We start from the raw sequence: 57,671 nt of genomic DNA, 5'->3' as shown, positions 1-57,671 counted from the left end.
TTGTAAATGCGAATGGGTCGTAGTACCTATATCTAAATAATGCTCGTAATCTTTTTATAATATTTAGATTCTAGTCTTGTTTCTACACCAGTCTATATTTTTTTAGAAAAATAGTTCTGTATGCTGTAATTATACTAAACAATCCTTAGAATTCTTCCGATAGTATTATGGTAGAACATTACTTTTACTGTGGAGGAATACATATGAAGTTGTGGCCGGAATCCAAAGTTAAACCCAGTTCCAAAGCTAAGTCTAAGTCTTTAAGCCTACCTGTCGCATTGTTAAGTGCATCGTTGCTATTAACTTCTGTAAACCCTGCTGTTGGATATGCAGCAGCGACATCAACACCTGCAGCAGCAGCGATCGCTGTAGAAAACAATAAGGTGGGGGTAAAAGACACTGTAAAAGTGACTGGTCTTGTAGCTGGCGATATCGTAAAAGTGTATAACGCTGCTACAGCGGGTACTTTGTTAGGTTCCGCCACAGTACCAGTAGATGGAACGGAAGTAACTGTCGAGATCGATCAGGTGGGAAGTGGAGCTGGCAGCGTATATGTCTCAGTAACAAGTGATGGGATGACGGAAAGCACACGTACCCCTAAGCCTTTTCTATCGGAAACCTCTGTAGCGTTGCTGGCATCAGCGATTACAATTAGTAATGAAAAAACAGGCAGCGCAGATACTGTTAAAGTAACGGGCTTAGCCGAAGGCGACGTTATAACCGTATATGGTAGTGTCGTTGAAAGTGCGACAGTTCCGGGAGGCGCTACGGAAGTCACCGTATCCAAAGCAGACCTTTTGGCGGCAACAGGCGGAACGGCACAGGTTTCGGTTACTAAATATAATAAATTAGAAAGCACTCGTATATCTAAAGCTTATGCTAGTGAACCGGTATCGACTGCCCCGGTAGCAGCGAACATTATTGTTGCAAATAACAAAGTAGGCGTCAACGACACCGTGAAAGTAACGGGCCTTGTAGCAGGCGACGTTGTAAATGTGTACAAAGCGGCAACGGGCGGCACTGCGGTTGGAACGGCAACGGTAGCGGAAGATGCTACGGAAGCAACGGTAACCATCGAGCAGATTGCAGCGACGGCAGGCAGCGTATACGTAAGCGTGAAGAGCACAGATAAGCTGGAGAGCGTAAGAACGGTTAAAGCGTATGACTCCGAAATCAGCGCAGCACCGGCAGCAACGGCCATTACGGTGACCAATGCGGCAACAGGCAGTGCAGATACGGTGAAAGTAACGGGCCTTGTAGCAGGCGACATCGTGAATGTATACGGAGTAGCAACGGGCGGTACGGTGCTTGAAACCGCAACGGTTGCTGAGGACGCTACGGAAGTGACGGTTTCCAAAGTAGACATGTTGGCAGTGGCTGGCGGCACCGCGTATGTAACAGTAACAAAAGCGAACAAGCTGGAGAGTACGCGTGTTGCGAAAGCATACGTGACGCAGCCGGTATCCACGGCACCAGTAGCAGCGAACATTACGGTTGCGAACAACAAAGTAGGCACTAGCGATACCGTGAAAGTAACGGGCCTGACAGCAGGCGATGTTGTAAGTGTGTACAAAGCAGCAACGGGCGGCACTGCGGTTGGAACAGCAACGGTAGCTGAAGATGCTACGGAAGCGACGGTAACCATCGAACAGATCGCAGCAACGGCGGGCAGCGTATACGTGAGCGTAACCAGCACAGATAAGCTGGAGAGCGTAAGAACGGTTAAGGCGTATGACTCCGAAATCAGCGCAGCGCCAGCAGCAACGGCCATTACGGTGACCAATGCGGCAACAGGCAGTGCAGATACGGTGAAAGTAACCGGCCTAGCAGCAGGCGACATCGTGAATGTATACGGAGTAGCAACGGGCGGTACGGTGCTTGAAACGGCAACGGTTGCTGAGGACGCTACGGAAGTGACGGTATCCAAAGTAGATATGCTTACAGTTTCGGGTGGTACAGCTTATGTAACCGTAACGAAAGCGAACAAGCTGGAGAGCACGCGTGTTGCGAAAGCATACGTGACGCAGCCGGTATCGACGGCACCAGTAGCAGCTAACATTACGGTTGCCAACAACAAAGTAGGCACCAGCGATACGGTGAAAGTAACGGGCCTGACAGCAGGCGATGTTGTAAGTGTGTACAAAGCAGCAACGGGCGGCACTGCGGTTGGAACGGCAACGGTAGCGGAAGATGCTACGGAAGCAACGGTAACCATCGAGCAGATCGCAGCAACGGCAGGCAGCGTATACGTAAGCGTGAAGAGCGAGGACAAGCTGGAGAGCGTAAGAACGGTTAAAGCGTATGACTCCGAAATCAGCGCAGCGCCAGCAGCAGCGGCCATTACGGTGACCAATGCAGCAACAGGCAGTGCAGATACGGTGAAAGTAACCGGTCTTGTGGCGGGCGACATCGTGAATGTATACGGAGTAGCAACGGGCGGTACGGTGCTTGAAACAGCAACGGTCGCTGAGGATGCTACGGAAGTGACCGTATCCAAAGTAGACATGCTGGCAGTCGCTGGCGGCACCGCGTATGTAACCGTAACAAAAGCGAACAAGCTGGAGAGTACGCGTGTTGCGAAAGCATACGTGACGCAGCCGGTATCGACAGCACCAGTAGCGGCTAACATTACGGTTGCCAACAACAAAGTAGGCACCAGCGATACGGTGAAAGTAACGGGCCTTGTAGCAGGCGACGTTATAAATGTGTACAAAGCGGCAACGGGCGGCACTGCGGTTGGAACGGCAACGGTAGCGGAAGATGCGACCGAAGCGACGGTAACCATCGAGCAGATTGCAGCAACGGCAGGCAGCGTATACGTAAGCGTGAAGAGCGAGGACAAGCTGGAGAGCGTAAGAACAGTTAAAGCATATGACTCCGAGATCAGCGCAGCACCGGCAGCAACGGCCATTACGGTGACCAATGCAGCAACAGGCAGTGCAGATACGGTGAAAGTGACCGGCCTTGTGGCAGGCGACATCGTGAATGTATACGGAGTAGCAACGGGTGGTACGGTGCTGGAAACGGCAACGGTCGCTGAAGATGCTACGGAAGTGACCGTATCCAAAGTAGACATGCTGGCAGAAGCAGGCGGCACCGCGTACGTAACAGTAACGAAAGCAAACAAGCTGGAGAGCACGCGCGTTGCGAAAGCGTACGTGACGCAGCCGGTATCCACGGCGCCAGTAGCAGCTAACATTACGGTTGCCAACAACAAAGTAGGCACCAGCGATACCGTGAAAGTAACGGGCCTTGCAGCAGGCGATGTTGTAAGTGTGTACAAAGCAGCAACGGGCGGCACTGCGATTGGAACGGCAACGGTAGCGGAAGATGCTACGGAAGCAACCGTCACCATCGAGCAGATCGCAGCAACGGCAGGCAGCGTATACGTAAGCGTGAAGAGCGAAGACAAGCTGGAGAGCGTAAGAACAGTTAAAGCGTACGACTCCGAGATCAGCGCAGCGCCAGCAGCAGCGGCCATTACGGTGACTAATGCAGCAACAGGCAGTGCAGATACGGTGAAAGTAACCGGCCTTGTAGCAGGCGATATCGTAAATGTATACGGAGTAGCAACGGGCGGTACGGTGCTGGAAACGGCAACGGTCGCTGAAGATGCTACGGAAGTGACCGTATCCAAAGTAGACATGCTGGCAGAAGCAGGCGGCACTGCGTATGTAACCGTAACAAAAGCGAACAAGCTGGAGAGCACGCGTGTTGCGAAAGCGTACGTGACGCAGCCGGTATCGACAGCACCAGTAGCAGCTAACATTACGGTTGCCAACAACAAGCTGGGTGTAGACGACACCGTGAAAGTAACGGGTCTGACAGCAGGCGATGTTGTAAGTGTGTACAAAGCAGCAACGGGCGGCACTGCGATTGGAACGGCAACGGTAGCGGAAGATGCTACGGAAGCAACCGTCACCATCGAGCAGATCGCAGCAACGGCAGGCAGCGTATACGTAAGCGTGAAGAGCGAGGACAAGCTGGAGAGCGTAAGAACAGTTAAAGCGTATGACTCCGAGATCAGCGCAGCACCGGCAGCAACGGCCATTACGGTGACCAATGCGGCAACAGGAACTGCAGATACGGTGAAAGTAACCGGCCTTGTAGCAGGCGACATCGTGAACGTATACGGAGTAGCAACGGGTGGTACGGTGCTGGAAACGGCAACGGTTGCTGAGGATGCTACAGAAGTCACGGTATCCAAAGTAGACATGCTGGCAGAAGCAGGCGGCACGGCATATGTAACAGTAACGAAAGCGAACAAGCTGGAGAGCACGCGCGTTGCGAAAGCGTATGTGACGCAGCCGGTATCCACGGCGCCAGTAGCGGCTAACATTACGGTTGCCAACAACAAGCTGGGTGTAGACGACACGGTGAAAGTAACGGGTCTGACAGCAGGCGACGTTGTAAATGTGTACAAAGCAGCAACGGGCGGCACTGCGATTGGAACGGCAACGGTAGCGGAAGATGCTACGGAAGCGACCGTAACCATCGAGCAGATCGCAGCAACGGCAGGCAGCGTATACGTAAGCGTGAAGAGCGAGGACAAGCTGGAGAGCGTAAGAACAGTTAAAGCGTACGACTCCGAGATCAGCGCAGCACCAGCAGCAGCGGCCATTACGGTGACCAATGCGGCAACGGGCAGTGCAGATACGGTGAAAGTAACCGGCCTTGTAGCAGGAGACATCGTGAACGTATACGGAGTAGCAACGGGCGGTACTGTGCTGGAAACGGCAACGGGCGCTGAGGATGCTACGGAAGTGACCGTATCCAAAGTGGATATGTTATCAGAAACAGGCGGCACTGCGTATGTAACAGTAACGAAAGCGAACAAGCTGGAGAGCACGCGCGTTGCGAAAGCGTACGTGACGCAGCCGGTATCGACGGCACCAGTAGCAGCTAACATTACGGTTGCCAACAACAAAGTAGGCACTAGCGATACGGTGAAAGTAACGGGTCTGGCAGCAGGAGATGTTGTGAGTGTGTACAAAGCAGCAACGGGCGGCACTGCGGTTGGAACAGCAACGGTAGCGGAAGATGCTACGGACGCAACGGTAACCATCGAGCAGATCGCAGCAACGGCAGGCAGCGTATACGTAAGCGTGAAGAGCGAGGACAAGCTGGAGAGCGTAAGAACAGTTAAAGCATATGACTCCGAAATCAGCGCAGCACCAGCAGCAACGGCCATTACGGTGACCAATGCGGCAACAGGCAGTGCAGATACGGTGAAAGTGACCGGCCTAACAGCAGGCGACATCGTGAATGTATACGGAGTAGCAACGGGCGGTACGGTGCTGGAAACGGCAACGGTTGCTGAGGATGCTACGGAAGTGACGGTATCCAAAGTAGACATGCTGGCAGAAGCAGGCGGCACGGCATATGTAACCGTAACGAAAGCGAACAAGCTGGAGAGCACGCGCGTTGCGAAAGCGTATGTGACGCAGCCGGTATCCACGGCGCCAGTAGCGGCTAACATTACGGTTGCCAACAACAAAGTAGGCACCAGCGATACCGTGAAAGTAACCGGCCTGGTAGCAGGAGATGTTGTGAGTGTGTACAAAGCAGCAACGGGCGGCACTGCAGTTGGAACAGCAACGGTAGCGGAAGATGCTACGGACGCAACGGTAACCATCGAGCAGATCGCAGCAACGGCAGGCAGCGTATACGTAAGCGTGAAGAGCGAGGACAAGCTGGAGAGCGTAAGAACGGTTAAGGCGTATGATTCCGAGACCAGCGCAGCACCAGCAGCAACGGCCATTACGGTGACCAATGCGGCAACAGGAACCGCAGATACGGTGAAAGTAACCGGCCTTGTAGCAGGCGACATCGTGAACGTATACGGAGTAGCAACGGGTGGTACTGTGCTGGAAACGGCAACGGTTGCTGAAGATGCTACGGAAGTTACCGTATCCAAAGTGGATATGTTATCAGAAACAGGCGGCACTGCGTATGTAACAGTAACGAAAGCGAACAAGCTGGAGAGCACGCGCGTTGCGAAAGCGTACGTGACGCAGCCGGTATCGACGGCACCAGTAGCAGCTAACATTACGGTTGCCAACAACAAAGTAGGCACTAGCGATACGGTGAAAGTAACGGGTCTGGCAGCAGGAGATGTTGTGAGTGTGTACAAAGCAGCAACGGGCGGCACTGCGGTTGGAACAGCAACGGTAGCGGAAGATGCTACGGACGCAACGGTAACCATCGAGCAGATCGCAGCAACGGCAGGCAGCGTATACGTAAGCGTGAAGAGCGAGGACAAGCTGGAGAGCGTAAGAACAGTTAAAGCGTATGACTCCGAGATCAGCGCAGCACCGGCAGCAACGGCCATTACGGTGACCAATGCGGCAACAGGAACTGCAGATACGGTGAAAGTAACCGGCCTTGTAGCAGGCGACATCGTGAACGTATACGGAGTAGCAACGGGTGGTACGGTGCTGGAAACGGCAACGGTTGCTGAAGATGCTACGGAAGTTACCGTATCCAAAGTGGATATGCTGACAGAAACAGGCGGCACCGCGTACGTAACAGTAACGAAAGCGAACAAGCTGGAGAGCACGCGTGTTGCGAAAGCGTATGTAACGCAGCCGGTATCGACAGCACCAGTAGCAGCTAACATTACGGTTGCCAACAACAAGCTGGGTGTAGACGACACCGTGAAAGTAACGGGTCTTGCAGCAGGCGATGTTGTAAGTGTGTACAAAGCAGCAACGGGCGGCACTGCGATTGGAACGGCAACGGTAGCGGAAGATGCTACGGAAGCAACCGTCACCATCGAGCAGATCGCAGCAACGGCAGGCAGCGTATACGTAAGCGTGAAGAGCGAGGACAAGCTGGAGAGCGTAAGAACGGTTAAAGCGTATGACTCCGAGATCACAGCTCCACCAGTGGCTAACAATATTGTTGTTTTGAATAATGATGGTTCTGACGATATTGTACGGGTTACAGGCCTGCAGGCTGGTGATATCGTGAAGGTATACGATGTAGCAACGGGCGGTACAGCAGTGGGAACAGCGACTGTTGCAGATGGAAAATCATCTGTGAATGTATCGATTGAGCAATTATCCGTATCTGCAGGAAAAGTGTACATTTCCATTACTCGTGGAAACAAACAAGAAAGCACACGTGTAGTGAAAGATTATATTGCGGAGTAATTATAGCGGATGCTAGTCGGTTTCCCTTTGGTTTCTAAAGCGGCATATTAGAAACCAAAGGGCCTTTTTTAAACGTCCATATAACTTACCTAAATATTCTGACAAAACAGAAAATAGTTTTGTCTCTTCCTCACTGCCTATGTTATAATAAGATCACGTAAAGGAGGAATGCCCCATGGAATACAACATTCGAGGTCAACACATTCAAGTGACAGACGCGATGCGCGATTTTGTCGAAAAGAAGCTTAGCCGCCTGGAAAAGTATTTTGAAGAGACAATAACCTCCGATATTAACGTGACGATGTCCGTCACTAAAGGTAAACATGCAGTTGAAGTTACGATCCCGCTTCCGAATGTAATGTTAAGAGCGGAAGAGAAAAGCGAGGACATGTACGCTTCCGTCGATCTGGTGGTGGACAAACTGGAACGTCAAATTCGCAAGAACAAGACGAAGCTGAACCGTAAGTTCCGCCAGAGCAGCGGCATTCGATCTCTCTTCAAGGAAGAGGGCGCATCAGTGAAGGTGTTGGAGGAAGAGGATGATCTGGAGGTCGTCCGTACGAAGCGATTCCAGCTCAAACCGATGGATGTGGAAGAAGCCATACTGCAAATGAACATGGTTGGCCATTCCTTCTTCATGTTCGCCAATGCAGCAACCAAGGAAGTGAATGTCGTTTATAAACGCAGTGATGGCAAATATGGACTTATTGAGCAGGACTAATTCAATACTTATATCATGAAAACACAAGGGCACGCTTCTTACTCGAAGCGCCGCCCTTTTTATATCCGCAGCCCGCTTGCATTGCGGGAAATGCCGCAAACTGTTACAATTTATGCAAAGAGGCGTAACAACGAAAGGGGAAGACCATGCTCGGACTTGTAAAGAAAATATTCGGTGACGCCAATGAACGTGAAATTAAACGTTTGATGCGTATCGTTGAACAAATTAATGGATTGGAATCGCAAATTTCTCAGCTGTCGGATGAGGCTCTGCGCGGCAAGACAGATGAATTTAAAGCTCGCATCGCCAAAGGCGAGGAGCCAATTAATCTGCTTCCGGAAGCTTTTGCCGTAACTCGTGAAGCTTCCAAGCGGGTGCTTGACAAGCGGCATTACGATGTTCAACTCATAGGCGGTATGGTGCTTCATGACGGCAAGATCGCCGAGATGAAGACAGGTGAAGGTAAGACGCTTGTCGCTACGCTTGCCGTTTATTTGAATGCGCTTGTGGGCAAGGGCGTCCACGTTGTCACGGTCAATGATTACCTGGCACTGCGGGACAGCCAACAGATGGGCGTGCTGTATGAATTTTTGGGCCTGACTGTCGGCTGCAATCTGCATGGACTAACACATGCGCAGAAGCAGGAAGCATACGCTTGCGACATCACTTATGGAACAAACAATGAATTCGGCTTCGACTATTTGCGTGACAATATGGTTCTGTATAAGGAACAGATGGTTCAGCGTCCGCTATACTTTGCTATCATTGACGAGGTGGACTCCATCCTGGTTGATGAGGCGCGTACGCCGCTTATTATATCGGGACAAGCTGCGAAGTCAACGGAAATGTATTTTGCCGCAGACCGCTTTGTCAGCCGTTTGAGACAGGATGAGGACTATACGATCGATGTGAAGCTCCGTTCTGTTACGATTACTGAAGAGGGCGTGGCGAAGGCAGAACGGGCTTTCGGCATTGAGAATCTGTTTGATCATGCCAATGTACTGATCAATCACCATATTCAGCAAGCGCTCAAAGCGCATGCCATAATGAAGCGCGACGTGGACTATGTTGTACAGGAAGATGAAGTTGTCATTGTTGATGAGTTCACAGGCCGTTTGATGGCTGGACGCCGTTATAGCGATGGTCTGCATCAGGCGATTGAAGCCAAGGAGCAGATCAAGGTTCAGAACGAGAGCATGACGCTTGCAACGATCACCTTCCAGAACTATTTCCGTATGTACCGCAAGCTGGCCGGGATGACCGGTACGGCGAAGACGGAGGAAGAAGAGTTCAAGAAAATTTATGGTCTTGATGTTATTCAAGTGCCAACGAACCGCCAGATGATTCGTAATGACATCGCAGATGTTGTCTACAAGACGGAGAATGGCAAGTTCAAAGCGGTCGTTGAAGAGATTGTGGAGCGTCACAAGAAGAACCAGCCGGTGCTTGTCGGTACGGTTTCCATTGAGAATTCGGAGCGCTTGTCTGATATGCTGAAGAAGCGCGGCGTCACCCATAAGGTTCTCAATGCGAAATATCATGCTGAGGAAGCCGAGATCATCTCGCGTGCCGGGCAAGAGGGTTCCGTTACTATCGCCACTAACATGGCTGGCCGTGGTACCGACATTCTTCTGGGGGATAACGTCCCGACTTCGGGCGGTCTTCACATTATCGGTACAGAGCGGCATGAGAGCCGCCGTATTGACAACCAGCTCCGTGGACGTGCCGGACGTCAAGGCGATCCTGGTTCATCTCAATTTTATCTGTCGCTGGAAGATGAATTAATGCGCCGTTTCGGCTCTGACAATATTATGGGCATGATGGAGCGCCTCGGCTTTGATGAGGATCAACCGATCGAGAGCCGTCTAATTACACGCGCTATTGAGTCTGCACAGAAGCGGGTAGAGGGCAACAACTTCGACCAGCGAAAAATCGTCCTTCAGTACGATGATGTGATGAACCAGCAGCGGGAAATCATCTATAAGCAGCGCCGTGAAGTGCTGTACTCCGAGAATATTCGTGATGTTGTGCTTGAGATGATCAAGCCGGTTATCGAGCGCTCTGTAGCTGCTCACTGTCCGAGCGACGAGGTTCCTGAGAACTGGGAGCTGCAGGAAATTGTTGATTATGCGCAGGGCACATTCCTTCATGAGGGAATGATTACGAAGGATGACCTGTGGGGCAAGGAAGTCGAAGAGATTACGGATTACCTCTATAATAAAGTGATTGAATTGTACGACCGCAGGGAAGAAGAGATCGGCATTGAGACAATGCGCGAATTCGAGAAGGTCGTCGTGCTGCGTGCCGTGGACAGCAAGTGGATGGATCACATCGATGCAATGGATCAGCTGCGTCAAGGTATTCACCTGCGTGCATACGGAGGAACCGATCCGCTGCGCGAGTATCAGTTCGAGGGCTTCGAGATGTTCAAGGAAATGATCGACAGCATCCAGGAAGAAGTTACCAAATATATTATGAAGGCGCATGTAGAGAGCAATCTGGAGCGCCAGGAAGTTGCCAAGGGGCAGACCGAGTCCGGTGGCGGCGGAAGCAGCGAGCCGCAGGCCAAGCGTCCTGTCAAACGCGAGGAGCGCGTGGGACGCAACGATCCGTGTCCGTGCGGAAGCGGCAAGAAGTACAAGCAGTGCCACGGACAATAGTCCTGCTCGCCGCATAGAGTAGGGCAGAACAATATGTTGAGGTGAATCGATAGTCATGATAGATGTATCTGTAAAGCAAGACCTGCGTGAGATGGCGAAGCGGCTTCAAAATTTAAGGGGGTCTCTTTGACTTAGATCTCAAGCAGGAAATGATCGCGAACTACGAAGAAAAAATGACGGCGCCCGACTTCTGGGATGATAACGACCGGGCGCAGAGCACGATTTCCGAGCTGAATGCGGTCAAATCTGTCGTCGAGCAATATGAGCGGCTTACGGCCAGCCAGGATGATCTGCAGACGATGCTGGAGCTGGCAGAGGAAGAGGAGGACGAAGCGCTGGAAGCGGACATTGCGAGCAGTGTGCAGGAGCTTGTCCGCAATGTAAGTGAATTCGAGCTTCAACTGCTGCTTAACCAGCCTTACGACAAGCTGAACGCTATACTGGAGCTTCATCCGGGCGCTGGCGGGACAGAGTCGCAGGATTGGGGGCAGATGCTCTACCGGATGTATACAAGATGGGCGGAGAAGCATGGCTTCAAGGTCGAGGTGCTTGATTATTTGCCGGGAGATGAAGCGGGCATCAAGAGCGTGACCATTCTTGTCAAAGGCTACAATGCCTATGGCTATCTCAAGGCGGAGAAAGGCGTACACCGGCTTGTCCGGATATCGCCATTCGATTCCTCGGGAAGAAGGCATACGTCATTCGTCTCCTGCGATATTATGCCGGAGATTCAGGATGATATCGAGATCGAGATTCGGTCGGAGGACTTGAAGATTGATACCTACCGGGCCAGCGGTGCCGGCGGTCAGCATATTAATAAGACGGAATCGGCCATTCGGATTACCCATATTCCTAGCGGTATCGTTGTAGCGTGCCAGACGCAGCGTTCACAAATTCAGAACCGCGAGAGCGCTATGACGATGCTCCGCTCCAAGCTCTACGAGCGCAAGATCGAGGAGCAGGAGAAGCAGCTGGCAGAAATCCGTGGAGAGCAGTCGGATATCGCTTGGGGCAGCCAGATTCGCTCCTATGTTTTTCATCCGTACAGTATGGTGAAGGATCACCGCACATCGGTGGAGACCGGTAATGTCGGCGCAGTTATGGACGGCGATCTCGATGCTTTCATCGACGGTTATTTGCGGAGCCAGATTCGTTCTGAACAAGCATAAATAAGGATAACGCTAAGCGGATGCATAGCGAAGGGGAAGAGTTCCTACACTGATAGAGTGTGGGAACTCTTTTTTTGGTTCAGGAAAGGTGAGCAGATCGATGTCGGATAGCCGGGATAAAGCGGAATTGCAGTATTTTCAGGAAGAGAAGAGGGGAAGCCGCAGCAGCAATCACAGGAGAGAGCCCCGCCCCCGTGTGCAAGCGGTCATAAATGTCATTCTATTGCTGTCAGGCTCACTGTTCATCGCTGTAAGCTTCAATGTGTTTCTGGTTCCGCTTGGAATCGCATCCGGCGGTGTTTCCGGGGTTTCTATACTGGTGAACCGGCTAACCGGCATTCAGCCTGCGTTTATTCAGTGGGCATTCAATGTGCCGCTGTTTCTGCTTGGCCTGTGGCTGCTGGGCAAGCGCTTCGCGCTGAAGACCGCGCTTGGCTCATTTGTGCTGCCGCTATTCGTGCTGCTCACCTCGCATTGGCCGCCCCTGACAGAAAATGCGCTGCTTGCTGCGATTTATGGGGGCATGGGTGTTGGTGCCGGCTTAGGGCTTGTATTTCGAGGCAGGGGCTCAACAGGCGGACTGGATCTGGCTGCGCAGCTGCTTCACCGCTATACGGGCATACGATTGGGCTTGGCTGTAGCCTGCTTCGACGGGCTGGTTATTGCTGCAGCGGGAGTGCTCATCTCTCCGGAGGTCTCGCTTTATGCGCTCATAGGCTTGTTCGTGACGAGCAAAACCATTGATTTCATCCAGACGGGTCTGGCGCTGTCCAAGGTAGCTTTTATCATCTCCTGCCGGCCTGATGACATTACGCAAGCGGTACTGCATGATTTGGACCGGGGGCTGACAAGTTTGGACGGACACGGCGGATATACGGGCCAGGAGCGTCGTGTGCTGATGGTTGTGGTGGGCCAAGGAGAGGTATCCAAGCTCAAGCAGCTGGTGCGATCCGTCGATCCGGGCGCTTTTGTAATTATTAGTGATACGGCGGAGGTGCTCGGAGAAGGATTCAAGCTGCCTTGAGGCGGGGAGGGATAGAATATGATTTATGCGTTGAATTTATATTAATGAACATGTATAATAATACATTAAACAGGCTATTTCTTCTGCCCTCTGGTTCGTGTAAAATGGATAGTTAGGAAGTTAACGGATGGGAGAGAGACAAGTATGAGTTCGAAAGTGAATGCAGCAATTATCGGCTCTACCGGATATGGCGGTGTTGAGCTCATTCGGCTGCTGGCCAGCCATCCCGGAGTTGAAGTGACCTCTGTCATTTCATCCTCGAGCGCAGGCTCGCCAATCGCGGAGGGATACCCGCATTTAACTGAAATACGTACTGATTTGCTGGATGACGTCGATGCGGCGCTCATTAAGAGCAAAGCGGACGTTGTATTCATAGCAACACCGGCAGGCATTGCGTCGAAGCTTGTGCCTTCCTTATTGGATGCCGGGCTTCGCGTCATCGATATTTCGGGCGACTTGCGTCTGAAATCGCGCGAGCAGTACCAGCTGTGGTACAAGAAAGAAGCGGCTGAGCAGAAGTATCTCGATCAGGCGGTGTACGGACTTGCCGAGGTGTATGGAGATGCGGTGCGCGGCGTCGATCTGGTCTCTAATCCGGGCTGCTTCCCGACAGCTACGCTGCTGGGACTGATACCGGCGGTGAAGGCGGGCTATATTGATCCTTCAACGATTATCATCGATGCCAAATCGGGCGTTTCCGGGGCAGGACGCGGAGCTAATCTCGGCACTCATTATGCGGAAATTAACGAGAACTTCAAGGCGTACAAAATAAACAAGCATCAGCATACCCCGGAGATCGAGCAGGTGCTGACAGATGTGGCCGGCAAGCCGGTTCTGACAACGTTCACGACACATCTGGTCCCTATGACACGCGGAATAATGAGCACGATGTATGCATCGGTTCAAGGCGGCTACAGCGCAGAGGACTTCGTTTCCCTGTACCGCAATTACTATGAGGGACGCCGTTTCGTTCGTGTCCGCAGCGAGGGCACATGGCCGGCTACCAAAGAAGTATCAGGCTCCAACTATTGCGACATCGGCTTCTCGGTGGATGAGAGAACGGGCCGGGTTACGATTGTGTCTGTTATCGATAATCTGGTCAAAGGCGCTGCTGGTCAAGCGATACAGAACCTGAATCTGATGATGGGCTGGGACGAGACGCTGGGACTTCAATTTGTGCCGATGTATCCTTAATAGGTTTAATGCCGTTTATTTGGCCTGGCGGCGGGCAGATCAAGCCATTATGAGCGATCGCTATTTATATAAAGAAGGAGACTCGATTGTAAAATGGGACAGGGGAACATTGAAGCAGCCTTCTCGGTTGTGCCGGAGGGTTCGGTTACAACGCCCAAAGGCTTCAAAGCAGGGGGCTTGCACTGCGGCTTGAAGAAGACGACGCGCCATGATCTTGGCGCGATTGTTTGTGAGGTGCCTGCGACGGCGGCTGGCGTCTACACGACGAATGTATTCCAAGCGGCGCCGATTCAGGTGACGCGCGAGAGCATCGGCGCAGGCGGAGTGCTGCGCGCTGTCATCGTGAACAGCGGCAATGCCAATGCTTGCACGGGCAAGCAGGGCGATGCTGACGCTTACGAGATGAGGAGCGGCTTCGCTGCAGCGATCGGCGTGGCGCCGGAGCATGTTGCCGTAGCCTCGACAGGCGTCATCGGCGAGAATCTCAAGATGGATCGCGTTCGCAGCGGCATCGCGGAGCTGCCGTCGAAGCTGGCGGACAGCTATGAAGCAGCGGATGATTTCTGCCAAGCTATTCTGACCACCGACCTGGTGAAGAAAGAAGTATGCGTGTCCGTTACAGTCAATGGCCGGACCGTTCATATAGCGGGCGCCTCCAAGGGCTCGGGAATGATACATCCCAATATGGCGACAATGCTCGGATTCGTGACAACGGATGCCGCTATTGGCAGCGAAGCGCTGCACAGCCTGCTGCGCCAGGCAACCGATCTTACCTTCAACATGATTACCGTGGATGGGGATACAAGCACGAATGACATGCTCGTGGCAATGGCCAGCGGTCTTGCAGGCAACGAGGAGCTCACCGCAGAGCACCCTGATTGGGCAGCATTCGCAGCCGGACTTCGCTATGTGTGCGAAGTGCTGGCGAAGGCGATTGCCCGTGACGGAGAAGGCGCAACGAAGCTTGTAGAGGTTCAGGTGCGGGGAGCGGTATCGGACGAGGCAGCGAAGGCGATTGCCAAGACGGTAATCGGATCCTCGCTTGTGAAATCGGCGGTGTTTGGCGCTGACGCCAACTGGGGCCGAATTATTGCAGCTGTTGGACGGGCAGGGCAGCCGGTTAATCCCGAGACAGTGGATATCCGCCTAGGCGACATCGTTACACTGCAGCAGTCGCGTCCGATCGGATTTGACGAGGATGCGGCGCTTGAATATTTGAAGGGCGACACGGTCGTTATTCACGTTGATTTACATATGGGCAGCGGCGCGGCCACAGCATGGGGCTGCGACTTGACGTACGACTACGTCCGCATTAATGCGGCGTACCGGACGTAAGGATACAGGAACGGATGAAAGGGACGAAACAAATATGGAGCAACGGTTTGTCATGAAATGCGGCGGCAGTACGCTTGCGGCGCTGCCGGCTTCTTTTTTTGCCGACCTGCGGGGCTTGCAGGAAAGTGGCGTCAAACCCGTTATCGTACATGGCGGCGGGCCTGCGATATCGGATACCTTGACGAAGCTTGGGATCGAGAGCGGCTTTGTGAACGGGCTTCGCAAGACGAGCGAAGAGGTGCTAGATGTCGTTGAGATGGTGCTTGCAGGACGGATCAACAAGGAGATTGTCCGCAAAATTCAGCAGGGCGGCGCGAAGTCGCTCGGCTTATCCGGCGTGGATGGACAATTGATTATGGCGCAGCCGGTTGCCAATGCAGCGGAAATCGGCTTTGTCGGCGATGTCACAGATGTGAATGCCGAGATTATCGAAGGTGTTATGGGCATGGGGTATATTCCGGTCATCGCGCCAATCGGCATCGACGAGGCAGGACAGCGTTACAACATCAATGCGGATACCGCCGCTGGCGCGGTTGCTTCTCATCTGGGAGTTGAACGGATGATTGTCGTTACCGATGTGCCGGGCATACTGAAGACAATTGATGGCGAGAAGCGTGTTCTCCCTGCTGTTACCGTGGAAGAGATTGAAGCGATGATTGAGAGCGGCGAGATTTATGGCGGCATGATTCCCAAAGTTCGCGCAGCCATTCAATGCATTCAAGGGAACGTTCGGGAGGTCATCATTGTTAATGGCGACGAGCCGAACGTTCTCAGCCGGGCGGTGCTGGAAGGCGGCATCGGCACACGCATTGTGCAAGCATGATGGAAGAGGTGACGATATAATGAGCGATAACAACAAAGCAGCAGCGCAGCAAGGGGCTGGAAGCTCGCTGTTTCCGACCTATGCAAGATTTCCGCTTACCCTTGTAAAGGGGAAGGGAAGCAGGCTGTGGGATGACCAAGGGAATCAATATTTGGATTTTATGAGCGGGATTGCGGTTACGAATCTGGGCCATGCGCCTGATCGCATCAAGGAAGCGCTCGTGAAGCAGCTTGATGAGCTGTGGCATGTATCCAATCTGTTTCACATACCGAATCAGGAAGCTGCGGGCAAGCTGCTGACAGACAACAGCCATGCGGATGCCGTGTTTTTCTGCAATTCAGGCGCGGAGGCGAATGAAGCGGCGATCAAGCTTGCCCGCCGTTATCATCAGAAGGTAATCGGCAGCGGCCGCTGCGAGATCATCACCTTCGAGCAGTCCTTCCATGGCCGGACATTGGCGACATTGACAGCTACAGGACAGGACAAAGTCAAGGAAGGCTTCTCCCCGCTTCCGGGAGGCTTTGTTACAGTACCCCTGCACGATATTCCGGCACTGGAATCTGCAATTACGGACCAAACAGCGGCGATCATGCTGGAGCTGATCCAGGCGGAGGGCGGCATACATGCTGTTGAGCCTGCATTCCTGCAGCATATATCGAAGCTGTGCAAGGAGCATGGCCTGCTGCTTATTATTGATGAAATTCAGACAGGCATGGGCCGCACGGGCAAGCTGTTCGCATTCCAGCACTATGGCATAGAGCCGGATATTTTCACATTGGCCAAAGGCTTGGGAAGCGGCTTTCCCGTTGGCGCGATGCTGGCGAAAGGCCCGCTTGTCGAGGCGTTCAGCGCTGGCAGCCATGGCTCTACCTTCGGCGGAACTCCACTGGCGACGGCAGCTGTGAAGGCTACCATCGAGACGATCGTAGACGAGAAGCTTGCGGATCGTGCGGCAGAGATGGGAGATTACTTGATCGGGCAGCTTCGCGAGAAGCTTGCCGGTCATCCGCTTGTAACGGAAGTTCGCGGCAGAGGTCTAATTGTCGGCATTGCCTGCACCGAGCCTGTCGGAGCTTTTATCAATGAGGGCCAGAAGCGGGGACTGCTTGTCATAACCGCTGGGCCGAATGTCATTCGTCTGCTTCCTAATCTGCTCGTCACACGCGAAGAAATTGATGAGGCTGTAGGGATACTGGCTGCGATGTTTGCAGAGAGAACAGCAACGGCACAATAACGAGAGAAGGGAGTTTGAATAGATGCAATCTATCTTACATGAAGAGATGGCCCTTAATTTGAAAGGGCGGGACTTTATCGCTTTAGCTGATTATAAGCCGGAGGAAGTCCGCTATCTGATTGAGCTTGCTATCGCATTGAAACAGAAGCAGAAGGCAGGAGAGATCTACCACCCGCTGCAAGGCAAGACATTGGGGATGATCTTCGAGAAATCTTCAACCCGCACCCGCGTTTCCTTTGAAGTCGGCATGTATCAGCTTGGCGGACATGCGCTGTTCCTGAGCCGCAACGATCTTCAGATCGGCCGGGGAGAGACGGTATGGGATACCGCGCAGACGCTTTCCCGTTACCTGGACGGGATTATGATCCGTACGTATGCGCATCGTACCGTGATCGAGCTTGCCCGCGGAGCAACCGTTCCGGTTATTAACGGACTGACGGATTTGTCGCATCCTTGTCAGGCGCTTGCTGATTATCAGACGGTGCTTGAGCACAAGGGGCGCCTTGAAGGACTGAAGATCGCCTATATCGGCGACGGCAACAATATGGTGCACTCCCTTCTGATGGGTGCTGCCAAGCTGGGCATGAACATGTCTGTAGCGACGCCTGAAGGCTATGAGCCGGACGAGGATATCATCAGGCAGACCCGCGACAATGCTTCTGAGACGGGATCACAGATCCATATCTGCCGCGATCCTAAGGAAGCTGTGGCGGATGCGGATATTATTTATACCGACGTATGGGCCAGCATGGGCTTTGAGGCCGAGCAGAAGGACCGCGAGATCGCGTTTGCCAACTATCAGGTTAACGAGGATCTGGTGAAATACGCGAAGAGGGACTACCTGTTCATGCATTGCTTGCCTGCGCACCGCGGCGAAGAAGTGAGCGAAGGCGTTATCGACGGGAAGCAATCGGTTATTTTCGACCAGGCGGAGAACCGTCTGCACGCGCAAAAGGCTATTATGGCAGCGATTATGTAACTTATTATTCATATGAAGGAGCTTGAAACAGAGATGGCTAAGGAAAAAATCGTACTTGCATACTCGGGCGGTCTGGATACGTCCGTTATTCTCAAATGGCTGAAAGAAACCTATGATGCGGAAATTATCGCATTCACCGCAGACATCGGACAGAAGGATGAGCTGGACGGTCTGGAGGCCAAGGCGCTTGCAACCGGAGCTTCCAAGGTGTATATCGATGATCTGCGCGACGAATTCGCACAAGATTTCATCTACCCGATGTTCCAGGCCGGAGCCCTGTATGAAGGACAATACCTGCTTGGCACATCGATTGCCCGCCCGCTGATCGCGAAGCGGATGGTAGACATTGCCCGCGCTGAAGGCGCAACGGCGATTGCGCATGGCGCAACAGGCAAGGGCAATGACCAGGTTCGCTTTGAGCTGACGGCTGCTGCGCTTGCGCCGGATATTCAAGTGATCGCGCCATGGCGCAGCGAGCAGTTCCGAGAGGAATTCCCGGGCCGTGCAGAGATGATTGCCTATGCCGAGAAGCATAACATTCCTGTACAAGCATCGGCTGCCAAGCCGTATTCCATGGACCGGAACCTGCTTCATATCAGCTTTGAGAGCGGTATGCTGGAAGATCCATGGTTTGATCCAAGCGCGGATTCCAACAAGGACATGTTCGTTCTGAGCGTATCTCCTGAGGATGCTCCGGATCAAGCCGAGTATATCGAGCTGACGTTTGAAGCGGGCAACTGTGTAGCGATCAACGGTGAGAAGCTCAGCCCGCTTGCAGTGATGGAGAAGCTCAATGATCTCGGCGGCAAGCACGGCATTGGCCGTGTCGATATGGTGGAGAACCGTTTCGTAGGGATGAAGAGCCGCGGCGTCTATGAGACTCCGGGCGGATCCATTCTATTCACTGCACATCGCAAAATGGAGTCGCTCACAATGGACCGTGAGGTCATGCACCTGCGCGATTCACTGATTGCAAAATATGCAACGCTTGTATACAACGGCTTCTGGTTCGCGCCGGAGCGTCTTGCGATGCAGGCGCTCGTGACGGAAAGCCAGAAGAATGTCAGCGGTGTAGTCCGCTTGAAGCTGTACAAAGGGAATATTATCGGCGCAGGCGTCAAGAGTCCGGTCAGCTTGTACAATCCGGATATTGCTACGATGGAGGCCGATCCTTCCCAAGCCTACGATCAAGGCGATGCAACTGGCTTTATCCGTCTGAATGCACTGCGCTTGAAAGTATCGTCGGGCGTCGAGCAGAGCAAAAAGCAATAGACAAGCAGCAAGCGCGTTAGCGAATAAAGGAGTGTACCTTCAGTGAGCAAATTGTGGGGCGGACGTTTTACGAAAAAAACCGACCAGCTGGTAGAGGAATATACAGCATCGATCATGTTTGACAAGGAGCTGGCCGAGGAAGATGTTCAGGGCAGCCTGGCGCATGTAACGATGCTGGGCAAGCAGGGCATTCTGCCTGCGGAAGATGTGGATACAATCAAGGAAGGCCTTCACCGGGTGCTGCAGCGGATTAAACGCAACGATATTGAATTTTCCATCTCGGATGAAGATATTCATATGAATATCGAGAAAACGCTGATCGACGATATCGGATCAGTCGGTGGGAAGCTGCATACCGGACGAAGCCGCAACGACCAGGTCGCGACAGATATGCATCTCTATCTTCGCAAGCGTGTCGTTGAGTTCGTCGGGCTGCTGCATAAGCTGCAATCCGCGCTTGTAGAGCAGGCTAAAGCGAATCTGGATACGATTCTGCCGGGCTATACGCACCTTCAGCGCGCGCAGCCGATACTGTTCGCCCATCATCTGATGGCTTATGTGTCGATGTTCGGGCGCGATATCGAGCGCCTGCAGGACAGCTACAAACGTATCAATATGCTGCCGCTGGGAGCAGGCGCTCTGGCAGGAACTACCTTCCCGATCGACCGCCACTTTGTAGCCAGCCAGCTCAAATTCGACCGGGTGTATGAGAACAGCCTGGATGCGGTAAGTGACCGCGACTTTATCCTTGAGTTTCTCTCCCATGCATCGATCATTATGATGCACCTCTCGCGCCTGAGCGAAGAGCTTATTATGTGGTCCAGCACAGAATTTCATTTTGTGGAGCTGGATGACGCCTTCTGCACAGGCAGCAGCATTATGCCGCAGAAGAAAAATCCGGACGTGCCGGAGCTTGTCCGCGGCAAGACAGGACGGGTGTACGGCAATCTGGTTGGCCTGCTGACTGTATTGAAGTCACTGCCGCTGGCGTACAACAAGGACATGCAGGAAGACAAGGAAGGCATGTTCGATACGGTACGCACACTGCAGGGCGCACTTCAGCTGTTTGCGCCTATGATCGCTACGATGAAAGTAGACAAGGATCGGATGCGTCAGGCTGTGAATCAGGATTTCTCGAACGCGACAGACATTGCAGACTTCCTCGTGGGCAAGGGGCTTCCGTTCCGCCAGGCGCATGAGGTGATCGGCAAGACGGTGCTGTACTGCATCCAGCAGGGCAAATATTTGCTGGATCTCAAGCTGGAGGAATTCAAGCAATTCTCCTCGCTGTTTGATGACAGCATCTACGCGGTGCTGCAGCCTGAGCAGGTCGTTAACGCCCGCAACGTATATGGCGGAACTGCCCGTTCTCAGGTTGCCGAAGCAATCGGACGCGCCGAGAGCGAGCTCCAGCAGACCGCGGCCTGGACAGCGGAATATATCGAGCGCAGCCAATAGAAGCATGTCCATATAGGGGCTATCCGAAAAGTCCAATATCCAATAATTCAGTCCCGAATAATGTTAAAAGATGCCTCCAAACCACTAAAAAGTGGAACTGGAAGCATCTTTTCGTTATATATGGGGACTTAGTGGGGGATTGTGAAAAATCACCAAACGACTTTCTGGATAACCTCTTCTCCCAGTGTTTTGAAGGCAGAGTGACAGAGGAAGAAGCCTGCGAATGTGCATGAATTTTCGGTTACAAGACGCCATAATGGTGATATTCCTGCGATGAAGCATGAATTTGAGAAAAAATCGGCCGATAAGGGGAAATGAAGGTGAAATGCCTGCACGCTGGCAGGAATTTCACCTTCAGGGGGTCAAAAATGAGAAAAAGGCTGCCGTTTCGCATGTTTCGCCTAGCTCGAATCTCGAGTCTCCCATCTCGTATTCAGCATCTCGCATACCTCGGCGTTTGAATGACGGATCGTCCTCTGGCGGAGAGTACGTGGGCAATCCCATGATCGCAGGCAGTCCACATCGCACAGCTTCTTAAAGTGGGAGTTGAGATTTCCTTTGTATAGGCCGTTTCTCAATCCTCTGAACGGACGCCATCTTCCAGCAGCTGCTTCCGGCTGCCGGGGCCATCCTCACTCTTTATCGCTCTCGGACCGGAATGCTCTGGCGAAATACTGTATACCGTTGGCTGAGCTTTGTACGTATCGCGGGAAATTCTGGTGCGGGAGACTTCTTTGCCATCCTGCAGGGCAATGCGGTACGTCTCGATAATATAGCCGGGTTTGCCGGTCTTCATGAGCAGACGTTCGCCAGCAGGAACGATGGAGGACGGGATCTCTTTAACCGGCGGCTCAATCACTTTAACCGTTGCAGATTGAATCTTATATTTGATATTGTGCGGCAGCGTTCCGAACAGCATAACGGTCAGCTTGCGTCCGCTTGTCGAGGTGCGAATAATGACATGCTTGCCAGTTGTATTCTTGAACCGGAAATTGATCGCTCCCTCCGCGAAGGTCGCATCCCGGCCTTTGGGCAGATAGGATACGGGGAGAGAGTGATTGCGACGCTCGACCATCTCAAGCCCGGCCAACAGTGCCGCATTGTACAGCGTGCTTGACACCTGGCAGATCCCGCCGCCGATTCCCGGCACCAGTTCTCCATTCAAGATGACGGGCGCTTCACGGAAGCCGTATTTGTCCCTTGTCAATGAGATTACTTTGCGGTAATCGAATACCTCATCCGGTGCGAGCTGCCAATCGTTCAGTGTCTTGGCAACCATGCTTACATTGTAGGTGCGTCCTTTGCCGCTTGAGCTGAAGTCGGTTGTGAAGGAGGCAATCTTCCGCTCGATGCCCTCTGACTTGAGGCGCTCCAGTGTCACATTGGGCTGAACGGTCCTGAGCGGGAGGGGAAGTACGATGTCTGCTGCCTCCCCGGCTGCTCCCCATTGCTCGGCTGCAGCGTTCTCCAGCGCTGTCTGTGCCTCGATCAATAATCGATTCATATCCAGCCGGTATGCATTCTGATGGGGCGTATACACGATCCTCTCATCAGAAGTGATCGTCCGTGTCGCATTAACAGGCTCATTCGCATCCAACATTCCCCATACGCTGCGAACCTGCTTTTTGAACTGTTCTTTATTCCAGCGCAATTCGAAGTGGATGTTGGCAGGGAACTGCCGTCTGTACTGCAGTCTATCCCACATATTGCCGGCAGTTAGCTTCGAGATGACAGCCGCAGCATCCTTCGTATCAATGTGAACGCCAAGCTGGCTTAGTGTCCATGTTTTATTTTGTTTCTTCCCGTTCGCCTGCAGAGTGAACTTAAGATTGCGAAGTGCATCGGTTCGATGCTGAATTTGCTCCAGCGCAGCGTCGATCGTCAGACCGCCAATTGCAAAGATTGTACTGCTCCCCAGTGAGACAGATCCGTCCTCCATACCGCTGCGTCCTTGCAGCACGACACCGCCGGGTATCGTATCCTTGCTGGCATATACCCATATGTATCTCCAGCCCGCCAAGCCAACGAACAGCAACGCCGCAACCACTATCCACACATAGTACGACCTTTTCAAGTGCATCATCACCCCTGGCCTGCGATTCTTACATGTATATGCATGCGAAGGCAATAACCATGTTAATTCTTCGCTGTGAATTTTTCGGATAAGCGTCTTGATAACACGATTTCGTCAATAAATAATCCGAACATTTGTCGAAAAATAGCGAAGGAGTACTTCTAAAGTGGCGTTCTGTAACATGGACGATAATATGAAAAATGAAGAAACTGGGGCTTTGGTAGAGGATTTCATGAGTTTCTGTCGAATTAAGAATGGCTGACTATCTACAGGATGTGATATGGCTGACTATTTACAGGATGTGATAATGTGATTGAACTGCAAGACATATGGAAAACGTACGCGGACGGTACACATGCCCTGCGCGGTGTTTCTGTTGTTATAGACCGCAATGAATTCGTATATTTGGTCGGTCCGTCCGGAGCGGGCAAATCCACTTTTATGAAGCTTATCTATCGTGAGGAAGTGCCCACCAAGGGGCAAATATCCGTTAATGGTTTTAATATAGGCAAGCTCAAGCCGCGCAAGATTCCGTACGTCAGACGTAATATCGGCGTTATTTTCCAGGATTATCGGCTGCTTCCCAAGCTGACCGCCTACGAGAACATCGCCTTTGCCATGGAAGTCATTGAAGCGCCGCGGCGCATCATCAAGAAGCGTACCATGGAGGTGCTGGAGCTGGTAGGCTTGCGGAATAAGCATAACAGCCTTCCGGCACAGCTGTCCGGCGGCGAGCAGCAGCGTGTGGCGATCGCCAGAGCAATCGTGAACAACCCTGCCGTCATCGTCGCAGATGAGCCTACAGGCAATCTGGATCCGGAGACATCATGGGGAATCATGAATTTGCTGGAAGAGATCAATTTCCGGGGAACGACAATTGTTATGGCTACACATAACAGAGAGATTGTGAATACCCTCCGCAAACGCGTTATTGCGATCGAGAACGGTCTCATCGCCCGCGACGAAGCAAGAGGGGAGTACGGCTATGAAATTTAGTACCTTTGCCAGACATATAAGGGAAGGCGTCTTCAATATTATCCGCAATGGCTGGATGTCCTTTGCTTCGATCAGCTCAATAGGTATTTCGCTGTTTATACTGGGCGTATTTCTGCTGATGGCACTGAATGTCAACATGCTGGCGGATCAAATAGAGAGCCAGGTGCAAATTCGCGTGTTCCTGAAGATTGGGACAGAGCAGGCCAAGATCGATCAGCTCAAAACAGAAATCGGCAATATTCCGGAAGTTAGCAAGGTTGAATTCGTGCCTAAGTCCGAGGGGATTGAGCTGCTCAGGGAAAGTATCGGCGAGGACGGCGCTGAGCTGCTGGACGGCTTCAATGAAAGCAATAATCCTCTGCCTGATTCATTCACGGTCGAGGTCTTTGAACCGCAGAAGATCGCTTTTGCCGCGAAGAAGATTGAAGCTCTCAATAAGTCGGATCAATCGGTGCCCATCACAGACATCAACTATGGCAAGGGAACGGTCGAGACGATCTTTAAAGTTACAGATGCGATTCGCAATATCGGCATTGTCATTGTGTTGGGACTCGCGGTTACTGCGATATTCCTCATCTCGACGACGATCAAGATCACAATTCTGGCCCGTCGGCGTGAGATCGGCATTATGAAGCTTGTCGGTGCAACCAACAACTTTATCCGCTGGCCTTTCTTCATAGAAGGAGCGCTGATCGGCATTATCGGCTCTGTGCTGACGGTGATTCTGTTGTTTGTCGGCTATTATCAGCTTATTGAAGTATCCCAGTACCAGCTGGGTCTCATGATGTTCAAGCTTGTAACCATTAAAGAAGCGAGCTTGATCGTATCGGTGCCGCTTATCGTGCTTGGAACGTTGATTGGAGTTTGGGGCAGCATCTTATCGGTGCGCAGATATTTGAAAGTGTAGGTGATGGTTAACGTGAGAAAAGCTCTTGCCATCCTGACCGTAATCGTATTCGCAGCCTTTATCTTTCAACCATTCGGTGGGGAAGCCGCCTCTCAGGTGGATAAAATTAATAAAGAACTGGCCAAGGTTCGTCAAGAGATGGCCGATGCCAAGCAAAGCCGTGTCAACGCCGACAAAGAGCGTGAAAATGTGCTGGCGCAGAAGGAACAGACGGCGAAGTCAATCAATGAGATTATGGCGCAAATTGATACGGTAGGCACTCAGATGCTTGACACACAGCAGCAGATTCAGGCGCGTGAGGCCAAGCTGCTTCAGGCGGGGGAAGAACTGCAGGCGGCGGAGGAGCGTATTGTCAATCAGGACAAGCTGCTGCAATCTCGTGTTCGCCTAATGTATACGAAGGGCTCTGTCTCTTATTTGGATGTTCTGATGAGCGCGACTAGCTTTACGGATTTCCTGGATCGTTTTGACGCGCTGAAGTCGATCCTGGGCCAGGATCGGGAATTGCTGGACAACTATAATCATGAGAAGGAGCTTGTTGCTGCGAAGAAGCAGGAAATCGAGACTTCTCTTCAAGAAGTCCGGGCGATGTACGGCAAGCTCGAAGATTATAAGTCGCTCCTGGTGAACAAGGAGAGCGAGAAGGAAGTCATGATTCTTCATTATAATGAGAAAGTCGAAGAGCTTGAGGAAATCAGCGAGAAATCGGCAGAGCAGCTCATGAAGCTGGCCAAGGCCGAGGCGGATCTTGAAGAGAAGAAGCGCAAGGTGAAAACCTATTATACCGGAGGCAAGCTGGCGCTTCCGCTGAGGGACAGCTATACGCTGTCCTCGGGCTTCGGAACCCGTATCCATCCTGTCACGGGCAAGAGAAAGACGCATAACGGCATCGATATGGCAGCCCCTAAAGGAACGTCGATCTATGCGGCTGAATCCGGTGTCGTTATTGTCGCGCAATGGTGGAGCGGTTATGGTTATTGTGTCATCATCAATCATGGCGCCGGGCTATGGACTCTTTACGGCCATATCCGCGAGGACGGCATTATGGTTGAAAAGGGACAGACCGTCAAGCGCGGGCAGAAGATTGCCGAGGTCGGCAGCACAGGTGTATCGACCGGCAACCATCTTCACTTCGAGGTCCGCAAGAATGAACAGCCTGTTAATCCGACGTCCTACCTCCGATAAATATGGGATGAAGTCCCAATTTTTTATGACGCCGTACCCTAAACGCAAATAAATGGGTGCGGCTTGTCATATACTAGGAGAGTTGTTCGTATTTGCGCTTGGTCAATAGATTGAAGTATTCTGATATACGGGTACTGAATGATAAGGTGGTGATGGTGTGCAATTCAAGGGACGCACAGTTGCGGCGTTTATTTTACTGACAATTACAGCTACTGTACTGGTGACGTTAACGTTTGCTGATCGCTGGATACTGCTTGAAAGCGGCGGTGCCGCTGCAGGCGCAGCCTCCTCTGACAAATCCGGAGGTGTCGCCATCAGTGAGAAGGAGCTTAACAAGCTGAATGCAGTTGTGGAGCTGATCGAGACCAAATATTTTCGCGACACCGATCGTACGAAGGTTCTTGACGGCGCAATTAAAGGCATGATGGAATCGCTCGGCGATCCGTACTCCGTCTATATGGAGAAGGATGTTGCCCAGCATTTCTCTGAGTCGGTGGAAGGCTCATTTACCGGGATCGGTGCAGAAGTCACGCTTGTGGATAATAAGGTCACGGTTGTTTCGCCTATTAAAGGCTCGCCGGCGGAGCGCGCGGGTGTGCAGGCCAAGGATGTATTGCTATCGGTCAATGGAGAGCAGCTTCATGGGCTGACGCTCAATGATGCAGTCGCCAAGATCCGTGGTCCCAAAGGAAGCAAGGTGAAGCTGTCGATCCAGCGAGCGGGAGCGTCGCAGCCGATCCAGCTCGTAATTGTGCGCGATGATATAGACTACGAGACGGTCTATGCTCACTATCGCAAGGAAGACGGGGTTGGCGTTATCGAAATCCGTCAATTCTCACTTAATACGGGGGAGCGCTTCGAGGAAGAGCTTGCCAAGCTGGAGGAGCAAGGAATGAAGGGGCTTGTTATCGATGTGCGGAACAATCCAGGTGGTGTGCTGCCTGTCGTTGTTTCTGTGGCACAGCCGTTCATACCTAAAGGGCAGCCAATCGTGCAGGTTGAGGATCGCGATGGCGAACGGGACAAAACATTGTCCAAGGGAACAGGCAAGAAATACCCTGTTGCGGTGTTGATGAATAAAGGAAGTGCGAGTGCTTCAGAGGTGCTTGCCGGCGCATTGAAGGAAGGCGCGAACGCGATTCTCGTCGGTGAGACGTCATTCGGTAAAGGCACCGTGCAGGTCAGCTATGACAAAGCGACAGGCGACGGAAGCCTGTTGAAAATGACGATTGCAAAATGGTTGACTCCACTTGGCAATTGGGTGCACGAGAAAGGGCTGAAGCCTGACGTAGAAGTATTGCCACCTGATTATTACACGGTAGCCCGCTTATCTAAAGCGAAGACGCTAGAGCCGGATACGATTGGTGAAGATATTCGCAGCATGCAAATTATGCTGAGCGGTCTCGGCTACGAAACCGACCGCAAGGATGGATATTTCAGTGCTGCAACGGAGAAGAGCGTCAAGTCATTCCAGAGGGCGGCCGGTCTTTCCGCAACGGGCAAGGTGGATAAGAAGACAGCCGAGAAGCTGGAGGAGAAGCTGCTGGACAAAATTCAAGACGAGAAGAATGATGCGCAGCTGGCCAAGGCGGTTAGCACGCTGAAGGAGAAACTCGGAAACGGCCAATAATGCAGGCAGGATTTTATTAAGCCCGTGTCGAACAAGTAGAAGGTTGAAGCTGCGAAGGAATCGTGGCGCAGCCTTCTTTTTTTTTGCAGGAGGGAGTGGAGGCGTTGGACGCTGTATGGGAAGTGCTCCGACTGGCTGGCACAGCGGCAGTGCAATTGCTGTTGTCACCGTTCTATTATTTGGCGATATTGCTTATCATGCTTCAATATATGAGACAGACCCGGCTGGAGCGCAAATTGTTCCATGTCCGGCTGCGTGCTTGGCCAAGGCAGCTGGGAAGAACGATGCTTGCCGGTTTGATTGTAGGGGTAATTGCCTCCTGTGCCGGATTGTTTCTGGGCGTCTCGGTGACAGGAGAGGCTGTTCTGTGGATGTGGGGTACCGCTGCGCTGCTGGCTGTCATTCGCGTCAGATATTTATGTTTTGCTTATGCGGCCGGCTTGCTCGGCGTTCTGCAATGGGGACTGGGCTGGTCGCCGCTAGCGGAACGGGGAGATTGGCTGGGGACAGCGGCGGCTTCCTTGGATCGGTTGGATATACCGGGGCTGCTGGTTCTTGTGGCGCTGATGCATGTGGCGGAAGCGCTGCTTATTCGCTGGCAGGGAGCGCGGTTTGCCAGTCCGCTGTTTCTTGAGGGCAAGCGCGGGAAGCTCGTGGGCGCTTACGCGCTGCAGGGCTATTGGCCTGTGCCGATGCTGATGCTGGTTCCGGCAGCGGCAGGGAGCGGCGCTGAGGCATCACTCCCATGGGCGACTCTGCTAGGGGACGGAACAATTGGCATGGGCTGGACGATGGTCGGTTTTCCGATGATGATCGGTTTTACGGAACTGACGCGAACGCTGCTGCCGGAAGTCAAGGCACGGGCGGCCTCGCAAGCATTGCTTCTGTATGGGCTGATTGTTGCCGCACTGGCGATCGGTTCGGCGTTCTGGTCGCCGCTCACATTGCCTGCAGCGCTTTGTGCGCTGCTGCTGCATGAGCTGCTGCTGCTTGTCAGCTTTCTTAAAGAAGAGGCGAGAAGCCCGATCTATGTGCATGATGATCGGGGACTGTGCGTGCTGGCGGTCATTCCGGGCACGCCGGCAGAGGCGATGGGCATCCTCGCAGGCGAGATTCTGCACAAAGTGAATGGCGTAAGAGTGCGCAAGATTGAAGAGCTGTATGCCGCCCTGCACGTCAACTCCGCTTTCTGCAAGCTGGAGGTGCTGAATCATGAAGGGCACATCAAGTTTGTGCAGCGGGCGAGATATGCGGGCGAGCACCATCAGCTTGGCGTCATATTGGCCCCGGACGAGAGGGCCGGCTATTATGCCGCAGCGCGTCCCGCTTCATTGCTTGATCTGATTCGGCGGGGCAGGCTTGCAAGACGGAGGGAAGGGACGTCGGTCTCTTCATAAGCGGTAGTAAAGGGTTAACAAGGAACCTTCAGATCCACTTTTATAGTGGTTATGAAGGTTCCTTGTGCAATTTATGGGTTTGACTCACTCGGGCCTACCCTTTTGGGTTTTGGGATAACCCCCTCAGGCCGTTGTGAAAGCGAGGCAATATGGCGGTGCTCAGTGATGAGGCTGGCGTAAGCGGTATAATTAAGAAGCTGTCCGATGTGGATGCCTGCGATCATCAGTCTGTTGACGTGCTTCTCACCAGAGAACGATTCGTCATTCAAACGCCGAGGCATGCGAGATGCTAAAGATGCGAGCCAGGCGAAACATGTGAAACATGCGAAACGGCAGCTTTTTTCTCATTTCTGACCCCATGAAGGTGAAATTCCTGCCAGCGTGCAGGCATTTCACCTTCGTTTTCTCTTATCGGCTGATTTCTCCTGAAATTCATGCATGATCGCAGGAATTCTGCCATTAAGGCGTCTTGGAACCGAAATTCATGCACATTCGCAGGCTTCTTACTCTGTCACGCTGCTTTCACCTCAATTGGAGAAAGGTGAAAGGCAACGCTGGGGGAACCCCCAGGAACGGTCATTGTCGATGCAATATAGCGGCGAACCTGCTCAGTAGTGGGGGTGCATGAACCAAGAAGCGCGAGCGACAGGGGGGAAATACCACTGTCGCTCGCGCCTTTTTACTAATCTTGAAGTAATCACTGTCCAAAACGATAATAATCTGCTTATGGGACAGCCCATTTTTTGCGAAGACAACTTATTTCGTCTAAATTGACGGGTTAGAAGTTAGTATAGCAGGGGATTGGAGAAGAAGAAGCAACTGTAAACGTTTCGGAAACAACAGGCATTGAGATAGTAGAGATTGGCGGCGAGTTTCGGGTCACAAATGTGCGTAAATATGCTTTGTAAGTTCCTGCAGGAAGGCCACAGGGGCGGCTCCCGGAAGTGTAACTGGTGTCCCCAGGATTATTAAAGCCGACATTGATTACTCTATATTGGATTTCTGAGCCGCCCACGATTCGGTAAATATCAATCGTCCCTGTTGTATTTGTTGTACTATAGTACGGGATCGGGAAGATCGGATACACGGTCCAGGAAAAAGTAGCATTGGAAAAAGTGAAAATGGCAGTCCCTGTAGGGCCGCTTGCCGACCCCGCTTGAGCGGTTATTGGCGCGAATACCACACATAGGATCAATATGGCCATCATCCAGAACTTTGGTTTTCCAGCTATCATTAGATCACCGTTCCTCTCAAATTGGTAAAATCGTTATTGCCGTCCACTGTCCACATCTCGTTGCTGCTTGTGCGCACACCTGGGTAGCAATCATCGCTCGTTTTCGACCACCGCCTTATTTCGCAATATTGCAGCTGCAGCCATAATATAGCACATGTCATGAAATCCAGATATGATAGTTAATAACCATTTTAAAACGCTTACATTTTGTCGAATGCACGAATGTTAACATTCCTTACGTCCTATAACAAAACAAGCCCGGTAGGTACCGGGCTTGCAGAAGGCTAGTACTTTTGTTGGCAGGACGAACTTAAAGTAGATCACAAATGAGCGGATGCTGGCGGTTAGATCGGCGGGTTATTGGAGCGTGCAGCATGGCTCCGCTTGATAGCTCGTCTACTGCCCGCTGCGCAGTACCGTAATTTCAACGCGGCGGTTTTTCTGCCGGTTCGCTTCGGTCGTGTTTGGAGCGACTGGCCGGGTATCACTGTAACCGGCAATCTTGAATTTTTTCGGCTCCAGCTTCTTCTCATCGACGAAATACCGGAGTACAGCGAGCGATCGGCCTGCCGACAGCCCCCAGTTATCCTGATAAGCGCCACCCTTCTGAATCGGCAAATTATCGGTATGTCCCTCGATGCTGATAATGTTGTCCAGCTGCTTAAACAGGCTGGCCATTTTGGCGAGTACCGGAAAAGCGCCTTTTTTGAGATCGGCTTTGCCGAGATCGAACAGAAATTTATCGGACAGTCGGATCGTAATTCCTTCCGGCGTATCCGCGACAAAAACCAGGTTCTCCAGATGGTTCTGCTTCACATAGGATTGAATGACCTTAAATAGATCCTGAAGCTCCTGTTCCTTACGTTGCTTCTGCGCTTCCAATCGTTCCTTCTCCGGGTCCTCCACCTTCTCGGCGGTTTTCGCCGGTTCGGGCTGTTTGGCGGGATCAAGAGACCCTGTCAGACCGGAGCCCATCTCCAGCACCGTATCCGACTTGCGGAACTCCAGCTGCAGCGATTGGGCAAGCACATCGTATTTTTTAATATCAAGCTGACTCATCGCATACAGAACAACGAAAAAGATCATCAGCAGTGTAATCAGATCCGCATAGGTAATTAGCCATCGCTCATGATTCTCCTGCGGCTGCTGCTTCTTTCTACTCCTTCGGCGCATTGTCTTCCACCTTCTTCGCCCGCGGATTTTCCGGCTCCAGCAGCATAAAGGAAGTCAGTTTTTTGCGGATCAGTTGCGGATTTTCACCGGCCTGCAAACCCAGTATGCCTTCAAGCATGAGCTCAAGCATTTGCACATGCTCCTGGGTATTCATTTTGATTTTTGACGCCAGCGGCAAATAGATGACATTCGCGCTTGCGACTCCATACAAGGTAGCTGTAAAAGCGACCGCTATGGATGGCCCGAGCGTGCCGGGATCGGATAAGTTGCTCAGGACATGGATCAGTCCCATAACTGTACCGATAATTCCCATCGTTGGCGCGTAGCCGCCTGCCGCTTCGAATATTTTGGCCTGACCTTCGCGCTTGCGTTCCATGGCATCGATTTCAAGCTCCAGAATTTCACGTGTAAGCTCAGGATCTGTACCGTCAACGACCATTAACAATCCATTGCGGAGGAAAGGAACCTCCACCTCGACAGCCTGATTCTCCAGGGCAAGCACGCCTTCGCGACGGGCAATGGTGGCCATATCTACGATGCGGTCGATCATTTTGAGAGTATCGGGAGAGGATTTGCCGAATGCAAACCGCAGGGAATCGGGGATTTGCTTGAGCTTGCTTAACGGGAAGCTGACTGCGACAGCGGCGAACGTGCCTCCGAATACAATGAGCACAGCTGTCTTCTCAAAGAGACTTTCCGCATGCCCGCCATCCCATATAAACCCTAAGAATAGCGAAAGCAATCCCGCGATAATGCCAATGACTGTCGTTACATCCATCTGAACGATTCACTCTCCATCTCATATTATCAGCTGCGTTAATCCATAAACCGCCCGACTTTGCCACGAATAACAACGATTGCATCACAAGGGCAAAATCGGTATAATTGATGGGAACACATATTCTTATGCTTGTCGATGGCAGGCAGCATTGCCGGCCAATCGGCTTCTTGGATGCAGGACAATAGAACATCTCGTCGCAACAAGACGTACTGTCTATTTTATCGGGATAAATGGGTATACAAGTAAATAGGTCTTTATTCATAGATATTGCAGGATTGGGGTGTATGAAGTCATGTCTGAGAAAGTAATGAAGCCCGGCGTATTCGAACTTAAGTCCGAATACACGCCGCAGGGCGACCAGCCGGAGGCCATTAAGCGGTTGACAGCAGGGATACATGAGGGCGCCAGGTATCAGACGCTGCTCGGCGCTACAGGAACAGGCAAGACGTATACCATTGCGAACATGATCGCGAAGCTGAATCGTCCGACGCTTGTTATTGCGCACAACAAGACGCTTGCCGCGCAGCTGTGCAGCGAATTTAAAGAATTTTTCCCCGACAATGCCGTTGAATATTTCGTAAGCTACTACGACTACTACCAGCCGGAAGCCTATATTCCGTCCTCTGATACCTTCATCGAGAAAGACTCCAGCATCAATGATGAGATCGACAAGCTGCGCCACTCCGCTACCAGTTCCTTGTTTGAACGCCGTGACGTCATTATTGTAGCCAGTGTGTCTTGCATATACGGTCTCGGCTCTCCCAATGAATATGGAAGCATGGTGCTCAGTCTGCGTACCGGGATGGAGAAGTCACGGGATCAGATTCTGCACAAGCTGGTCGATATTCAGTATCAGCGCAATGACATCAACTTCGCACGGGGTACGTTCCGTGTGCGGGGCGACATAATCGAAATTTTCCCGATAGCGAACAACGAGCGGGCTATTCGTGTGGAATTGTTCGGCGATGAGATTGAACGGATCACGGAGATCGACGTCTTGACGGGAGAGATTATAGGGGAGCGTGAGCACACGGCGATCTTCCCGGCCTCTCACTTTGTTACACATGAGGATACAATGCGGGTAGCTGTCAAGAACATCGAGGCAGAGCTTGAGGAACGGCTGGCCGAGCTGCGGGAGCAGGGCAAGCTGCTGGAGCTGCAGCGGCTGGAGCAGCGGACACGCTATGATATCGAAATGATGCAGGAGATGGGCTTCTGCTCCGGCATCGAGAATTATTCGGGTCCATTGACCTTCCGCGAGCGGGGGGCAACGCCCTATACGCTGCTGGACTATTTTCCTGACGATATGCTGATCGTTGTGGACGAGTCTCATGTCACGCTGCCGCAAATACGGGCTATGTACAATGGTGACCGCGCTCGGAAGGAAGTGCTGGTCGACCACGGTTTCCGCCTGCCTTCAGCGATGGACAACAGGCCGCTGCGTTTCGAGGAGTTCGAGGAGAAATTGAAGCAGATTGTTTTCGTTTCGGCGACTCCCGGCCCTTATGAGCTGGAGCATTGTCCGACGATGGTAGAGCAGATTATCCGGCCAACCGGCCTGCTTGATCCTATCATTGAAGTGCGTCCGACCAAAGGGCAAATCGATGACCTGCTTGGCGAGATTCGCGACCGGATTGCCCGTGACGAGCGTGTGCTGGTTACGACGCTGACGAAGAAGATGGCGGAGGATTTGACCGATTACATGAAGGAGGTCGGCATTAAGGTTCGTTACCTTCATTCCGATATTAAGACGCTGGAGCGGCTGTCTATTCTGCGTGATCTCCGTCTTGGCGTATTCCATGTGCTAATTGGGATCAATCTGCTGAGGGAAGGCCTGGACTTGCCAGAAGTTTCGCTTGTGGCCATTCTGGATGCGGACAAGGAAGGATTCCTCCGCTCCGAGCGCTCTCTCATACAAACGATTGGACGGGCGGCCCGGAACTCGGATGGACGCGTCATTATGTACGGCGACAAGATGACCGATTCTATGGACAGAGCGATCTCGGAGACAGAACGGCGGCGAAGCGTTCAGATCGCGCACAATGAGAAGCATGGCGTTACGCCAATGACGATCCGCAAGAAAGTGCACGCGGTTATCGAGGCGACGAAGGTTGCCGAGCAGAAGAGTGATTACTTGGCGGGCTCGAACATCGACAAGATGTCGAAGAAAGAGCGTCAGAAGCTCATCCAGCGTCTCGAAGAGGAGATGAAGCAGGCCGCGAAGGATTTGCAGTTCGAAAGGGCTGCCGAGCTTCGTGACGCACTTCTTGAACTCAAGGCGGAGATGGGCTGAATAGGTATACAAGTTACGAAGTTCGTTTTCCTGCGGGAGACGTTTAGGAGGAGAAACTGTGGCTAGTGATTCGATTATTATTAAAGGGGCCAGAGCCCACAATTTAAAAAATATCGATGTGACCATCCCGCGCGACAAATTTGTTGTATTGACGGGCTTGAGCGGATCAGGCAAATCATCGCTTGCGTTCGATACGATTTATGCGGAGGGGCAACGCCGATACGTTGAATCATTATCCGCATATGCACGGCAATTTCTGGGCCAGATGGAGAAGCCGGATGTAGATTCAATCGATGGCTTGTCCCCGGCTATCTCTATTGATCAGAAGACGACAAGCCGGAATCCGCGTTCGACTGTGGGCACAGTCACGGAGATCTACGATTACTTGCGGCTGCTCTTTGCCCGTATCGGCAAGCCGCATTGTCCGGAGCATGGGATTGAGATCACATCGCAGACGATAGAGCAGATGGTGGACCGGATCATGGAGTATCCGGAGCGTACGAAGCTGCAAATTTTGGCGCCGATTGTCTCAGGACGCAAGGGCGAGCATACGAAGCTGCTTGCAGATATTCAGAAGCAGGGATTCGTAAGGGTCCGCGTCAATGGCGAATTGCGCGAGCTCGGCGAGAAGATTGAGCTGGAGAAGAACAAGAAGCATAGCATCGAGGTCGTTGTTGACCGGATTGTCGTTAAAGAGGATATTCATAGCCGTTTGGCTGACTCCATCGAGACGGCGCTCAAATTATCGGACGGACAAGTGCTTATCGATGTGATGGAGAAGGAAGAGCTGATGTTCAGCTCTAATCTGGCCTGTCCTTCCTGCGGTTTCAGCATTGATGAACTGGCGCCCCGGATGTTCTCCTTCAACAGCCCTTATGGAGCTTGTCCGGAATGTGACGGACTTGGCATGAAGATGATCGTCGATCCTGAACTGCTGGTGCCAGACAACAGCAAATCGATTCAGGAGGGTGCGTTTGAAGCATGGGCGGGCAGCACCTCCAACTACTACCCGCAGTTTCTTGAATCCGTATGCCAGCACTACAGCATTCCCAGAGACGTGCCTGTTAGCGAACTGTCCCCTGAACATATGAAGAAGCTGCTGTATGGGACCGGAGGAGAGCGTGTCCGTTTCCGTTACGAGAATGATTTCGGTCATTCCAAGGAGGCGTATGTGCCTTTCGAAGGCATCGTGAACAATTTGGAGCGCCGTTATCGGGAGACGGGATCTGATGGTATTCGCGAGCACATCGAGCAGTACATGAGTGCGAAGGCGTGCAGCAGCTGCAAAGGACACAGGCTTCGCAAAGAAAGTCTGGCTGTCACGATAGGGAGCCAGAATATTTCCTTCGTTACTTCGCTTTCCATAGGCGAAGCGCAGCGCTTCTTCGATGCGCTGGAGCTCAATGAGAAAGAGATGACAATTGCTAACCTGATTCTCAAAGAGATCAACAGCCGTCTCGGATTTCTCGTCAATGTCGGATTGCAGTATTTGACGCTCAGCAGGGCGGCGGGAACGCTATCCGGCGGCGAGGCGCAGCGTATCCGGCTCGCGACACAGATCGGATCGAGCTTGATGGGTGTCCTGTATATTCTGGACGAGCCCAGCATCGGTTTGCATCAGCGGGACAATGACAAGCTGATCCAGACGCTTGAGCATATGCGGGATCTCGGCAACACGCTCATCGTGGTAGAGCATGACGAGGATACGATGCTTGCTGCGGATTATATTATCGATATCGGGCCAGGAGCGGGAATTCACGGTGGACAAGTGATGTCCAAGGGAACTCCGCAGGAGGTCATGGCGGACGAGAACTCACTTACAGGAGCCTATCTGAGCGGGCGCAGATTCATTCCGGTTCCGCTGGAGCGGCGTGCGACGACGGACAAGTGGCTGGAGGTGCGCGGGGCGAAGGAGAATAACCTTCGCGGCCTTAATGTGAAGATACCTCTGGGTGTGTTTGCAGCTGTTACAGGTGTATCGGGCTCCGGCAAATCTACGCTGGTGAATGAAATTCTGTATAAGACGCTGGCACGCGACCTCAATAAAGCGAAGGTTCGTCCAGGTGAGCATAAGGAAATTCGCGGACTGGAGCATATCGAGAAAGTTATCGATATCGACCAATCGCCGATCGGCCGTACACCGCGCTCCAATCCGGCTACGTACACCGGTGTTTTCGATGATATACGCGATCTGTTCGCTACGATTAACGAATCGAAGGTGCGCGGCTACAAGAAGGGCCGATTCAGCTTCAATGTGAAGGGCGGCCGATGCGAGGCATGCCGCGGAGATGGCATCATCAAGATCGAGATGCATTTCCTCCCCGATGTCTATGTTCCTTGCGAGATCTGTAAGGGCAAGCGCTATAACCGCGAGACACTGGAAGTGAAGTATAAGGGAAAGAGCATTGCCGATATTCTGGAACTGACTATTGAGGATGCGTGCGAGTTTTTCAAGAACCTTCCCCGCATCCATCGCAAGATGCAAACCTTGCTTGATGTCGGGCTAGGTTATATGAATCTTGGCCAGCCGGCAACGACTCTCTCCGGCGGCGAGGCGCAGCGCGTGAAGCTCGCGGCAGAGCTGTATCGGCGGAGCACCGGCAAGACCTTGTATATTCTTGACGAGCCCACAACTGGCTTGCACGTCGACGATATTGACCGGCTGCTCATCGTCCTGCACCGCTTAGTTGAGTCGGGAGAATCCGTACTCGTAATCGAGCATAATCTTGATGTAATCAAGACGGCCGATTATCTGATAGATCTGGGTCCTGAAGGCGGCAACGGCGGCGGACAGATTGTAGCAGTCGGCACACCGGAGCAGGTCGTCAAGGTGGACGGCTCTTACACGGGCAGCTACTTGAAGCCGATTCTCGCGCGTGACCGTGAACGGACGATTGCTGGGCAGCAGGCAGCAGAAGGCGTTGCAGCGGGTCGCTCGGAGTAGAACATACAGCAGCAGGAATAGCCCCTTCACAGAGTGATGCAGTATTCTGTGAAGGGGCTATTATGAATCAAAAAATCCTCTGCGGCGGCACTCGAAGCGCCTAAGCAGAGGATTATTAATTAACCAGCCAAAATTTCGGTTAGTTTCTCTTGGAATGCAGGTACGCCTACACGGTTGACGTAGTTGTGGAACGATTCGCCAGACTCGCGGCCTTCCTTGTAGAACAGGATCAGCTTAGCGAGAACTTCTGCAACATCGTCGCCTTTCACACGGCCTTTAAGCGCCTGGTTAAACTTCGCTCCTGGTCCGAGAATACCGCCAACAGCGATATCGAATGCATCAACCATGCCTTCAGGAGTTTTCACAAGCGAGCCCTGAAGACCGATGTCAGCGATATGCTTCTGACCGCAAGCATTCGGGCAGCCAATGAAGTGGATGCGGATCTTCTCATCCAGCTCTACGTTGGCATCCAAATATTCAGCAACGCGGACCGCACGAACCTTCGTCTCGACGACAGCGAGATTACAGAACTCGTTGCCTGTGCAAGAGACAGTGCGGCTCATAAAGTGCTTCGCATTTGGGGACAAGCGTTGAAGAACAGGTGCTTTAAGCGCTTCTTCGACTTTCTCAGTCGGGATGCCGCTCAGCATAATGTTCTGGGACATCGTCGTGCGGATTTTGCCGTCTCCGTATTGATCGGCAACATCTGCCAACTGTTCGAACTCATCAGCGTTTGTACGGCCTACTGGAACGTTCAAGCCGATGAAGTTCAATCCTTCTTGAGCTTGCGGGTATACGCCATCATAGTATACGGCGTTCCAACCGGCAATTTTGCTCTCGCCTTTGGAAGGCATGTCGCCAATAATCTCAATCAGCTTCTCTTTGAACTTCTCAGGGCCCCAGTCAGCAACGAGAAATTTGAGACGGGCTTGATGGCGCTTCTCACGATAGCCGTAGTCACGGAATATCGTCGTTACGCCAATGGCAACTTTAAGCGCTTCTTCCGGGCGAATGAAAATATCAAGCTCTTGAGCGAGATGAGGCTTCGCTGACAAGCCGCCGCCTACATAGGCATGGAAGCCGATAACTTCTTGTCCGTCAATGACTTTCGTAGCCGGAACGTAAGCCAGATCGTTAATCTCTGCATGAGCATTGTTATAAATGTTGGCAGAGATGGACATTTTATATTTGCGGGGCAGGTTTGAGAAATCACGATTCATCAGGAAGAAATCATTGATCTGTTCAACGATCTCGCGAGTATCCATCAGCTCGTCCTTGTCAATGCCGGCAAGCGGATTGCCTACGATGGTACGCGGGCAGTCGCCGCAAGCTTCATACGAATAAAGGCCGACCGCTTCCAAACGCTTGAAGATATCTGGCAGATGCTCTACGCGCAGCCAGTGGTACTGAATGGCTTGACGGGTAGTGACATCAATCAGGTCACGGCCGTAATCACGGGCGATCGAAGCGAGTGCACGTGCCTGCTCGGAGGTAATGATACCGGTATTGATGCGAACACGCATCATGAAGTGCCCGTCACGCGGTTTTTGCTCATAAACTCCAGCCCATTTGAAACGATTCATATCATCTTCTGTTATGGAGTCGTATCCTTCTGCTGCATACTGGTCGATGATCGTGCGAATAACGTCCAGGCCATCTTTCTCCATCTTGACGAACTCGAATTTATTCAATTTGGACGGGTCTTTCATCCAAACGGCTTCATACGCCATTGTTTGTTCCTCCTTAGGTTGGGCTCATACTTGAAATCCGACGATTCAGGTATGAATATACTACGAGAATGGTAACATATTTTGTGGATAGCGACAATGGATGTCCGGTGCATAGCTATAAGAGTTTGTTATATGAAGCATTTACTGCGGTTATAATGAAATAAACCATCCTCAATTGGTGACAAACTTGTTACGATTCGCATTTCGCACTTGCATCGAAGGCGGGATACGGCTAACATAAACTAAGATAGGCAACGTGCGAAAAAAGGAGGCACCCCCATGTTTCTTGCTGAAGAAGCTGCAAAGGCAGTTGATAAGTTCGATCCGTTTGATATCATGATGCTGCTGTTCACAGTAGTTATTCTGATCGGATGGATTCGCCTTGCAATGGCTCGGCCGAAGAAGAACATCTTCGCGCTCGGATTTACGACTGTTGCACTCGGCTTGTTCCTATTTGCCGACTATATCATGATCTTTAAAGTGTGGTTGGGCGAGTAGTTCATCGACATTGATGCGTGAACAAATAATAAGCCGCCGAAGTCTTGTATTGGACAAGACTTCGGCGGCTTTTTTCGTTATGCAACGCTGCTTACACCCACCACATTTCGCCAAGCGGCTCACGGATCAGAATCTGCTGCAGGTTTTGTACAGCTTTGGTGAAGCCTTCGTCAACAGACATAAGGCCATCCTCGTGCTCGATGCTGACTACATAATCGTAGCCGACAAGACGAAGGGCGCTGATCATATCAGCCCAGACCTTCATATCATGGCCGTAGCCGACAGTACGGAACTGCCATGCGCGGTCGAGCATCAGCGAGTAGGACTGCATGTCCGTTACGCCATGATGGTTGACGTTGATAGGGTCGATGGAAGTATCCTTCGCATGGAAGTGGTGAATGGCGCCAGCGCGTCCCAAAATATGTATAGCTTGCACCGGATCAATTCCTTGCCACCACATATGGCTTGGATCAAGGTTAGCGCCGATTGCATCGCCAGCAGCTTCACGCAGACGAAGCAATGTAGCCGGGCTGTGGACGGAGAAGCCGCCATGAAGCTCCAAGCCGATCTTCACATTGTTCTCTGCAGCCAGCTTGCCGATCTCGGTCCAGTAAGGAATGATTTTCTCTTCCCATTGCCATTTGAGAATTTCTTGAAAGTCATTCGGCCATGGTGCGATCGGCCAATTCGGATATTTGGCGTCCTCATGGTCGCCAGGGCAGCCGGAGAATGTGTTCACTACAGCTACGCCAAGCTTGGAGGCCAGTTGAATCGTCTTGCGGATGACAGCATCATCTGCGCTTGCAATATCTTTTTGCGGGTGGAGCGGGTTGCCGTGGCAGCTAAGCGCGCTGATCGTGATGCCGCGTGAATCAACAGCAGCCTTGAATGCTTGCAGCTTGCTCTCATCGGCAAGCAGACCATCAAGATCACAGTGAGCATTGCCCGGATATCCGCCTGTACCGATTTCGATGGCGTCAAGTCCTTTAGCAGCGATGTAATCGAGCGTTTCGTCCAGCGTTTTTTGTGAGAATAGAACGGAAAATACACCAAGTTTCATAAGTTACATTAACCTCCCGGTTCAATTGAGTAGCTTGCTTGTATATGTCTTCATTATATCACGTGCCATATAGAAGTATAAGTCGGCGGGGTAGTAAATAACAAAATGGCATATGAACTGAGCAAAAAATGAAAGCGCGGCAAGCATTGTATAAAAAGCGAATATACTGGTTTGTGTCCAATAGTCTGTGGGAATCGAAAACAGAAAAGCATCATTTTAGCGTATACGCCCTTTAGCAATTTTTTAACTGGAGTTTCTATAGAATTAGTTTGAAACATGGAAGGTTCTATAGTAAGGTTAGCATAGCTAAATCTAGCATATTTTAACTATCATGAATGATGATTCGAACGGAGGAGCAAGAATGAGCAACAAGTGGCTTCGCCTTATTGCGGGCCTGGCTGCCGGAGTGCTGCTGCTGGCAGGCACATCGCTGGCGGCAGGCGGCGCGGGTACGGGCGGGCATTCACTAGAAGCAAAGGTTATCAATGGGGAAGTGTATGTCAAAGCAAGCTCGCTGACCAAAGCGCTTGGCGGAACAGGCACTTACAATGGGACAACCAAAAGCTACACCTATACGCCGGCATCCGCCGTGCCTGATGTCATTAAGAAAGTGTCGCCTTCAGTTGTGGCCATAATCGGCAAGCCTGGGGACAGCAGCAGTGATGACCGTTATGCGCTGGCGCATGGAACTGGTGTTGTCTGGAAGGCTGACGGATGGATTGTGACGAATGCGCATGTTGTGAAAGGCATGAAGAATCTCGTAGTCGTTACAGCGGACGGCAAGCAGTTCGAGGGCAAAATTACGCACTTCGACGAACTAAGCGATTTGGCGATGGTCAAGATCAATGCTTCGAAGCTGCCTACAGCAGTATTTGCGCCTGACCCGCTTAAATTGCAGATGGGAGAAACGGTTATCGCAATCGGCACACCGGTCTCCTTCTCCCTCCGCAACACAGCGACGACGGGGATATTGAGCGGCATGAACCGCTCTATCTCATCCGCCTACAAGCTGCTTCAGACAGATGCGGCTATTAACCCGGGCAACAGCGGCGGACCGCTTGTCAATTTGAAGGGTGAGGTAATCGGAATCAACTCGCTCAAATTTGTCAGTGAGGGCATCGAGAGCCTTGGCTTCTCGATACCGAGCGACACGGTGCGTTATGTTGTGAACCATTTCTTCAAATATGGCAAAGTGAACCGCGCTTCACTAGGCTTGGAGCTGGAGGAAAGCTGGGCAGCTATAGTCGGATTGCCGACGACGGAGCCGCTCAAGGTGAAAGCTGTAGAAAGCGAATCAGCCAGCAAGGCGGGGATCGCACAGGACGACCTTCTTTATTCTGTTGGAGGCAAGGGGATTACATCGATCGTGGAGCTGAATGAACTGCTTAAAGGCTATTTGCCAGGACAGCAGATTGAAGTCATGCTCCAGTCCGATGGAGATCTGATCAAGCGCAAGCTTACTTTGGTTCAAGGGTAACGGTTTGGAAAGAACATCTTATTTCAGGGAGAGGTAAGAACAAATGCTAAGACGACTATGTACAATTATACTAACGATTTGCCTGCTTGCAGCGCTTGCTCCGGCAGTTGCCGGAGCTGCAGGAGAAGCAGTAGAAATTAAGCTCGCTATCGGAAGCCCGACGCTTTCGGTCAATGGTGTAGAGTCTGTCATCCAGAAGCCGTTTCAAACCAATGGCACGACCATGGTGCCGATAAGCGTCATTACGAAGGCGTTTGGAGCGGGTCTAACGCTGGAAAACAACAAAATTATAACCCTTTCTTATAATGGGACTTCCGTCATTCTGACGATTGGCAGCAAAACAGTAAAAGTTAACGGGGCACCGATTACACTTACGGCCGAGCCGCGTATTGTCAACAATGTAACGATGGTGCCGCTGCGGGTCATCGTATCGGCATTCGGTGCTGCCCTGGATTTGAAGGGCAAGCAAATTACGATCAAGGGATCGAAGGCAAGCGGCCTCTCCAGCAGCGGCAATACCGGGGGGATCAACCCTGACGCTGGCAAGACGAAGATCGGAGACAGCTATCATAACTGGTCGGCTAATTATCCTAGCAATCTTGTACTTGGAGCTTCAAGCGATAACGGGGAATGGACGAGCTGGGAGAACGCGAATGGCGAGTCTGCGATAAACATATGGATCAAGACAGTCGAAGAGACACTTTCCAAGGAGGAGCTTCGCCAGGAAATTGCCGAATACTTCTATGGAAGTGAATTCGCTGTTGAGAAGACATCCATTAAGATAGGCGGTCTAGCCTTCGAGAAAATCATCAGCCGGGACCGGGATGGCTGGTTCTTCGAATACCGGGCAATTCAGCAGGATAACCGCTTGTACATCGTTGCTGCCGGAATGAAGGCGGACAACAAGAGCAAGCTGAGCACAGTCCAGAGCTTCATGGACAGTTTCAAGCCTTCTTTTAATAAGAATGATCGTTCATTAAAGGATATAACGAAGGTGAAAGACGGCTTCATCTCCTTTGAGGATAAGGAATACGGACTATCAGTCCGCCTGCCGGTGGATTGGTATCGCGATACGGAAGGATCGAGTCCTTCCTTTTACAACAATGATGAAAGTATATTTAACGCTTCGATCAGTTCCTTGGCCGAGGAGGATTCAGCAGAGAAAGTATACGCGCGCAATAAGGCGTTCCGGACAGCCAACTATGCGCCGAACTATATGCGGAATATGACCGAGTCGAGCCTGACATTAAAGGATGGGGAAGCTCGAGTATTAACCTATGAATACACGTGGGATACCAAGACCTGGTACAAGCAGTATGATGTGCTTATGGTTGTCGACGGATTCCAATATGAGCTGGATTATTCGGTTCTGCTTGAGAAGGATTCGGAGAAGCTGTTCAAGGATATTATGGCATCTGTCGATCTGGACACCGATTACGTAGAGGAGAATTTCATTGGCATTGAGAATGAATTCGATCCCGCCGTTGATCGTGGCAAAACGACGAAGACTAGCAAGAAATATGGCTATTCCATTGATCTGAACAAAAATTGGATCGGCACGTTCAAAGATTTTGAGGAAGACAGCGTGCTCTATTACACAGGTGTCGGGATCCTTTATATTGAAATATTCGAATCGATGAAGGTATCGGACTTTATTCAATCCTTCCGGGCTTCCGTTGAAGAGGGCGACGGCAAGATCACTAAGAATACGGAGGCCGTGACGATCAATGGCCTTCAAGCGATGAAGCTTACGGCTCATTTTGACAACATCGAGGAAGGACAGCCGTATGTTTCAGAGATTTATATTTTTGAGAAGAATGGGAACCTGTACGCTTTGAATTCCATTACGTACGATGCTCATTACTCTGAAGCGAATATTGCGCGCATGAACGAAACGATCCAATCCTTCACCTTCACGAACTGATTTTTACTTCTACGAACCAATTAGAACAATTAACGAGGCCGCTTCTTTCCGATGATTACCGGAAGGGGCGGCTTTCGCTTAAGCGGCTGCTCTGTTACACTTAAAGGAAATCAGGCAACGAATAGATAAGGATGGCGGAATAGAAATATGGCAACGTTGAAGCATGGAGATGTTGAGTTATTGGCGCCTGCCGGCGATTGGGATTGCATGCGTGCAGCAGTGGCGAACGGGGCGGACGCGGTTTTCTTTGGCGTGGAGAAGTTTAATGCCAGAGCTCGGGCGAATAATTTCGTTATGGACGAGCTGCCGGAGATTATGGCCTTTCTGCACAGCTATGGAGTGAAGGGATTTCTTACTTTTAATATATTGGTATTCGAGGATGAGCTGAATGAGGCGAAGCGCCTGATAGAGGCTTGTATCGATGCGGGCGTCGATGCGGTTATCGTGCAGGATTTGGGGCTTGTGAAGCTTATTCGCGAGATGTCGCCCGATTTTCCGATTCACGGATCAACACAGATGACGATTACATCGCCGGAAGCGGTGGAATTTACGAAGCCGTTCGACATCGAGCGGGTTGTGCTTGGCAGGGAAAATAACTTGAAGCAAATCAAGACGATTGGCGAGCAGGCGAAGCTGCCTATGGAAGTGTTCGTACACGGGGCGTTATGCGTTTCTTATTCCGGCCAATGCCTCACCTCGGAAATGTGGGGCGGCCGTTCGGCCAATCGCGGAGAATGCGCTCAAGCCTGCCGTCTGCCTTATGACCTCATGGTGGATGGCGAGCAGAAGCCTATGGGCGATGTGGCTTACCTGCTCTCGCCCAAGGATCTCGCGGCGGTGGAACTGGTGCCCCAATTGATTGAGGCAGGCGTGACCTCATTCAAGATTGAAGGACGGCTGAAGAGCCCGGAATATGTTGCGAATGTAGTGAGCAAGTACCGGCTGGCGATTGACAAATATTTCGACGGGGATCGGTCGGCCCCGTCGAAGGAGCAGATGCGCGAGCTGCAGCAGAGCTTCTCGCGTGGATTCACCCACGGCTTTTTGGGCGGGACCAACAACAAGCAGTTAGTGGAAGGAACGTTCCCCAAGAGCCGGGGCGTCTATCTGGGCCGTGTGGAGCGGGTGCTTCGCGATGCGGTGGTTTGCCGGATCGAAGCGCCGCTCAAGCGCGGCGACGGCATCGTCTTCGACGCCGGAGATCCTACGAAGAAGGAAGAGGGCGGCCGCGTCTACGATATACGCCGCCAAGGTGTCAAGCTGGAGGGAGAGGCGCAGGAGGATACGGTACTGGAGATCGTTGCCGGCCGTAATGATGTTGATCTGCGGCGCGTTCATGTGGGCGACCGGATCTGGAAGACGAGTGATCCCGCGCTGGACAAGAGGCTGCGTGCCACCTTTGAAACAGAAAAGCCATACCGGGTATTCCCGCTTCACGTGAAAGTCCGAGGCGTGCTTGGACAGCCGCTGCGTTCCTGGTGGACGGACGTTCAGAAGGGGACGACCGTCGAGGTAGTCTCCGAGCTTACGCTGGAGCAGGCTCAGAAGCGCCCGATGGATCATGCGTTTCTTGAAGAGCAGCTTGGCCGTCTTGGCGGCACGCTCTATCAGTTGGAATCATTGGATGCCGAGTTGAATGGCGATTTGATCGTACCTGTCCGTGAATTGAACCGGATGCGGCGTGAAGCTGTGGAGCTGCTGGCAGGCGAGCGGCCGAAGCCGCCCGAGTATGTGAAACGAAGCGTTGATGTCTATGCTGACGCCTCGCATAGAGGGACTATCGTTCCTGGGGACGGCGCCCAGCCAGCACAGGAGGCGCCGAGTCATGAAGGGGTTCGGCTGACGGTGCTCTGCCGCACTTTGCCGCAAGTGGAGGCGGCATTAAGACGGGAGGTCGGCATGATCTATGCGGACTTCGAATTCATCAAGCAGTTCCCAGCCGCGATTGAGCTGGCCAGGCGTGCGGGCAAGCCTATTGCACTGGCTACGCCGCGAATTCATATGCCGGGCGAGAACGGCTATCATGCCAATATACTGAAGCTGCAGCCGGATGCAGTGCTGGTTCGCAATACAGGGGCGCTCTATTACTACCTGCGGGCACGCGCCGAAAGGCCGGGCGAGAAGTTTCCGCAGCTGATCGGCGATTTTTCGCTTAATGTGGCCAATCATAAGGCGGCGGATCTGTTCGCTGAAGCGGGCTGCGACCTTATTACACCTTCATATGACCTGAATGTGCAGCAGATGTTCGATCTGCTGAACCGCAGCGATACGTCCAGAATGGAGGTCGTTATTCACCAGCATCTGCCTATGTTCCATACCGAGCATTGTGTGTACTGCACATTCCTTAGCGAGGGCACGGATTATACGAATTGCGGTCGTCCTTGTGAGGAGCGCCGTGTTTCCTTGCAGGATCGCATCGGGATGTCGCATCCGGTAAGAGTGGACGAGGGCTGCCGCAATACGGTCTACAACGCAATTGAGCAGTCGGGGGCAGAATATTTGCGTTCCTTCATTGATCTTGGCGTCTCTTCGTTCCGAATTGAGTTTCTGGAGGAGACGGCGGACAAAGTGGAGGAGGTCATCGATTTATATAGTGCCGCCATTGCAGGGAGAATTAATGGAACCCAGGTTTGGCGCAGTTTGAAAGCCATTAACCAGCTTGGCGTAACAAGAGGACAGTTAGTCAAATAGCATGATGATGCAAGAGCGGCCTATGACATTAATAGTAGGCCGCTCTTGTTTCTTAATCCGCATTTTTCTGCCCGTCATGCTAAATTTGTACAGAGATATGGGTCTTCAGGAAGGGTTTTGACAAAATAGGGCGAATAGTAGCATTAATTAACTTGAACACTGCAACCCAGTCAGAAGAAGCTGAAGAGGCTCGAGCTAAGGTTGGCAGTAAAAGGTGAACGTGGTGATCTGACATGATGGAACAGCAAAATGAGAATCGTAATTGGCTAAATGAAGTGCTTAACATAGAACAAGCTATATTGGATGGCAGAATGCCGGAAATAAGTGAACTGAAGGCGATCCCCGAAGAAATTCGCGGGAAGTCGCCCTTGCTTCTCCGCGCGGAATGCGAGGATGGACTGCTGAACGGGCGGATTGTAGAGACGAAGCAGCGGTTGGAATCGGCTTTGAAAGGATTCGCGGCTCAGGCTGATGAATCCGCCATGCTTTCGATGATGGGAATGCTGGCTCTGCTCTATGGGCAGGTGGGCGACCGCCAGGAGGCACAGCCGATTCTGTCGCTCCTCCGCCAGGAATGGGATCGAACACCGGATCATTGCAATGGTTTCGTCCCTTGGGCGCTGGCCCGGAATGCGGTGAACGGGAGCCCGGAGACGGCTGCCGATGCTAATAACGAGCTGGATGGGCTGTATTATGCGGCAGCAGAGTCGTTCCGGCGGGAAAGCAAGCCCCTCTGGTCGGCTTTCGTCCTGCTCGACCGGCTGCTCTATGATCCTCTAACAGTCGGGGATTCGGACTGGCGGCTATGGCTGCTCTACCTGGAGCGGCATCTTACAGGGGAGGCATACTGCGAACCGCTATATGAGATTCTAGCCCATCAACGGCCGAGCCCGGAGCAATGTGACAAGCTGCCGGCACGTTATGCCTACCTGTGCAGGGCGGTTCTGCTGCATGCGCCTGACGAGAAGCCAGTTAGCGCCTTGGCAGGAGATATCGAGATTCAAATCTATGTCGCGGCGGCAAAAGTGAAGCACCTTCTGGCAACCGGCAATCGCGTCAGGGCTTCAATTGAGCTTCAGACGATGGAACGGCTTCAGCAGCTTGTATCCACACCTGCATCGCTGAGGATGTTCCAGACGCTGTCGAGCAGCATCCGGCATGAGAGCGATAATGTAGAGCAGAAGTGGCAGGCTGCAGAACCTGCCGCTATTGAATCGAATAGCGATGCCGCAGACAGAGAGCCGCATCCGGCGTCTGTCAGATGGCGAATCAAGCTTATCGATGGCATTCTCTTCAGCACACAGCAGGGAGCGGCGGCTGAACCCGTTTGGAAGCGGCGCAAAGCGGGCGAGCTGCTCGTTTACTTGCTCCTGCAGCCGGGATATAAGGCGAATAGAGAGCAGCTGATTGAGCGCGTATTTGGCGAGGGCGAGCCTGCGAAACGGGCCAATCAGCTTTATGTAACCCTGCATGATCTGCGACAGACTCTCAAGGATGTAGGACTGCCCCAGGATCCTGTTTACGCCAAGCGAGGGGTGATCGGTATCGATGATGTAATCGTCGATGCTGTTGATGCAGAAACTTATATCACGCTTTCACGGGTCGGAGACCAGCTTTGGCTGGATGACCGCGAAGCGGCCTGCCGATTGTATGATGAAGCGCTGCCTCTCTTCGGGCAATTGGCTCCGGAGCTGCCTGTTTCGGAATGGCTGGAGCGGATTCGGGAGCAGCTGGTGGAGAGACAGACGGTGATGCTCAAACGGCTCGCGATCTACTACTCCGAGCTGCATGATGAGGTTCGCGTGGAGCAGCGTCTGGCGGATTGGATCGCCCTGCGCCCGGAGCAGGAAGAAGCCTATGAATTCATGATACGCCATTGCTTGCTGAGAGGACGCAGAGCGGAGGCAATCGGCTGGTATCGCCGGCTAGAGAGGACATGCAGGGAGCAGGGAACCGAGCCGCTCGCAGAGACGAAGCGTTTATTATGGGAATAGCCTGCAGTATAGCGCTCCGCCATTTGCTGGGCCGTCTGGGTATCGCTTATGTGGCATCTCTGCTTATCGGGCTCTGCCTTTTATACATTGAAACTGTGTTCATACTGGGAATACCTGTGCAGAAGCTGCTCCCGGTTGCTGTACCGGCTGCCGTTGTCGGCTGTATCGTTGCAACAGCGGCATTGCTGGGGATAACCTACTGGCAGCTTAGGCCGGTATTTAATGTTTTTGCAGATCATACAGCAAAGCAGGATGTTCATCGATCGCTTCAACTACTGTTTAATTTGCCGTATATTCTGCTGATTGCCATGAATGTGATCGGCCTGCTTTGCTTGATTCTCTTTCATGTTATGGGCGGAACCTATGCAAAAACATTGGATGAAGCCTATATGGTGGACTGGCCGCGGATGATTGGCATTTTTGCGGGAGAGCTGGGCTTAACGCTCCTCGTTTCCCTGCTCTTGTTCATAGCGGCCAGAAGAATTCTTCAATCCGATATTCTCAGATTCCAGCCTCCATCAGAACGGATAGCCGGACGCGCCTCGTTCGCTCAGCCGATGATGATCACCTATGCAGGCTCCTTGCTCGCGACGCTGTTGAATCTGCTGCAGCTTGTACTATTCTCTACGGCAGCGAACGAGCCGGTTGATCCCGTCAAATTCGGCATGGAAGCGCTCTTCTACTTTACGCTGGGGATGGCTATGCTCTGTTATGTGACCATTCAGTTCAGACATGAGTTGCGGGGACTGATCCGCAATATCCGGGAGCTGGTTGGCGGGGGACCGGCTCAGCTTGGAGGGAAGATGCTCTTCAGCTCGCATGATGAAGCGGTCGAGCTGGCCGTGGCTCTCAATGAGCTGCAAGCTCGCATCAATCGGGAATATGAGTCATTGGAACGGGAGCTCAAACTAGCCTACAATGTGCAGCAGAAGCTTCTTCCGCCTGGTGACATGACGATTGGCTCCTTCAGAATCACTGCGAGATACCAGCCTTACAGAGAGGTTGGAGGCGATTTCTTCGATGTTGTCCCGCTCGGCTCCAATCGGTTCGCAGTGATGATTGGCGATGTATCCGGCAAAGGAATGCCTGCAGCGCTGCTCATGTCAGCACTGCTGATCTTGTTCCGTTCGGAAATTAAGCGCAACGGGAATCCGGGGGAAGTGCTTGCCCGCATGAATCGCCAGCTGTGTGAGGCGATGGGCGAGGAAGGCTCGGTTTCCATCGGGCTTGGCGTCATCGATATGATGTCCAATGCCGTTCAATATGCCAGCGCAGGGCATTTATCCCCTTATATCGTCAAGCCGGACGGCAATTTCAGCGCGATTGACTGCAGCTCGCTGCCGATTGGATTTGATGATGAGCTTACATATGAGGTTCGCACGCTGCAGCTGGAGCCCGGCGACCGCTTCGTTTTATATACGGATGGGTTAATTGAGGCGGCGGACGATTCGGGGACGATGTACAGTTTTGAAGGGTTGGAAGCAGAGCTGTCGACATGGACTACGTGTAAGGAGCTGCCGCAAATGATTGATGATTGGCTGGGACGAATGGATCAGAGAAGCGGTGCGGGGAGTGATGACCGGACGGTTGTTATACTGGAGCTCGCGAATGATTTCTGCTCTCCGGTGGGCAAGCTGGGCGCGGAGGTGGCTGCTCACGGGGATGTTACGCATTTCTCGCCGCACCAATTCGTATACCGGGAATGGGTGATAGCGAGCAGGTTCGGGGAAGAGCGCGCGGTTACGGTCCAGCTTGGCGAATGGATGGAGCAGAGCTGGCCGCAATCCACGGTGCGCGAGGATATAGAAAGCGCCGTTGCGGAAGCGCTGCTGAATGCCATGGAGCATGGCAATAAGCTGAATCCGCGGGCATTCGTGACCTTGCAGGTGCAGATCGGCAGCCAGCTCGTCGTATGCAAAATATATGATGAAGGCGGAGGGTATTTCCCCCGTGTGTCCCGAAGTGAAGAGGAAATGGTCAGAAAACACGAATCGGAAGACCCTCGCGGCTGGGGGCTTGTCATGATAGATTCGCTCTCCGATTATTGGGCGACCAGCCGTGACGAAACCGGATTTTATACCGAGCTGTACTTTCTCCGGAAGTAAAGCGGGCTTTTATATTCATGAACTGTTATAAAGATAGGAGATCTGAAAAGATGGAACAGCCTTTTAGATTGGAATCCCGTCAATTTCCCAATGGCATTGTATTAACGCTGGCAGGAGATTTGACCAAATCTGCGGACACCGAGCTGTTTGCCAGCTTCAACGGAGGAACTGAGGTTGCCTCCAATGTCCGGTTTCTGGCGCTTGATCTTTCGCAGGTTGCGTATATTAATAGTGGCGGCATGGCGGTTCTGATCCGATTGGCCAGAATGGGACGGAAGGTGGGCGTACATACGTTTGCCTGGGGCGTATCGTCGCATTATGAGAAATTATTCCGCATGGTCGGTCTTACTGAATTTCTGATGCTGTATCCCAATGAATTCGCGGTCATTCAGCGCATTGAGGCGCTGGAGCTATAATAGACAGACTATCGAGAAGCACGGAGGTTATGATGCAGCAGCTCAACGCGGCAATTTATGAATCATGGAGACATGTCTTTAAGCTTGATCCGGATCGGGAACTTGATGACGGGGCGCTTGAGCGGATTTGCACATCGGGCACAGACGCTGTCATTGTGGGCGGATCCAGCGGAGTCACATACGATAATACAGTTGATTTGATGTCGAGAATACGCCGTTACGAGGTGCCCTGTGCCCTTGAAGTTTCCAGCGAGGAGGCGGCGGTGCCGGGCTTTGACTATTATTTTGTACCGCTTGTGCTTAATACGCCACATGGAGAATGGGTAGCCGGACGGCAAATTGCGGCGCTGCGCAAATACGGGACGTTCATTCCGTGGAATGAGACGGCTGCGGAAGGCTATTTGATCTTGAATGAGACGGCGGAAGCGGCCAGGCTCACAGGTGCGCAGACCCGGCTTGACGCCGAATCGGTTGCAGCGCATGTGTATATGGCGGACAGGCTTATGAGGCTGCCTATTCTGTATGTTGAATACAGCGGCACCTTCGGTGATATGGAGCTGCTGAAGCGGGTTCGAGGCTTGCTGACGGGATCGAGGCTATTCTATGGCGGAGGCATTGACAGTGCCGGGAAGGCCAGGCAGGCGGCGGAGTTTGCTCATACGGTTGTCGTTGGTAATGCGCTCTATGACCGGCTGGATGCTGCGCTTGAGACGGTACAGGCCGTGAAGGAGACGCGTTCTCCATACGATCATGCGAAGTGATGGTTCAAAGTGGTTTGCAAGAAAAGGAGCAGGAACGGTTATTCTGAACGAACCGCAAGCGGGATGGGGTTCGCTGGAGAACCGTTTCTTTTTTCATGGAAAATACAGTGAAATGGCTCATAATGAATTGACACCTAACGAGCATATGCTAGACTTGAATGTAGGCGAACAAATGCGAACAAAAGGAGTATTTAATATACAATGGTGAACCCTATCAATATCGACCAGGCCGTTCAGAAGCTTAATCCGCAGCAGCGGGAAGCGGTACAGGCGACGGAAGGTCCTCTCCTCATCATGGCAGGAGCGGGAAGCGGCAAGACACGCGTGCTTACGCATCGCATTGCTTATTTGATCGAGAAGCGCCGTGTCGCCCCGTGGAGCATTCTGGCCATCACGTTTACGAACAAGGCGTCGCGCGAAATGCAGGAAAGGGTGGCTGCGCTAATCGGGCCGTCCGGACGGGATATTTGGGTGTCGACGTTTCACTCCATGTGCGTGCGCATTCTGCGCAAGGATATTGGCCGAATCGGCTTTACCCAGAGCTTCTCGATACTGGATTCAACAGACCAGTTGTCCGTCATTCGGAATTGCATGAAGGATCTGAATATCGATACGAAGAAATTTGAGCCCAAGAGCGTCCAGGCAGCTATCAGCGGAGCCAAGAACGAACTGATCACCCCGGAGCAGTTTGAACGCAAAATAGGCGATTATTTCGACGGAATCGTAGCCAAGGTGTACAGTGCGTATCAGAAAAGGCTGAAGAGCAACAATTCACTCGATTTTGATGACCTCATTATGAAGACGATCCAGCTGTTCAAGGACGAGCCGGATGTATTGAACTTCTACCAGAATAAATTCCGTTACATTCATGTCGATGAGTATCAGGATACGAACAGGGCGCAGTATATGCTGTGCCGGATGCTTGCGGACAATCATCATAATATATGTGTAGTGGGTGACAGCGACCAATCGATTTATGGCTGGCGTGGTGCAGACATTACGAATATTCTGAATTTCGAACAGGATTATCCGGAGGCGAGAACGATACTGCTGGAGCAGAACTATCGCTCTTCAGCGAACATTCTTAATGCTGCCAATGCTGTCATTGCATTGAATACAGGCCGCAAGGCGAAGAAGCTGTGGACGGATCGCGGCGAGGGAGCGGGCATAACGGTCTATCAGGGGGATTCCGAGCATGAGGAAGGCTTCTTTGTTACCTCGGAGATCCGCAAGAATGCCTCCAATGGGCGGAAATTTGCTCATCACGCGATACTTTACCGGACGAATGCCCAATCGCGGGTCATTGAGGAGACGCTGATCAAATCCGATATCCCTTATCAGATTGTCGGTGGAATCCGATTCTACGACCGCAAAGAAATCAAGGATATTCTTGCTTATTTGCGTTTAATCTCCAACCCCGATGACGATATTAGCTTCAATCGGATCGTGAATGTGCCCAAGCGCGGCATAGGCGATACGACTGTGGCCAAGCTGGCTGAAGAAGCAGGTCAGAAGGGAATCTCTATCTTTGCCCTGCTGGAGCAGTTGGACTGGCTTGAGCTGACAGGGCGGGCGCGGACTGCGCTGAGAGAGTTCCGCGATATGATCGATAATTTGACCAGAATGGTTGATTATTTGTCGGTGACGGAGCTGGCTGAGAAAGTGATAGAGATGAGCGGCTACCGCGAGGAACTGGTGCGTGAGAATACACTGGAATCCAAATCAAGGGTGGAGAATATCGAAGAGTTTCTGTCCGTGACACAGGACTTCGAGAAGCGCAATGAGGATAAATCGTTAATTTCATTCCTTACGGATTTGGCGCTTATTGCAGATATCGATTCCATGGACAAGGATGAGCCGGAGGGCGGCGTGAAGGATGCGGTTGTCCTTATGACGATGCACAGCGCCAAGGGTCTGGAATTTCCGATTGTCTTTATTATTGGTATGGAGGAAGGCGTGTTCCCGCACAGCAGAGCATTTATGGACAATGACGAGCTTGAGGAAGAACGGCGTCTCGCCTATGTTGGCATCACACGAGCGGAGGAGCAGCTCTACTTGACCTGCGCGCGGATGCGCACCTTGTTCGGCCGGACAAATTCGAACAAGCCGTCTCGTTTTCTTGAAGAGGTGCCTGACGAATTGAAGGCGGAAGCCTCGCCGTTCGGGCGCACAATCGGGCGTCAGGCGGGCGGCGGAACAAGCGGCGGCAGCCGGTATGGCGGAGCGGGTTCCGGTACAGCCGGCTTCGGACATCGCGGAGGGGCGGCTGCACGCCCGAATGCGGGCGGAAGTGCGGGCGGCGTGCGGGTAAGCACACCGTTGGATGCGGCCAAGGCTGCGGGCGGCGGCGCCGAAGGCGCAGCGGCGCGAGACTTCAAGGAAGGCGACAAAGTGACGCACAAAGTGTGGGGAATCGGCACGGTCGTATCCATACGCGGGGAGGGTAACGGGAAGGAACTCCAAATCGCCTTTCCGGCGCCGATTGGCTTGAAGAAGCTGCTCGCCAGCTTCGCTCCAATTACGAAGGTATAGCATTTTGCATAGCATAGATCGGGTAACTGAGACTCAGCAGCGACAATGGAACTTGGAAAGGTAGGTTCATGGATGACAACGGCAATGGAACCGGGAAACAATGGGGCGCCCCAGCCTCAGCAGCTTTCGCGCATGCACGAGCTTGCGGAACGCATCGAGCAGCATAACTACAGCTACTACACGCTCGATCAGCCGACGATCAGCGATAAGGAATATGATGCCTTATATGATGAGCTGATCCAACTCGAACAGGAGACCGGTTATGTGATGCCGGATTCGCCTACAGGGCGAGTCGGCGGAGAGATTATTAAGGGGTTTGCTCCCCACCGGCACCGCTCCCCTTTATGGAGCCTGGGCAAAGCCCAGAACATCGAGGATTTGATCGCCTGGAACACACGCATCCGCAAAGGAATCGCAGATTACAACACGAAAAACCCGGACGAAGCTCCCCTGCCGGAGCCAACCTATGTCATTGAACTCAAGTTTGATGGGCTGACGCTTAATTTGACCTACGAGGCTGGCCGGTTGGTACAAGCGGCGACTCGTGGCAACGGAGCGGTTGGCGAAGGCATTCTGGCCCAGGTCAAGACGATCAAATCCATTCCACTAACGATTCCATTCGTAGACGGGACTATTGAGGTGCAGGGCGAAGGCATTATGAACCTGTCCGTGCTGGAGGCTTATAACAAGACTGCCGCAGAGCCGCTCAAGAACGCGCGCAATGCCGCAGCAGGGGCGCTTCGCAATCAGAATCCGCGCATTACAGCAGAGCGCAAGCTAAGCGCGTTCTTTTATAATGTCGGTTTTGCAGATGGCGTTTCTTTTGAAACTCACATGGAGATGCAGCAGTTTCTACGCGACAACCGGTTTAAAGTGAATGACTATGCAACGTATTGGAGCACGATTGAAGAAGTGCAGGAGGAGCTGGACAGGCTTGCGGCTGTAAGGGGCGGTCTGGATTATTTGATAGACGGCGCAGTTGTCAAGCTTACAGATATGCGAACTCGCGAGGTGCTGGGCTATACGGACAAGTTCCCCCGGTGGGCTGTCGCATTCAAGTTCGAGTCGGAGGAAACGACAACTGTGCTGGAGTCTGTCTCATGGGAGGTTGGCCGCACAGGCAAAATAACTCCCGTCGCCCGTGTCGAGGCCGTTGATCTCGCAGGCGTTACCGTTCAGAACTGCACGCTGAATAATATGGGAGATATCGAGCGGAAGAACCTCAAGCATGCCCTTGGCACAAGGGTGTTCATCCGGCGTTCCAATGATGTCATACCAGAGATACTCGGCAAGGCTGATGATGAGCAGGGCCAAGAGATTCCTTATCCTGATGCTTGCCCGTCATGCGGCACTCCGCTGGAGCTCCGAGGAGCGCATCTGTTCTGCAACAACAAGCTGGGGTGCAGACCGCAGATTATTGGGCGCATTACCCATTTCTCTTCCCGTGATGCGATGGATATCGAATCGTTCAGCATCATGACAGCGGAACAGCTGTATGAGGAATGCGGTGTGCGCGATCCGGCGGACTTATTCAGTCTCCAGTACGACAACTTGATTGGGCTCGAACGATTCGGTGACCGCAAAGCCCGCAAGCTGCTGGAGGCGATAGAGAAATCCAAGGAGCGCGGTCTGGCCGCCTTCCTATTCGCACTCGGCATTCCTAATACAGGCAAAGCGACGACGAAGATGCTGGCTGATCATTTTGGCAGTATTGCCGCCATACGTGTAGCTTCTGTGGAGGAACTTGTTGGGCTGCCTGATGTTGGGGGCATAGTCGCTGAGAGCATCTATACTTATTTTCATGATCCAATAGCTTCTGAAGCGATCGATCGCATGCTGGCCCTGGGCGTAAAAGCCGAGACGGAGCAGGCGCCTACCACTCGGACGGACACGGTGTTCAGCGGCAAAACCGTCGTTCTTACAGGAACGCTGCCAACAATGACGAGAGACGAAGCGGCCCGAAAGCTGGAAGCATGCGGCGCGAAAATTAGCGGCAGTGTCTCCAAGAAGACCGATTTCGTAATCGCAGGGGAAAGTGCAGGCAGCAAATTAACGAAGGCCCGCGACCTTGGCATTACCGTTATTGAAGATGAGAATGAGCTCAAGGCGATGCTGGGAGAAGTGTAAATAGAAGTGCAGATAGCTTGTACGGGAGGGGCTGTTCCGGCTAATAAAGCCGGGGCAGTCCCTTGTCATATATTTCTAGTTGTAATTTGTCGAAGGATGTGTTAAATTATTTCTTGTCGCTTTTGAAGCCCATGTGTATGACACTAAGCAGTATGTGAAATAATCATAAAACAAAGTGTTGACATGAGGTTGAAAAGCTGATAACATAAAAACCTGTCACGACAAAAAGTGACGGCAAGTTCTTTGAAAACTGAACATATGGATCGAGTTTTAATTCGACAACGTTTTAAATATGTAATGAGCTAACAAGCTTCTACTAGACGGAGGCCTTCGGGCTGAAGTTATGGAAGGTGTTTCGCCGGAGGCTTTGGCTGAAGCGAAATGACTTCTTTTATGGAGAGTTTGATCCTGGCTCAGGACGAACGCTGGCGGCGTGCCTAATACATGCAAGTCGAGCGGACTTGAAGAGAAGCTTGCTTCTCTGATAGTTAGCGGCGGACGGGTGAGTAACACGTAGGCAACCTGCCTGCAAGACTGGGATAACATTCGGAAACGAATGCTAATACCGGATACGCAATTTGGCTGCATGGCTGAATTGGGAAAGACGGAGCAATCTGTCACTTGCAGATGGGCCTGCGGCGCATTAGCTAGTTGGTGGGGTAACGGCTCACCAAGGCGACGATGCGTAGCCGACCTGAGAGGGTGATCGGCCACACTGG

Annotated in this window: 35 protein-coding genes and 1 rRNA gene; 31 read left to right on the top strand and 5 right to left on the bottom strand. The window is 52.3% G+C overall.

Going from position 1 to position 57,671, the window contains the following annotated elements:
- The first annotated feature begins 203 nt into the window (after positions 1-203).
- From K0T92_RS09480 to argH, 12 genes are all read left to right on the top strand, one after another.
- Entirely contained in the window at positions 204-7,154 is a 6,951-nt protein-coding gene (locus tag K0T92_RS09480; protein ID WP_219872436.1) for a hypothetical protein, read from the top strand.
- Positions 7,155-7,329: 175 nt separating this feature from the next.
- Positions 7,330-7,875: a ribosome hibernation-promoting factor, HPF/YfiA family gene (gene hpf / locus K0T92_RS09475; RefSeq protein ID WP_219872224.1), complete on the top strand. Its 546-nt coding sequence runs from the start codon at positions 7,330-7,332 to the stop codon at positions 7,873-7,875.
- A gap of 146 nt (positions 7,876-8,021) precedes the next feature.
- Complete coding sequence (gene secA / locus K0T92_RS09470) at positions 8,022-10,535, top strand: preprotein translocase subunit SecA (protein WP_219872223.1); 2,514 nt, start codon at positions 8,022-8,024, stop codon at positions 10,533-10,535.
- A gap of 55 nt (positions 10,536-10,590) precedes the next feature.
- Positions 10,591-11,704 (top strand): peptide chain release factor 2 gene (gene prfB, locus K0T92_RS09465; protein WP_219872222.1). Its coding sequence is split into 2 segments (ribosomal slippage): positions 10,591-10,662 and positions 10,664-11,704, totalling 1,113 coding nucleotides; the frame shifts between segments, so codons are not numbered across the junction.
- Between the two features lie 100 nt (positions 11,705-11,804).
- Complete coding sequence (locus K0T92_RS09460; RefSeq protein ID WP_219872221.1) at positions 11,805-12,728, top strand: YitT family protein; 924 nt, start codon at positions 11,805-11,807, stop codon at positions 12,726-12,728.
- A 144-nt stretch (positions 12,729-12,872) separates the two neighbouring features.
- The gene (argC, locus tag K0T92_RS09455; protein WP_219872220.1) at positions 12,873-13,922 is read left to right on the top strand and encodes an N-acetyl-gamma-glutamyl-phosphate reductase; all 1,050 of its coding nucleotides are present in this window, start codon (positions 12,873-12,875) and stop codon (positions 13,920-13,922) included.
- Between the two features lie 93 nt (positions 13,923-14,015).
- Entirely contained in the window at positions 14,016-15,257 is a 1,242-nt protein-coding gene (gene argJ / locus K0T92_RS09450; RefSeq protein WP_219872219.1) for a bifunctional ornithine acetyltransferase/N-acetylglutamate synthase, read from the top strand.
- 34 nt (positions 15,258-15,291) lie between these two features.
- Entirely contained in the window at positions 15,292-16,080 is a 789-nt protein-coding gene (gene argB, locus K0T92_RS09445; RefSeq protein WP_219872218.1) for an acetylglutamate kinase, read from the top strand.
- A gap of 19 nt (positions 16,081-16,099) precedes the next feature.
- On the top strand, positions 16,100-17,314 hold the full coding sequence (gene argD, locus K0T92_RS09440) for an acetylornithine transaminase (protein ID WP_219872217.1): 1,215 nt from the start codon (positions 16,100-16,102) through the stop codon (positions 17,312-17,314).
- Between the two features lie 22 nt (positions 17,315-17,336).
- Positions 17,337-18,293: an ornithine carbamoyltransferase gene (gene argF, locus K0T92_RS09435; protein ID WP_219872216.1), complete on the top strand. Its 957-nt coding sequence runs from the start codon at positions 17,337-17,339 to the stop codon at positions 18,291-18,293.
- A gap of 33 nt (positions 18,294-18,326) precedes the next feature.
- Positions 18,327-19,565, top strand: a complete 1,239-nt coding sequence (locus K0T92_RS09430; protein ID WP_219872215.1) for an argininosuccinate synthase — start codon at positions 18,327-18,329, stop codon at positions 19,563-19,565.
- Between the two features lie 42 nt (positions 19,566-19,607).
- Complete coding sequence (argH, locus tag K0T92_RS09425; RefSeq protein ID WP_219872214.1) at positions 19,608-21,023, top strand: argininosuccinate lyase; 1,416 nt, start codon at positions 19,608-19,610, stop codon at positions 21,021-21,023.
- 574 nt (positions 21,024-21,597) lie between these two features.
- Here argH and K0T92_RS09420 read toward each other — a convergent pair.
- The gene (locus tag K0T92_RS09420; RefSeq protein WP_219872213.1) at positions 21,598-23,097 is read right to left on the bottom strand and encodes a VanW family protein; all 1,500 of its coding nucleotides are present in this window, start codon (positions 23,095-23,097) and stop codon (positions 21,598-21,600) included.
- A gap of 309 nt (positions 23,098-23,406) precedes the next feature.
- On the opposite strand from K0T92_RS09420, the gene ftsE reads away from it, so the two are divergent.
- The 6 genes from ftsE (at position 23,407) to K0T92_RS09390 (ending at position 29,505) form a co-directional block, all read left to right on the top strand.
- Positions 23,407-24,093, top strand: coding sequence for a cell division ATP-binding protein FtsE (gene ftsE, locus K0T92_RS09415; RefSeq protein WP_219872212.1), 687 nt, complete (start codon positions 23,407-23,409; stop codon positions 24,091-24,093).
- Positions 24,083-25,000 (top strand): permease-like cell division protein FtsX, encoded by a 918-nt coding sequence (gene ftsX, locus K0T92_RS09410; RefSeq protein WP_219872211.1) that lies wholly within the window; start codon positions 24,083-24,085, stop codon positions 24,998-25,000. Before ftsE ends, ftsX begins: the two co-directional genes overlap by 11 nt.
- A gap of 3 nt (positions 25,001-25,003) precedes the next feature.
- The gene (locus tag K0T92_RS09405) at positions 25,004-26,185 is read left to right on the top strand and encodes a murein hydrolase activator EnvC family protein (protein ID WP_246628037.1); all 1,182 of its coding nucleotides are present in this window, start codon (positions 25,004-25,006) and stop codon (positions 26,183-26,185) included.
- A gap of 157 nt (positions 26,186-26,342) precedes the next feature.
- A complete protein-coding gene (locus tag K0T92_RS09400; RefSeq protein ID WP_219872209.1) occupies positions 26,343-27,815 on the top strand; it encodes a S41 family peptidase in 1,473 nt (490 codons plus the stop codon).
- Positions 27,816-27,910: 95 nt separating this feature from the next.
- Positions 27,911-29,212 carry a PDZ domain-containing protein gene (locus K0T92_RS09395; protein WP_425517643.1) on the top strand — a complete coding sequence of 434 codons (1,302 nt, stop codon included), beginning with the start codon at positions 27,911-27,913 and terminating at the stop codon, positions 29,210-29,212.
- A gap of 149 nt (positions 29,213-29,361) precedes the next feature.
- The gene (locus K0T92_RS09390; RefSeq protein ID WP_219872208.1) at positions 29,362-29,505 is read left to right on the top strand and encodes a hypothetical protein; all 144 of its coding nucleotides are present in this window, start codon (positions 29,362-29,364) and stop codon (positions 29,503-29,505) included.
- A 1,337-nt stretch (positions 29,506-30,842) separates the two neighbouring features.
- Here K0T92_RS09390 and K0T92_RS09385 read toward each other — a convergent pair.
- On the bottom strand, positions 30,843-31,619 hold the full coding sequence (locus tag K0T92_RS09385; protein WP_219872207.1) for an OmpA/MotB family protein: 777 nt from the start codon (positions 31,617-31,619) through the stop codon (positions 30,843-30,845).
- Positions 31,603-32,397 carry a flagellar motor protein gene (locus tag K0T92_RS09380; protein ID WP_219872206.1) on the bottom strand — a complete coding sequence of 265 codons (795 nt, stop codon included), beginning with the start codon at positions 32,395-32,397 and terminating at the stop codon, positions 31,603-31,605. Before K0T92_RS09380 ends, K0T92_RS09385 begins: the two co-directional genes overlap by 17 nt.
- A gap of 295 nt (positions 32,398-32,692) precedes the next feature.
- Here K0T92_RS09380 and uvrB point away from each other — a divergent pair, with 295 nt between their 5' ends.
- Together uvrB and uvrA are read left to right on the top strand one after the other, a co-directional pair.
- On the top strand, positions 32,693-34,693 hold the full coding sequence (gene uvrB / locus K0T92_RS09375; protein WP_219872205.1) for an excinuclease ABC subunit UvrB: 2,001 nt from the start codon (positions 32,693-32,695) through the stop codon (positions 34,691-34,693).
- Between the two features lie 58 nt (positions 34,694-34,751).
- A complete protein-coding gene (gene uvrA / locus K0T92_RS09370; RefSeq protein WP_219872204.1) occupies positions 34,752-37,637 on the top strand; it encodes an excinuclease ABC subunit UvrA in 2,886 nt (961 codons plus the stop codon).
- Positions 37,638-37,756: 119 nt separating this feature from the next.
- Here the strand turns inward: uvrA and K0T92_RS09365 are convergent, their stop codons facing one another.
- On the bottom strand, positions 37,757-39,367 hold the full coding sequence (locus K0T92_RS09365) for a nitrite/sulfite reductase (RefSeq protein ID WP_219872203.1): 1,611 nt from the start codon (positions 39,365-39,367) through the stop codon (positions 37,757-37,759).
- 279 nt (positions 39,368-39,646) lie between these two features.
- Here K0T92_RS09365 and K0T92_RS09360 point away from each other — a divergent pair, with 279 nt between their 5' ends.
- Complete coding sequence (locus tag K0T92_RS09360; RefSeq protein ID WP_219872202.1) at positions 39,647-39,865, top strand: hypothetical protein; 219 nt, start codon at positions 39,647-39,649, stop codon at positions 39,863-39,865.
- A 91-nt stretch (positions 39,866-39,956) separates the two neighbouring features.
- On the opposite strand, the gene K0T92_RS09355 is transcribed toward K0T92_RS09360, so the two are convergent.
- Entirely contained in the window at positions 39,957-40,925 is a 969-nt protein-coding gene (locus K0T92_RS09355; protein ID WP_219872201.1) for a sugar phosphate isomerase/epimerase family protein, read from the bottom strand.
- 361 nt (positions 40,926-41,286) lie between these two features.
- Between K0T92_RS09355 and K0T92_RS09350 the strand changes: the two genes are divergently transcribed.
- The 10 genes from K0T92_RS09350 to K0T92_RS09305 all read left to right on the top strand — a co-directional run.
- On the top strand, positions 41,287-42,402 hold the full coding sequence (locus K0T92_RS09350) for a S1C family serine protease (RefSeq protein WP_219872200.1): 1,116 nt from the start codon (positions 41,287-41,289) through the stop codon (positions 42,400-42,402).
- A gap of 43 nt (positions 42,403-42,445) precedes the next feature.
- Positions 42,446-44,326: a stalk domain-containing protein gene (locus K0T92_RS09345; protein ID WP_219872199.1), complete on the top strand. Its 1,881-nt coding sequence runs from the start codon at positions 42,446-42,448 to the stop codon at positions 44,324-44,326.
- 147 nt (positions 44,327-44,473) lie between these two features.
- Positions 44,474-47,017 (top strand): U32 family peptidase, encoded by a 2,544-nt coding sequence (locus K0T92_RS09340; RefSeq protein WP_219872198.1) that lies wholly within the window; start codon positions 44,474-44,476, stop codon positions 47,015-47,017.
- 233 nt (positions 47,018-47,250) lie between these two features.
- Positions 47,251-49,011: an AfsR/SARP family transcriptional regulator gene (locus K0T92_RS09335; RefSeq protein WP_219872197.1), complete on the top strand. Its 1,761-nt coding sequence runs from the start codon at positions 47,251-47,253 to the stop codon at positions 49,009-49,011.
- Positions 48,954-51,116, top strand: coding sequence for an ATP-binding SpoIIE family protein phosphatase (locus K0T92_RS09330; RefSeq protein ID WP_219872196.1), 2,163 nt, complete (start codon positions 48,954-48,956; stop codon positions 51,114-51,116). The genes K0T92_RS09335 and K0T92_RS09330 overlap by 58 nt, the downstream gene beginning before the upstream one ends.
- Positions 51,117-51,166: 50 nt before the next feature.
- Positions 51,167-51,532: an STAS domain-containing protein gene (locus K0T92_RS09325; protein WP_219872195.1), complete on the top strand. Its 366-nt coding sequence runs from the start codon at positions 51,167-51,169 to the stop codon at positions 51,530-51,532.
- Positions 51,533-51,561: 29 nt separating this feature from the next.
- Positions 51,562-52,293, top strand: coding sequence for a heptaprenylglyceryl phosphate synthase (pcrB, locus tag K0T92_RS09320; protein ID WP_246628035.1), 732 nt, complete (start codon positions 51,562-51,564; stop codon positions 52,291-52,293).
- Between the two features lie 201 nt (positions 52,294-52,494).
- A complete protein-coding gene (gene pcrA / locus K0T92_RS09315; protein WP_219872194.1) occupies positions 52,495-54,825 on the top strand; it encodes a DNA helicase PcrA in 2,331 nt (776 codons plus the stop codon).
- A 72-nt stretch (positions 54,826-54,897) separates the two neighbouring features.
- Positions 54,898-56,952, top strand: a complete 2,055-nt coding sequence (gene ligA, locus K0T92_RS09310) for an NAD-dependent DNA ligase LigA (RefSeq protein WP_246628034.1) — start codon at positions 54,898-54,900, stop codon at positions 56,950-56,952.
- Positions 56,953-57,342: 390 nt separating this feature from the next.
- Positions 57,343-57,671 (top strand): 16S ribosomal RNA (locus K0T92_RS09305); the annotation flags it as partial.

It is taken from the genome of Paenibacillus oenotherae (genome assembly GCF_019443105.1).
Taxonomy (GTDB): domain Bacteria; phylum Bacillota; class Bacilli; order Paenibacillales; family Paenibacillaceae; genus Paenibacillus_Z; species Paenibacillus_Z oenotherae.
The sequence above is the reverse complement of the archived record's forward strand: the minus strand, read 5'-3'. Positions and strand labels throughout refer to the sequence as shown.

What these genes read in the sequence shown, in the direction of transcription:
- K0T92_RS09355 (WP_219872201.1), bottom strand. Translation starts at nt 40,925, where the DNA reads ATGAAACTTGGTGTATTTTCCGTTCTATTCTCACAAAAAACGCTGGAC.
- ftsX (WP_219872211.1), top strand. Translation starts at nt 24,083, where the DNA reads ATGAAATTTAGTACCTTTGCCAGACATATAAGGGAAGGCGTCTTCAAT.
- K0T92_RS09365 (WP_219872203.1), bottom strand. Translation starts at nt 39,367, where the DNA reads ATGGCGTATGAAGCCGTTTGGATGAAAGACCCGTCCAAATTGAATAAA.
- K0T92_RS09360 (WP_219872202.1), top strand. Translation starts at nt 39,647, where the DNA reads ATGTTTCTTGCTGAAGAAGCTGCAAAGGCAGTTGATAAGTTCGATCCG.
- K0T92_RS09405 (WP_246628037.1), top strand. Translation starts at nt 25,004, where the DNA reads ATGGTTAACGTGAGAAAAGCTCTTGCCATCCTGACCGTAATCGTATTC.
- argF (WP_219872216.1), top strand. Translation starts at nt 17,337, where the DNA reads ATGCAATCTATCTTACATGAAGAGATGGCCCTTAATTTGAAAGGGCGG.
- K0T92_RS09335 (WP_219872197.1), top strand. Translation starts at nt 47,251, where the DNA reads ATGATGGAACAGCAAAATGAGAATCGTAATTGGCTAAATGAAGTGCTT.
- hpf (WP_219872224.1), top strand. Translation starts at nt 7,330, where the DNA reads ATGGAATACAACATTCGAGGTCAACACATTCAAGTGACAGACGCGATG.
- K0T92_RS09380 (WP_219872206.1), bottom strand. Translation starts at nt 32,397, where the DNA reads ATGGATGTAACGACAGTCATTGGCATTATCGCGGGATTGCTTTCGCTA.
- K0T92_RS09480 (WP_219872436.1), top strand. Translation starts at nt 204, where the DNA reads ATGAAGTTGTGGCCGGAATCCAAAGTTAAACCCAGTTCCAAAGCTAAG.
- pcrA (WP_219872194.1), top strand. Translation starts at nt 52,495, where the DNA reads ATGGTGAACCCTATCAATATCGACCAGGCCGTTCAGAAGCTTAATCCG.
- pcrB (WP_246628035.1), top strand. Translation starts at nt 51,562, where the DNA reads ATGATGCAGCAGCTCAACGCGGCAATTTATGAATCATGGAGACATGTC.
- argD (WP_219872217.1), top strand. Translation starts at nt 16,100, where the DNA reads ATGAGCGATAACAACAAAGCAGCAGCGCAGCAAGGGGCTGGAAGCTCG.
- K0T92_RS09345 (WP_219872199.1), top strand. Translation starts at nt 42,446, where the DNA reads ATGCTAAGACGACTATGTACAATTATACTAACGATTTGCCTGCTTGCA.
- K0T92_RS09390 (WP_219872208.1), top strand. Translation starts at nt 29,362, where the DNA reads ATGGCGGTGCTCAGTGATGAGGCTGGCGTAAGCGGTATAATTAAGAAG.
- argB (WP_219872218.1), top strand. Translation starts at nt 15,292, where the DNA reads ATGGAGCAACGGTTTGTCATGAAATGCGGCGGCAGTACGCTTGCGGCG.
- K0T92_RS09460 (WP_219872221.1), top strand. Translation starts at nt 11,805, where the DNA reads ATGTCGGATAGCCGGGATAAAGCGGAATTGCAGTATTTTCAGGAAGAG.
- secA (WP_219872223.1), top strand. Translation starts at nt 8,022, where the DNA reads ATGCTCGGACTTGTAAAGAAAATATTCGGTGACGCCAATGAACGTGAA.
- argJ (WP_219872219.1), top strand. Translation starts at nt 14,016, where the DNA reads ATGGGACAGGGGAACATTGAAGCAGCCTTCTCGGTTGTGCCGGAGGGT.
- argC (WP_219872220.1), top strand. Translation starts at nt 12,873, where the DNA reads ATGAGTTCGAAAGTGAATGCAGCAATTATCGGCTCTACCGGATATGGC.
- K0T92_RS09340 (WP_219872198.1), top strand. Translation starts at nt 44,474, where the DNA reads ATGGCAACGTTGAAGCATGGAGATGTTGAGTTATTGGCGCCTGCCGGC.
- K0T92_RS09385 (WP_219872207.1), bottom strand. Translation starts at nt 31,619, where the DNA reads ATGCGCCGAAGGAGTAGAAAGAAGCAGCAGCCGCAGGAGAATCATGAG.
- ligA (WP_246628034.1), top strand. Translation starts at nt 54,898, where the DNA reads ATGACAACGGCAATGGAACCGGGAAACAATGGGGCGCCCCAGCCTCAG.
- K0T92_RS09325 (WP_219872195.1), top strand. Translation starts at nt 51,167, where the DNA reads ATGGAACAGCCTTTTAGATTGGAATCCCGTCAATTTCCCAATGGCATT.
- K0T92_RS09330 (WP_219872196.1), top strand. Translation starts at nt 48,954, where the DNA reads ATGCAGGGAGCAGGGAACCGAGCCGCTCGCAGAGACGAAGCGTTTATT.
- uvrB (WP_219872205.1), top strand. Translation starts at nt 32,693, where the DNA reads ATGTCTGAGAAAGTAATGAAGCCCGGCGTATTCGAACTTAAGTCCGAA.
- K0T92_RS09350 (WP_219872200.1), top strand. Translation starts at nt 41,287, where the DNA reads ATGAGCAACAAGTGGCTTCGCCTTATTGCGGGCCTGGCTGCCGGAGTG.
- K0T92_RS09430 (WP_219872215.1), top strand. Translation starts at nt 18,327, where the DNA reads ATGGCTAAGGAAAAAATCGTACTTGCATACTCGGGCGGTCTGGATACG.